Raw genomic sequence first — 57,671 nt, 5'->3', positions numbered from 1 at the left:
TATAAAACATAGAAATGACATTGCAGAAAAATTCTTTTTAGAGTGGAAAGGAATGACTGATATTTATACCGCAACAGACCGTAAAGATAAATACCTGTATGAAAAAGAAATGATAGCCGTTTGGCAATTTGGATTAGGGTTACAACTACGTTATTTTAAACTGGGTAATGATCAAATTAAAGAAAGTGCAGATGATCCAAATTCAGCCAGAGTACAAAACAATATTAATTCTAATGTGAATACATTAATAGAGAATTACTTATTTTATATAGATGAAATAAATAATGAAAAGGCTTTTTCAGATCAAGGGATTGCTAAATTAGTAGAAGGAATTGACACTTATTTTCCTGAATTAATTAATTTATACCCCGATGCAAATTTTTATCCTTTGAAAACAAAAGCTGAGTTAATGTTGAAAAAAAGTGAATCAGAAAATATTAAAAAATCATTAACAAATATAATAGCGCTTATTAATTCTAAAACAGAAAAAGTACAGTAGTACCTATTGTTTTAAACTTTTAAACTCTTTGCTCAATTAAAAAAATAAAAATAATGACATTTATAGATTATTATAAAACTCTGGGCATTTCAAAAACGGCAACCGAAAAGCAAATTAAAACTGCTTATAGAAAACTAGCTCGTAAGTACCACCCAGATTTAAACCAAAACAATACAGAAGCTGAATTAAAATTTAAAGAGATAAATGAAGCTAATGAAGTTTTAAGTAACCCAGAAAATCGTAAAAAATACGATAAATATGGTAAAGACTGGAAACACGCAGAAGAATTTGAAAAGGCAGAAAAACAGCAAAAACAATATTCTCAACAAAGAACTCATCAGCAAGGAAATAGTAGCGAAGACTATTCAGATTTTTTTGAATCTATGTTTGGTGGTGCGGGTAATGGTAAATCATCATTCAATAGATCTCGCCAACAACAATTTAAAGGACAGGATTACAATACAGAGCTGCGGTTAAATTTAAAAGATGTATACACTTCTCAAAAAAGAGTTTTAACTGTTAACGATAAAAAAATTAGGCTCACAATACCTGCCGGAGTAGAAAATGACCAAGTCATAAAAATTAAAGGGCAAGGAGGTCCTGGAAGTAATGGAGGCCCTAACGGAGACTTGTTTATTAAATTTATTATAGACAATGATACCCAATTTAAACGGGAAGGAAACAATCTATATTTAAATATTGAGCTAGATTTATACACCGCTATATTAGGTGGCGAAATTACAGTAGATACTTTTAATGGTAAAGTAAAACTACCTATTAAGCCCGAAACCCAAAATGATTCTAAAGTAAAATTGAAAGGAAAAGGATTTCCTATTTACAAAAAAGAAAATCAATTTGGAGACTTAATAATCACCTATAACTTAAAAACGCCTACAGATTTAAGTGAAAAAGAAATTGAGTTATTTAAAGAATTACAAAAAATTAAAGCAAAATGAGCGAGAAAACTTTAATACTAGTAGAAACTCTTTGTTCTCATTATAATATAGAAATTTCATTTATGGATGATCTAAGCAATATGGGACTCATAGATATAGAAATTATTGAACAAAACCAATTTATTCATCAAGACCAAATAAGGAATCTAGAAAAGATAATAAGGCTCTATAACGAGTTAAACGTTAATCTAGAAGGCATTGATGTTGTCTTTAATTTATTAGAGAAAGAAAGAGCGTTACAAGACAAAATAAACGCATTAAAAAATAGATTAAGACTGTATGAAAACAATTAAAATGTAAACTTATTTACATTAAATAGACAACTAAATCTAATGAAGAAAACCTATTCTAAAATAATAAAATACATAGCATATACTGCTTTAAGCCTAGTAGTATTAGCAGGTATAGTAATAGGTTTGTTTTTCTTTTCTATAAGTCAAAGGAATAAACGATTAAAAAAAGAAGCATCAGAAAAATCTAAGAGTTGTAATTCTATTCTTTACGTAACAGAACAGCCAGAAATTATGCTTTTTGAATTTAATGATGTAACCTCAGAAGATTTAGAGTTTAAAATAATACGTAATACTAAAGTTATAAAAGACACCATAATTTTAGACACAACAGCTACTAAAAATATAATAAATTACATAAATATTCCATTTGATAGCTTTCTAAAAACAGATAGTATTTTAGTAACCGTACATAAAGAGTTTCACTATTATATTTCAGATTTTAAACATGGTGTTGGCTTACATTACGGAATGTTTGGTCCTGTGGCAACGTCTGATTGTGAGTTGCTAGAGTCGTTTACAATTAATGGCGTTAAAAATATAAATAATTTAGTAAAGGCAAAAGGTATTTTAATTGACGAAAAAAGTAATCTTCAAAAAATAAAACAAAACTAATGTCAATGATCATTCCTGTACTACTTGTTTTCTTTTTTGTAATAATATACTTTACGGTTAAAGGGCTAAAAAAGAACAAAGAAAATGTATCCAATATTGAGGTTTTTATATTCGTGTTGTACATGCTTTCTTTTCTATTATTTGGCGTTGGCTTAATTACCCATGGCAACCAACATACAGATGCAATAGACCCTGTAGACTTAGAGTGTTACATTCCTTTTGGCGGCAAACATATTATAACACTTATTGTTTATTTTTTATTTTTTAATCTTTCGGCAGGGTTTATCTGGATTAAAGGTCATAAACTACCTCCTTTATCTCTTGTCTTTTTTTTAATTTTCTTGTTTATAGGTATTGTTGTAAATAGTACTATTCTTATCCAGGTTACGACACATAACACTGAAACTTTGGACGTTTATAAAGAAAACATAGGAACGTTCCTTCTTGTATTTACACCAGCATTAAGTTTAATTATTGCTATTGGTCTTCTTATAAAAATAATAAAGGAAGAAAAAACACAAGCTAAGAGCAAAACATACAAAAACAAGTTTCTTAACTATTGCAATAGTGTTTTAGCCAATAGGTTTAACGAATCCGTTTGGGCATTACTACTGTTTATTCCTGTTTTTATTGTAATTACTATAGTATTACTGTTATTTGGACAAGACGTTAACTCTATTACTAAGGTTTTTACAGAAACTACAACCTGGGCTTTTTCACAAAAAATGCACCCTCCTATTTTAGATCATAAAGGCCATTATTTATGTACTGTAGCCGCTAAAGGAGATCCTAAAATTGTAAAGCCCATTCGTTTAGGAAAAAGGCATAAAAATATTATTATTGTAAATAGACAGTTACAAATTGCCAATGCTTTTGAAGAAATGATTACAGATATATCTCCTAAACTTCATAGGTTTATTAGACGCAACTATGACAAGTACGGGTACAACCTTTCTTTAAAAATAAATTCTAAAATGGGATCAAATATCACCTATCTTTTAATGAAACCTTTAGAATGGATTTTCTTAATATCATTATACGTACTATGTGTTAATCCAGAAAAAAAGATTGATAATCAATATCAATTATAATTTATATGAAATTAAAATCTTATCTATTTTTTATTTTATTGATTAGTACTAAACTAACTTTTGCCCAAAAAGCAGATAAAATTTACAACTATCACGAACTAACGCCACAGATTGATAAAACTAAAATTTATCATCTAAAATTTAAAGGTTATCCTTTACAATTAAAGGAGTTACCTAAAGATTTAAGTGAATTTAAAAACTTAAAAAGCCTTTCTCTGTATAATCAAGAATTACTGACGGGTGTATCTTCTTTAAAAAGTTTAAAAAATTTAGAAAAATTAATTCTTTTTAATTGCAGTAATCTTAAGAATATAAACAGTGTTTATGAACTTAAAAATTTGACAGACTTAAACATATCTAGTTCTAAATCTTTACTCCTATCTAAAAAAATAAAAAATTTAGAACAATTAAGATACTTAGGTCTAGCTAAAATTGGCCTAAATGCAATTCCAAAAGAGATACTAAAATTACAAAACTTAAAAAAAATAGATATTTCATCTAATCCTATTACAGACTATACAAGCTTTAAGTATATCTCTATGGTAGATACTCTTATTTACCAACAATCATCACTAGATACTATACCAGAGCATATAGGCTATTTAAAAAATGTAACATATTTAGACTTAGCATATAGTAAAAAATTAGCAGGAATATCTAACTTAAAAAACATTAAACAAATAGAGTCTTTACAATTACAAGCATGTAATTTAAATCAACTTCCAATGGAGTTTAAATATTTAACTCAATTGAAGAGTTTTGATCTCTCTAATAATTATAAATTACATTATTATGATGCTATAACCCATATAAAAGGACTAATTAATTTAGAAAATTTAGATATAACGCGTTGCAATATTACCGCTATAGAAGATGAAATAGTAGCTTTAAAAAAATTAAAAACACTGAAAATAGGTGGTAGTCTTGACGATTTTAAAGGTTTAGAGCTATTAACAAATTTAACTCATTTATACGTACAAGAAAACAGTTATATTGGCCCCTATATTCCTAATGAAATTTTACAGTTAAAAAAATTAAAGTATATTAACTTTTCTTTTAATGAAAATTTACAAAATTTAAATGGAATTGAAAATTTACAAGATTTAGAAGAACTTGATCTATCCTTTTGCTCATTCAATACAGTCCCGAATTCTTTAAAAAAGAATAAAAAGCTCAAAAAATTAAACTTAAGTTTTAATCAAAATATTAAAAATGTTTCTACGTTAAAAAGTCTTGTTTCTTTAGAGGAATTGGATATAAGCGGTTGTGGTTTAAAAAAATTACCTCCAGAAGTATACGCTTTAATAAACGTAAAGAAAATTACTTTAGATTATTATTCTAATGCAATAAACATCAGTGCTTTTAGTAGGCTTAAAAATAGTACAGAAGTTCATTTAAATTACCTCGAGGATAAGGATCGCAATGAAATTGAAGTCCTTAAAAGAAAGTTCCCAAGCATTACATTTTACATAAACCGATAATTAAGTACAACGAACATATGAAAAATATAGCATTACTACTTTTTACCCTGCTCATAACAGTATGTACTAGCAAGGCGCAAACTATTGAAAAATTAGCAGAAAACAATATTGCCAAATCTTGTAAGTGTATAAAAAAAATAGATCGTGTAACTAGTAAATTAGACTTCGAGAACAAGATTTATTCTTGCTCTGTACTTCGTAAAAATGACTCTATCGCACTATTAAAAATCACCACTTTTAAGGAGTATGAAAAATTTCACTTATCTAAATTACCTGCAGATTGTGATGGCTTAGAAGCTAAATTAGAACAGTTAAGGCAAAGCTATATTACAACTAACACAAACTCGTTAGATGCTACTCAAACAAAATATGAAACAATAGAAAAAAGTATAATAGGAAGTTATGATTTATCATTTGGCAAAAAATCTCCAGAAGGTAGTTCAACATTAATCCTTTACAATCAAAATGAATATGTTATTGAATCTTTTGATGCATTACAAGTAGGCACTTGGCAGGTTGTACAAGGGAAATACTTACATCTATTTCCTAATAAAAGTAAATCTCCACTTACGATCTATGGTCGTCACAACCCCAATATAGGCGACTCTACATACACCTCTTTTTTAGGTGATAGATTTAGCTATAAAACACTTATTACGTATAAAGAACCAAGCAAAAGCCCTATAAGCCTAAGTCCAATTTTTAATAAAGATGCCAATTGTTTTAATTTTCCGTACATACACAAAACTAGCGGTAAACCAGATCAAATATCATTAGCTTATAATCAAAATTACGAGGAATCTGAAAATCAAGAAATAACATTATACACATTTAAAAATTCTAAGAATTTTAACGACTTCATTATTTTTGAACACACAAGAAATTTAGATGGGATGCCAGCTGACATTCTAATTGGTGACAACAAACTGATATTTGATGAAGACAGTATAGCCGTAAAATATTCTTCTCATGAAGAAAATACTGTGGATGCTACTAATTCTAGATTTATCTTTTACAATTCTGGTTATAAAATATTTAAAAGCGAACTTATAAACTCTAAGCAATACAACTATAACAAAAAAGATAACAACTATTTGTATGATAAAAGTTTAGAAACTACTTATGAGCCAGATATAAGCGATTACCATAATTACTATCAAGTAAATAAATACGAAAAATTACAAGATCTAACTAAGGAACAAAAACAGTTTACAATAGCTAAAAAATCTATTATTTACACCGTTTGTGACTAAGGTCACAATTTAAAAAAACATACCAATAACTCTATGAAAAACATAAAATCTTTAATTTTTCTCCTACTTACTACTATACTTACTGTTAATGCACAGAGTATTGAAAAAATTGTAAGCGATAAGGCGTCTTCTACTTGTGACTGTATAGAAAAAATAGAATACATAGACAGCAAAGCAGATTTTGAAGTTAAGGTAAAATCTTGTGCTGCACTTAGTGCAAAAGATTCGACTAAGGTCTTTAGACAAACTACGTTTCACGAGTATGATAAACTTCTTCAATCTAAATTATTTGAAGATTGTAATGCTATAGAAATTAAATTAGCCAAACTTAGAAAAAATTATTTAACTACTAATATGGACTCTTTATATAGCGCGGAAAAACAATATAAGGACATAGAAGAAAACTTAATTGGCGCATACAACTTATCTTTTGGAAGTAGATCTCCAGAGGGTAGCCCAACATTATTTCTTTACCATCAAAATAAATATGTAATTACATCTTTTGGCGAAATACAAATGGGCACTTGGCGTGTTGTAAAGGAGAAGTATTTACACTTAAACCCAAATAAAACTAAATATCCGTTTAATGTATACGGTCGTTACAATCCTAGTATTGGAGATACTACCAAAACCTCTTTTTTAGGTGATAGATTTAGTTATAGAACACTTATTACGTACAATGAAACAAGTAAAAACCCAATAAACCTAACTCCTATTTTTAATAAAGATGCCAATTGTTTTGATTTTCCTTATGTACATAAAACAACAAGTGTACCTAAGCAAATCTCTTTAGCATTAAATCAGTCTTATGAGGAATCTGCTGATCAAAAAATAACGCTCTACAATTTTAAAAATACTACTAATTTTAATGACTTTATTGTTTTTGAACATACAAGAGCAGAAAATAAAATGCCCATTAGAGTTTTAATAGATGGCAACAAATTAGTATTTAGAGAAAGCCAAGTAACAGAAAAATCTTCCTTGCCAAAAGTAGGTTCTGAGGATGATACCTTTTTAAAAGAAATGTCTACTATTAATAATACACCTGAAACTATTTATTACAATTTTGGATATAAACAGTTTAAAAGCGAGGAAATAAACTCTAAAAATTACAGCTACAATAAAAAGCTAAATAATTTTATTTACCGCGAAAAGGTGCCGCCTTCCTATGAAAAAAATGTTAGTGCCTATGATAACTTTTTACAAGTAAATAAATATATAATGTTACAAGATGTAACACAACAACAAAAGGAATTTAAAATAGATAAAAAGTCTATAATTTATACGGTTTGCGATTAAAAAATAGCACATCTAAAAAATGCCCAGTCTAATTTAGACCGGGCATTTTTTATATAATTAAATAAAATATTTATTTGGCAAGTGTATTCGCTATTGCCTCTTTTAATGTAACTGTTGGTCTACCTAACAATTCTGCTAACTCATTACCTGCATAATACAAATCTCCTTTAGATGTTGCCGTGTCTGCTCCTGCAATAATTTTTGCCAACCCTTCTGGTAAACCAGCTTTTTCTAATGCACTGGCATAATCTTCTTCTTGTAAATTTACATAAGAAATATCCTTTCCTGTTTGTCTCGCTATTTCTGCTGCATAGTCGTTCATAGTAAAAACTTCTTCTCCAGATAACTCATATGTTTTTCCTTCTTGTGCATCCAAACTTAAAACAATAGCTGCTGCTTCAGCTAAATCTGCTCTGGTTGCAGATGTAATTTTACCACTACCAGCACTACCATAAACAGCACCCAGCTCTAAAACGGTTGGTAGTGATGCTAGGTAATTTTCTGTATACCATCCATTGCGTAAAAACGTATAGGGAATACCCGATTTTTTAATCTCTTTTTCTGTTTCTACGTGCTCAGGAGCAAACCCAATAGAAGAGTCATCTAAATTTAATAGGCTAGTGTATGTAATAGCATTAACTTTTGCTTTTATTGCTGCGTTTACTACATTTTTATGTTGTTCTATACGCTTACCTATATCGTCCCCAGATATTAATAATAATTTATCTACACCTACTAAGGCCAACTCCATTTCTTCTGGCTTGTAATAATCAAAAGCTCTAACTTCAACTCCTAAATTTGCTGCTTTTTCTGGTGTACGTGCTAGAGCAATAATATTCTCTGCTCCTACTCTTTCTTTTAATTTATTTACAACTTGAGATCCTAAATTTCCTGTTGCTCCTGTAATTGCTATTTTCATTTTTATAATTTTTAAATTGCTGTATAATTTCTATACTGCAAAGGTGCAATTGCTTTATTGTACAAAAACTATCAAAAAATAAAATTATAGTGTAAAAACGGGAAAGTAGACTTTAATGAAAATAACTAAAAAACACTATTAACTCATACAAAACAATACTTAATACACATTAAACTAAATCATTAAATTGTAAAAAACTGAATAATTAAATTTTTGAAATCCTAAATTGCTCTGGAGTAAGTCCGGTATTCTTCTTAAAAAACTTATATAAATTAGTTGGTTCTTCAAAACCAGTTGTGTATGCTATTTCTTTAATTGTTACGTCTGTATTTATAAGCAACCTCTTAATTTGTTTGACTAAAATTTCGTCTATAAATTGTTTTGCTGACTTATGTACAATAGTATTGGTAATGTTATTTAATGTTTTAGTACTAATCATCATTTGCCCTGCATAATCTAAAACTTTCTTTGTTGTAAAACATTGGTTTTCTACCAAAGATTGAAAATTAACAAATTCAGGTAAATATTTTTTAGTCATTGTTATTGCATCACTTCCTGACTTTAATCTTAAAATTTTACGAAAAAGAATATGCAATAAACTACGCACAATACCCAATGAATGCTGATCATTAACTTGGAAATACTCGTTGTAAATTTCTGTAGCTAAAACATCTATTTCTGTAAACTGCTTACTATTAAGCTGTACTTTAGGTGAATTTAGAAGTTCATTAAAAAGTTGAAGCGTTTTTAAGACTTCAGACTCTTCAAAAAACTGCATTAAAAATTCATCTGTAAATAATAGCAAATAACCTTGGGCATCTGTTTGTCCAAACTTATGTATTTGGTCTTTTCGTATGCTTAAAATAGTTCCTTTATTTATCTCATAATCCGTAAAATCTATAGTATGTACACCTGTTCCACTAGTATAAAAAAGCATCATATAAAAATTTATCTGCTGAAAATCGTATAGTGTATGATCCTTAATATCTCTAGATAATAAATCATCTAACATTATAATATCAAACTGACTCTCTACGCGTTCATTCTCAAACTTTACTTGCTGTACATTACTTACTTTCATCAATTACATTTAGGACCTACTAAGTTAGTATAATTTAGATTCTTTTAGAAAAACTGATTCTTAAAAAAAACGTATTTAAAGTCATATAAATAATACAGTCAACTTATATTTGCCATCATAAATAAGTGCAAAATGGGATTGAGTATTACAAGCGGAATTTTAGTAGATTTTTTAGAGAACGAGCCAGAAGGTTATGAAGCCTACAAAGTTGAGTTTGAACAACTAAATAAATTATTAGAATTAAACGGCTACAAGCCACATATAGAGCCAAGTAAGCTAGATGTAGAATCCATACAGGTTGGTGGTTTCCCCTATTCTTTTCTTCATTATTTAAGACGTTTTTTTGCTTATTATATGAATGATGAAAATTGGGTTGCAAAACCTTTTAGCACAGATTTAGACCCTGCAAATGACCCTATCGTAGAAGAAGAATCTTCTATGTTTTACAGTCACCTTTTAGTACACTCAGACTGTGAAGGATACTATATTCCTATAGATTTTGAAGAGGTTATTTTTGATACTGAAGAAATAACAGTGCCTGGAGCTATGGTTGGTTCTTCTTTTGGATTGTTAACGGACCTAAAAAGCATTGCTAAAAAGTTAGGTATAGAATTAAATGAAAATTTAGAAGTACAAAACAAAGAAGGCCTTTACAATACTATAGACGATCAAGGTGATTTTTGGATAGAAAAAATGGTTTGGCTAACACTTTTTGAAGCGGCTAATTACAGTATAAAAAACAAAACGGCTATCGTTTTTAATTAGGGAATATTCAATGTAAAAAAGGAGCATTAATTTACTATAAATTGATGCTCCTTTTTTATTTCCTTAACTAGTATATGATATCTTAAATTACAAATTGCCACAGTATAAAACTGCTAGTCCCTTACATTAAATTTTCTTTTTCAACCATTAAAATTTCTGCTACTGTAAGGTGTTCTTTCAACGGAACAAAAGTTATGTGCTGTGCTTGCTTTTTATAAATATTCCAGTACACAACAACATAACCATTTATAGGTGACACATATACTCCTTTTTTTGCAGCTTCTATTTCCTTTTTTGTTCTTCTCTTTTCGCTGTATTGTACCCAAATAACCCTATTAAAGTCAGACTTATTTACAACTGTCCCAAAATAGTTACTTAATACTAATTTAGGTTGCGCTTCTTCTAAATACTTCTGTATTGTTGCTTTAACGTCTTTGTCAATCTCATTAAAACCAACTTCATTTTCATTTAATTTTATATCTTTTAAAACCCAAACACTATTCTCTTGTTCTACATAATGCATTAAACTTGTATCTGTATCATTTTTAAAAATTAGTTTTAGATTAAAGCAATGGTAATACCCAAATTTATCTGTGTCTTCTTTGCTAAATAAGTCTATAAAATACTGTTCTTTCTCTGCTATTTCTATTTCTGAATAATCCCTATCAAAAGTAAGTTCAACAAGGTCATAACTCCACTCTAAACAAACGCCAAGAGGCTTCATTTTATCAGAAATTAGGGCTTGTGCTGCTACAACCTCTTGTTTTTGCAAGTATAATTGGTGAAATGATAAACCATCTGGATACATGGATTTAACATCCTTTTGTTCTGCAATTTTATCAGCTTCAAAAGTTAAATACATTTCTACTTTAGGATTTTCTACCTCATAAATTACAGCTTTAAAACAATTGGGATTCATTGTTGCTGTATTAAAAAACCTGTATAAATCGTTATATTTTAAAGCTGTACCATAATTCGCTTTTAAAAAAGTTTCTAGGTTTTTAGCTGCTACTTTTTCGGGTAACATATATTTAGCCTTTACTGCATAATAAAGTAGTACAAGTAAAACTAAAATCCCTATCACTACTTCTTTAAATCCTATATCCATAAAGTCAAATGTACTATTTCATTTGCTGTTTATAACCCCAGTTTTCAGTGAGGATTTTAGCGCAATAATTTATTTAAAATCGATTTAAAACTAGCAGGACTAGTCTTTTCTACTTTTATCTTAACACAGTCATTAAACAACATAAATACTTTTAATTCTTGAGCTAAAGCCACAGCAAACTCTTCTACATTATTTAAACTAGGTTCTAAAAAAAGATGATGTATTAATAAAACACCAGAGCTTCTATCTGCTTTACAATCTACTCTAGCAACCAAATCTGTGTTCCATAAAATAGGCAGTACAAAATAGCCATATTTCCTTTTTTCTTTGGGTACATAACATTCTAACAAATAATTAAAGTTAAAAATATCTTGCATTCGCTTTCTCTGAATAACCAAGTTATCAAAAGGAGAAAGGATTTTTAAAATTCCTTTTTCTAAAGGATTATTTAGTATATCCAATGCAGAGGAAGTTGTGTAATAAATAGTATTATTAATTTTCACCTCTAAAACATCTCCCTTTAAAACCATTGCTTTTAAGGTTTCAATTATATGTTGCTTGGTGTTTTTAAGCAAGTATGCCATTTCTGCTGCTTGTCCTACTCCATTTGCTTGTAAATACTTGGCAATTAAAAATGTAAAATACTCTTCTTGTGTTGGTGTAGAAGTATCTATATCTTCCGGTAATACTAGATCTGTAATATTATATACTTTATGAAAATTAACTCTAGAGCTTATCATTAATTCACCCTCCATATATAAGTTTTCCAAGGCTTGCTTGGCTGGTTTAGTTGTCCAATCCCCTACTTTTTTGCCTTTTCCATCAAAATCCTTAGCCATTAAAGGACCTTCATTTCTAATTCGCTCTAAAACTGAGTTCATTAATTTAGCATCCTTTTTGTACCAGTGCTTTTGCTTTCCGCTTTTAATTGCCTCTTTACGTGGCAGCGTAAATCTATAATCTTTACTAGGCAAGTATGCTGCTGCATGAGACCAATACTCAAAAACATCTTTACGCTCCACTAAATCTGCTAGATGCTGTTTTGTATAGCTTTGATTTCTGTTCCAAATAGTATGGTGGTGTGCGCGTGCTATTGTAGAAATTGTATCTATCTGTATATATCCTAAATGCTCTATTGCAAAAAGTGTAGCGTCTATGTCTGTACCTATTTGTTTTGTTACCGGCAACTGCTGTGACTGTACTACTATTCTTCTGGCATCTTCTAAAGCTAAAGATTCTATTTTATGCGGCATACGATCCTACTTCTTCTTAATTATTATAGCTACTAAATATACTGTTATATAACTGCTAAGCAACTACGATTAAATAAAATTAAAATCCGTTGTTATCTCTCTAAAAAAGCAATGCTTATTTAATAATATTTATCTTTGCAACAGCTTAAATAAATAGATTTGGGAGTTTTAACCACAAAAAAAATTAGCAGTACAAAGCAGCATTTAATATGTGTGTTATTAATTATTTTTTTATCTGTAATATCATATTCTTTTAAAGATATTATTGGGTATCGTGTTGTTGCCTTAATATTACTGTTAGCGGTTTCTATTTCTGCTATTTTGTTTGATATTTTACCTGTTATTGTAACTGCATTACTAAGTGCTTTACTACTTAATTTCTTTTTTATACCGCCTACTTTAACCCTACACATAGATACTGCCGAAGATATTTTAATGTTTGCAATGTACTTTGTAATTGCTTTAATAAATGGTGTGTTAACCTATAAAATAAGACAGTTTGAAATTAAAAAGACAAACGAAATTGAAAACGAAAAAACCATAGCACTTTACAACACTATACTAAATTCTCTATCGCATGAATTACGCACTCCTATCTCTGCAATAATTGGTGCTATTGATACTATTACAGATAAAAATACCAAGTTATCATCAGAAAATAAAATAGAACTTTATAGTGAAATTGAACTGGCATCTAATCGCTTAAACAGACAAGTAGAAAACCTTTTGAGTATGAGTCGTCTAGAGGCAAAAACGATTAAACCTATTTATGATTGGTTTGATATTGATGAGCTTATTTTTAGTGTTTTAAAAGAAAATGAAAAAGACGCTACCAACCATATTATTACCTACATTCCCGAAGAAGACTTGCCTTTGGTTAAAATTGATGGTGGACTCCTAGAAACAATGTTACACAACCTAATACACAATGCATTACAACATACACCAAGCGGAACAACAATAGCTGTTACCGCGACTTGTAAAAACAATGTATTAACTATTGTAGTTGCAGATAATGGCATTGGTTTTCCTAAAAATACAAAACAACATGTATTTAATAAATTTTATAAATTAAATACCAAAAACACAGGTGGTACTGGTTTAGGCTTATCTATTGTTAAAGGATTTACAGAGGCATTAAATGGCACCATAGAATTAAAAAATGTAAAACCTAAAGGAGCTAAATTTACAGTAACTATTCCTGTAGAAATTTCTTCAATAAAAGTTTTAGAGAATGAATAAAGCACAAGTATTAATTATTGATGATGAGCCACAAATTAGAAAATTACTCCAGATAAATTTAGAGAGTAATGAGTATAAAGTGTTGCAGGCAGACACAGCTAAAGAAGGCATTACACTTGCTGCTAGTCACTTGCCAGATGCTATTCTGCTAGATATTGGTTTGCCAGATAAAAACGGACATATTGTACTTAAAGAGTTAAGAGAATGGTACAACAACCCCATAATTATTTTGTCTGTGCAAGACAGTGAAATAGATATTGTAAAAGCATTAGACAATGGTGCAAACGATTATTTAACAAAGCCTTTTAGAACAGGTGAATTACTTGCCAGGTTGCGTTCTGCAATTAGAAGTAATCAAAACATAGAAAACAACTCTAGCATTACCACAGGAGATTTAGATATAGATTTGGTTGCCCGCACAGTGAAAAAAAATAACGAAATAGTAAAATTAACTTCTACCGAATATAATCTGCTGGCCTTATTTGCCAAAAACGATGGCAAAGTATTAACGCACCAATATATACTTAAAGAGGTTTGGGGTAACGGTTATAGTACAGAAACACAATATTTAAGAGTGTTTGTAGGCAACCTCAGAAAAAAAATTGAAGACAACCCCAATAATCCACACTATATTATTACAGAAAGTGGTGTTGGCTATAGATTTGAGTAATCTTTATAAAATCTTTATATCTCATCTAAAAACTTGATTTTAAACATATAGTTTTTAGATGAACTTTGCAGTCTTAAATTTAAAACAAAACCTACTGCAAATTGAGCTTTTTTAATAACTACATTGACCATTTTAAACAGTTATACCGCATTACATTTATTTTTAGTGTACTTGGGTTACTCTTATTTGTAATAGATTTTGGTTACGATAAATCCTCGCAACTACAACACATTTTTAATGTCTACTATTTTGTTGTTATAACACTAGGAATTTTAGCAACTATATTACGGTATATTAAACGTCATAAAACCATAAAACGTAGTGTTCTAATTTTTGACAGTCTAACCATACTTATTACACTTACTATTTTATACGCCCATTTTTTAGGTGAAGAAGCACACAAACATATTTCTTTTCTATACAATGATACTTGGGTAAAATTTGCCATTATACTAACATTTATAAGAGAATTTTCTGAACAGAACGTAAATTATAAACGCACCGTATTTAACCCTGCTCAGCTCTTTATAATCAGTTTTTTAGGTATTATTTTTATTGGTACATTATTGTTGATGTTACCCAATGCAACCTACACTAGTATTTCTTTTTTAGATGCGCTTTTTACTGCTACCAGCTCTGTATGTGTTACAGGTTTAATTGTGGTGGATACAGGCAGTTACTTTACAACATTTGGACAATCTGTAATATTGTTTTTAATACAAGCTGGTGGTATTGGGATACTTACAGTGGCTAGTTATTTCAGTTATTTTTTTAAAGGTGGCGCTAGTTATGAAAATCAACTTTCTTTAAGTGATATAACAGGTTCATCTAAGCTTGGCGAAGTCTTTTCTACCTTAAAACGTATTTTAATAATTACATTTTCTATAGAAATATTAGCCACATTATTAATTTACACTAGTGTAGATAAATCTCTGTTTAGTTCTTTTTTTGAACGTTGCTTTTTCTCGCTATTTCATTCGGTTTCTGCATTTTGTAATGCTGGTTTTTCTACGCTACCAAATAGTCTTTATCAAACAGGATTTAAACACAACTATATGCTTCAAAGCATTCTAATGGGTTCATTTATTTTAGGTGGATTAGGGTTTCCTATAGTTGTAAATTTAATTAAGTATTTAAAGTACTTTTTTGTTAGAAAGTTGTTTTATTTATCAGGCAAACAAGAAACTCATAAACCTTGGGTTATAAACATAAACAGTCGTATTACATTGGTTACTACGACAGCCTTAACGGTTATTGGAACGATACTTTTTTATATAAACGAATACAATAATACACTAAAAGAACATAGTGGAATTGGAAAATTTGTGACAGCACTTTTTGGAGCTGCTACACCTAGAACCGCAGGTTTTAATACGGTAGATATGTCGGCCTTAAACTTTTCTACCATAATGCTTATCTTTCTACTAATGTGGGTTGGTGCCTCACCTGCTTCTACCGGTGGTGGTATAAAAACAAACACATTTGCCATTGCAACACTTAACTTTTTAAGCTTAGCAAAAGGAAAATCTAAAATAGAAGTATTTAGAAGAGAAATTGCAGATGTGTCTGTACGCAGAGCTTTTGCTGTTATATCTTTATCGCTTTTGGTTATAGGATCTGGAATTATTTTAGTTTCTATTTTTGATAGCGATAAAAAACTATTAGATATCGCTTTTGAGTGCTTTTCTGCATATAGTACAGTAGGCTTAAGTCTTGGTATTACAGCCAAGTTAAGTGCTGCAAGTAAACTTGTTATTATTGGTATTATGTTTATTGGTAGAGTAAGTATGCTTACATTACTTATTGCATTGGTTAAAAAAACCAAGCAAAGAAATTACAAATACCCAACTGAAGAATTGACTATAAATTAAAATAAGATGAAATATATAATTGTAGGCTTAGGGAGTTTTGGCTCGTCTTTAGCTATAAAATTAACAGAACAAGGTAACGAGGTTATTGGTATAGATACCAATATGGGTCGTGTAGATATGTACAAAGAACGTATCTCTCATTGCATTTGTATGGATGCTACAGATGAGCATACTGTATCTGGTTTACCACTAAAAGATACAGATTTGGTTGTTGTTGCTATTGGCGAAAATAAAGGTGCCAATATTATGGCCACAGCTTTATTTAAAAATTTACAAGTAAAACGATTAATTAGTAGAGCAATAGACGCTTTACACGAAAAAGTTCTACACGCTATTGGTATTGATGAGATTGTACATCCTGAAGAAGAATCGGCTGAGAGATGGGCAAAAAAACTATGTTTAAAAGGGGTTTTAAACTCTTTTGAACTTAATGAAGATTTTAGTATTGTAGAGGCAAAATTACCTGCGAGATATGATGGTAAAACAATTAGGGAAATTAATATGAGAGAAAAGTATAATTTAATTGTTTTAACTACAATTTCTAACAAAGAGGTAAAAAGTATTGTAGGTAAAACTAGAAATATTACAAAAGTAAAAGGTATTGCTAACCCAGATAGTATATTAGACAAAGACGATATACTAGTTATTTATGGAGGAAATAAAGACATTAAAAAATTCTTATCCTAACTACTTTTTTATGCGTATCCCCGTGCCAAAATAAATGGTATTTTTTTTATCTACGGTAGATACCTTATCGTTGCTTTTATTTCTTAGTTCTGCGGACTCCATTAATACTCCAGAAAAATTACAGAAAAACTCTAAGTGCTTTTTTATCTTATATTCGTAGCGTAAACCTCCTAGAATAAGTGAAACATTAATTTTCTTAGCTAAATCTTCTTCATTATTAACGGGTAAACCTTCTTGTATATTAGCTGTAAAACCATCTAATTCTGTTACCAATTTTAATCTAGATTTTGGAGAAATATGGTATTGTAAATTAGACTTTGGAACTCCTAAATTATAAGACCACTTTGGATGAAACTTACGGTAATAACTTATAAACGGAAGCGGAAAAGAAATACCCCTGTTTTGCGAATAAGAAACCCCTACTATTAAACGGTAGGGCTTATCTATAGTTGTATCGTCTCGTTTATCATTAATAAATACTACATCACCTGCAAAAACAGCATCTTCAAAAGTAATTTTACTTCCTAAATTAGAACTAAAACCTGGTGTAAAACGCACTCCCAAACGCCAATCGTTTTTTAGTTTTTTTATATATGCCAGATTAAACTCTAGCATTTGAAAATCCTGAATAATATTTGTATCAAATTTTACTATATCAGAATCAAAAGACATTTCTATATTGCTATAATCTAACCCTACTAGTAAGTAGTTGCTGTTTTTAAGTTCTATGGGGTAATTGGCAGCTACACGAATACGACTGTAACCAAAATTAGAGCTTCCTCTTGGTAATAATTTATATTCTACTCTGGCAAAATCAGAAATCTGTGCAGACACGGTTACAAAACCCAATAACATTACAAACAACAGACTTTTATTCCTCATTCAAATTAATTAAATTACTACTAAGACCTATAAAACCTTGCAAAGTTATCAATAATAAATGATTAAATATGTCAGTATTTACAACTCATTACCTATTACAAGCAACATTTTAACAAATTTTATAACAATAAGCGGACAACTTTATACAGAACATAAAAAAACGAATCTTACATAAAGTAATTACCAAACATCACATGACAAGCAATAAAACCTATAACGGCTAAAATAATACCAATTAAGAATACGTGAAAAGAAGCTCTAAGCAATTTAAATTTTCTATCAATAGTTTTTCCTAAGTGATAGGTGTCCTTAGCAATAGCCTTATAAAGATCATCTCCCTTGTACATTAAACTAGTGAGTTCCTCTGTATATTGTTCCTCTTCCATTGTATTAAAATTTCCGTAGAATAATAAATTATTGGTGTTCTTATTTCCGTGCGTTAGTTCTGGTCTTGTTGCAAATACAGCATACCCAATAGAAATTAAGTTGGTAAATAACATAATACTTGCCGGAAATATAAGATGAGGATCTTTATCTAATTGGTTAAGTACAGTACCTAAAGTTATAGAAAGAATAAGCGCGTTGATAGAAATAAGAATATTCGATTTTCTATCTATCATTGTATTTAAGGTATACTGATTTTTAGATACCAAACGAAACAAGGTTTCTGCACCACGTTCTGAGCGTGGCTCTACTTTTAGCAGCTTCTTTTTAAGCTCTTTGAGTTTCTCTTTATCAATACCCAATTCCTTTCTTAATTGCTTATCAATTTCCTTGGCTTCTTCTTTTTCGTTTATCATATTATCTTATAAAGCTATCAATTGGTTTTCACTGAAATTAGGTATCTTAATATTAAAATGCTCATAAACTGCTTTAGGAATTCCTAAATCTGCTACATACACTTCTAATGTACTTGGCAATTTTTCCAATATCATTATAGGTGCTGCCAAAGTCATTACCTGGTCAGCTTTGAATCCTAAAAGCGTTCCATCTTTAGAAATACCAACAGGAATATCTAACGAAATTTTAAATGCCAATGAAGCGTTGGCTAATGCAATACTTTTTACAAAAGCATCTGACAGCGGTAATCGTTGAGAGAAACCTAAATAGGCATCTACCCAAATATCCGTTGTTTCTGGAGCACCTTCCTTAGCTCCAAATAATAAAGCTCTTTCTAACTGTGCTTTTGGCAGGTCTTTGGTAATAGGAACTACCAAATCTAAATTCACATTAAATCCCCAAGCGGCGAGTCTACGAGCAGCTACTAGTCCGCCACCGCCATTGTTTCCATTGCCAACTCCGATAGTAATAACAGAGGTCTCAGTTGCTTTTTTAACAATTAATCTTGCTAGCTGAAGCCCAGCATTTTCCATCATCAATTGAATGGACAAGTTGTATTTTTCAACCGCCCAATAATCCATCTCTTTAAAGGCTTCTAACGAAAGACTGGTTACCTGCATAGTTACTTTTTATAGGTATTAATAGCTTCCGTAAAGAACTGTATTGCTTGCGCTTCTTTAATTTTTGTAGCTAGCATCAAACTTAACAATAACCAAGTCTAAACCATTAACTAAGGCGTGTTCTGGTTATTTATTTTCTAGGTTATTTACTTGGGCAATTGCGATTGGTTTTTTCATAGAATGGGTGGTTTAAGTAGTTGTTCTTATCTTGATTAAATTACAAAAAGAATATAATATTGGACGAATAAATGATATAAGCCTTTCAATACGTTAAAAAACAAGTCTTGTATAAACAGTAAAAGCATCACTTACGCAATGCTTTTAGTATGGGGTAACCATTAAAAAAAATCTTATTTAGCTCTTAAAATATACAACTTAACACAATTCTCTATCCTTTTCATATTCCTTTACAACGCTCGTGAAAAATTGTATTGCTTTGTCTTTTTTAGCTTTTTTTACGGGTAACACAGCTCCTTTAAAACCATTGTTTTTCCACTCACCCTCAGTAAGCATCTCTAAACTATTTGTTTCTATACTTTTGCCATCTTTATATCCGCTTATATAAAAATAATGTTCGTTAACCACTTCATCTGGTATAGCCATTCCTAACCCTAAATCTAACTCACTATTTAAACTAGCAAAAGCGCCAGTGTCAAAATGGTGTGGCCAAACCCGAACCTCCGACTTTAAATTTAACTCTCTCAGTGTCTCTAGTATCGTAGATTGTGCTACTGTTCTTAGAGAAGCTAATTCGCTTAATTCTGATATATTTAATTCGTATGTAAAAGAATCATCTATAACATTAGGCAAGGCATAATGAAATTGATATTTATATTCTTTACCTAAGAAAATCTTAGCGGAATTATGCAACCACTCTAATGCTTGTACATGTGTTTTATTTTCTAGAAAAAAAGAAGCGCTAAATTTTGAAGAACTCCAATCTAAAGAAAACGTATTATAATTTAAACAAAGTATGTCTCCGTTTATTGATAATGGGTGTGTTTCTAATTGTTGATTTCTTACTGAAAAACCAAGATTAGTATGGCTATCATCTGCCTTTTTCTCGATAAAACTTATTCCTGCAGCAGCTAAATATTGTGCTGCAAAATGCATTATTTCTGTCATTTTTTATAGTTTTAGGCATTAACAAGCAAAGAGATAAACGCTATTGCATTGCAGGTTTCAAAAAACCTATCGCTCTATAATTCAATAAATTATACTCTTTTAAAGATAGTCAATTTAATTTTCAACCTCAACTATACTCGTATTACATTTCTGCCAACACTATTTATTTAATAGTTCTTTTGCTACAATTGCTTTGGTATAATTAGCTTTTATAGTAGGGTGACTGTTAAAAAACTTTTTACTGTTTTTACGCTTTAAAGTGACTTCTACATTGCCATTTGAGTTTGTAGTAACAGCTGTAACTACAACGGTTAAATTTTTTAAACTTTTATAGTTTGCCAATCCTCCACTTTTTATAATAAAGTTTTTTCTTGGTAAGACTAAATGTTGATAGTTTGCTTCGGAAGCTGCTCCTATTTTAAGTTCTGTACCTACTTTAATTTCAGAATTTAAAGGTGCTGTATTTGCGTGCAAAACAACTGCCAAACACATACTCATTACTAGTGATATAATTTTTTTCATCTTTCTATAATTTAGCTTTCAAAATAATAAATTATACGCCAAAAGGCTACCATTTTATATTTACTTTAACATAAATAAAGCACCGAAATTCGGTGCTTTATTAAAGGTTTGGGGGAAACTATACGTATTTTTATTTCGCAACAATTATAAAGTCAGACCTTCTATTTAATAAATGTTCCTGTTCAGAACATTTAACACCGTTGCTACATTTGTTTTTAAGTTTTAATTCACCAAAACCGTTGGCGCTTTCTATACGATCTATATCAACGCCTTTAGAAATTAAATATCTTCTGGTAGATTTTGCCCTATCGTCAGACAATTCTAAATTATAAGCATCTTTACCTCTAGAATCTGTGTGCGATTCTATTTTTATTTTAGTATCAGGGAACTCTCTTAATACAAAAAGTACTTTTTCTAGTTCTATCTCTGCTCTTGGTGTAATGTTAGATTTATCGTAATCAAAATAAATAGGTTCTACATTTATCTTTTCTACATTATCTTCTTTAACTATTAAACTTTCAAAAGGAGTTAAATACACCTTATTATTAAATGATGGCTCCTCAGGATTTTCTTTAGTTGTGATAGCAACCGTTTTTTTAGAGTACTTGTCTTTTGCAAAAACTATTTTACTGGTCTGGTTACACGGTAAAATAAAGTTATAATAGCCATTTGCATCTGTCTTACTATTTTGTATTAGTGTATCATCTTCATCATAAATAGCAACAGTAACTCGCTCTAAAGGCTCATTGGTAAGTTTATTATATACATTACCAGAATACTCTAAACAATTAACAGGTTTAGCCCCTTCAAAATGATAAATATCATCATCTCCCATACCTCCGTAGCGGTTAGATGCTATGTAACCACTTGTAGATGCCATTTCTCTGATAAACGAAAAATCATCCATATTACTATTTAAAGGTTCCCCCATATTTAGCGGCAATGAGTATTCTCCTTTAGGTAAAATTTTAGAAGCAAAAATATCTAAACCACCTAAACCATAATGTCCATCTGATGAAAAGTAAAGTTCTTCTTTAGCTACAAAAGGAAACATTTCTCTACCTCTAGTATTTATTGTAGGCCCTAAATTCTCTGGCTTAGCAACCACATCTCCAGAAGCAGATAATTCTACTACATAAAGGTCACTATCTCCATAACCACCATCCATATTAGAGGTAAAGTATAAAGATTTACCATCTGCGCTTAATGCAGGGTGACCACAAGAATAATTTTTACTATTAAAGCTTAAAGACATTACATTTATAAGCTTATTATCTGCTATTGTCCCTTTTAATATTTGCATATTAGATAGGCCATCTGCATTGGCATTAAGTTTGTTTTTTTTGATAAAATTACGAGTAAAATATACTGTTCTTCCGTCATTAGAAATAGCAATTGTTGCATCATGAAAAGTAGATTCCATATTCTCTAAAAACTTTTCTGGAACAAAATCTTCTTGCTTAGGATTTGTAAAATACAAGTCTAAATACGGTTGCTTGTTCCAAGGATATAATTTGCTAGACTTAGCGGTATCTCTTGCTGATGCAAATACCAAACCTCTAGAATACATGGCAGGTGCAAAGTCTGACTTTTGACTATTAAAAGGCATATTTTTGATAGTGTATTTTGGTTTTGTCTTAGAAAGACTATCTAAATATGCCTTTTGCAACATAATCATTTTTAGCTTTGTTGGGTTGGTGTAGTATTCTTTTAAAAGCTCATCTGCTTTTTCTACTTGCATGCTAGCTTTTAAGCTTTGCACCAATTTTATTAGGTTACTCTCTCCTATTTGCTTTCCTTTTATCCCATACAACTTACTGTACCATTGTTCTGCATTTTGGTAATCGTTTATATTAAAATAACTATCTGCTAAATGCTGAATAACGTCTAACGATGGTTTCTTTTTTTCTGATGTTATACTTGTGTAAACCTTAATAGCTTCACTAAACTTAAAATCATCAAAGAAATCGTTTGCTCTCTCTTCTTTACTTTGTGCTACAGATAATGAAGCAAAAAGTATACTTAAAATGAATAAACTTTTTTTCATATCTATATTTTTAAAAGAATCTAGGTGATAGTGCTCTCTTCTTAGAGTTAAAAACACTGTATTTTAAAATAATCTCATGAGAACCGTTATTGTAGTCCCCTAAATCTGTTAAAGAATAATCGTAAGCATAGCCCAAAAACAACTCTTTGGTGATATGAAAACCCGCTAAAGCACTAACCGCATCATCATAACGATACGCTGCTCCTAAACTAAACTTTTCATTTATTAAAAAATTTCCAGAAACATCTACTGTTACAGGTGCACCAGATACGTGTTTAGTTAATATAGATGGTTTAAATTTTAAGTTTCTAGACAAATCAAAAACATAACCTGCCATAGCGTAATATTGACTTTTACGGTCTGTTACTATATCATCCTTATCATTATAGATTTCAGAATTAAAAAGGTTTTGTGTAGATAAACCTGCATACCATTTTGTACCATACATAAAAGCACCTATTCCTAAAACAGGACGTACGTCTTTATTATTCTGGTTAAAAATTGGATCTAAATTATTTGAATAACTACCTTTGGACCAATCTATATTTAAAATATCTAAACCGGCATTTAAACCTAAAGATAGTTTTGTTGTGTAACCTAAAGGAAGTTCGTAAGCAAAATTAGCATTAACTACTATGTTGTTAGACGCTCCTAGCTTATCATTAATTGCACTTAAGCCCACTCCTATTCTTTCTTTTAATTTTCCTTGTATAGAAAAAGACTGACTCGTTGGTGCGCCATCTAAACCAACCCATTGTGACCGGTGTAGTACTGTTGCTTCTAGATTGCCTCCTGTTCCTGTATACCCAGAGTTTAATGACATTGTGTTGTACATATATTGTGTATACTGTGGGGCTTGCTGTGCATTGGCAATACTTATACTACATAGTATAACTACTAGCACTAAATGCTTTATATTTTTGGTTAAGTTCATTTTGATATTAATTTGGGGTTGTCGTCTTGGTTAGGTTTATCTTGCTAATTGTATCCAGCCTTTTAAAGTTCGGTTTAGCTCTGGAATTGCAAGCGTATAATAATAGGTTCCTGAAGGTAAATGGCTTCCTTTGCTTAAAACACCATTTACATTTGCAACACCATTCCAATTGTTCTTATAATTAACAGTTTCAAAAACTCTGTTTCCGTTTCTGTTAAATATTTTTAATGTATTAGATGCGTAATCTTCAATACATTTAACTTCAAAAAAGTCGTTGTAACCATCATTATTTGGAGTAAACTCGTTGTAGACAAACAAACAAAATTCTTCACCTAAAACTTCTCCACAAGAAATTACGGCAACCTCTAATGTGTTTTCTGTAGATGTGCAACCAGCTACATTATCATAAGAAACAACAACCGAAGTATTTTGCAGATCGTCCCAAGTAACAGTAATAAAACTATCTGTACTTGTACCGCCTTCTGTAATTGTACCACCAGTAACTGTCCATACATAATTTTGTTTACCAGCTTCCGTTGTGTACATATAAGAATCTTCTAAACAAGCATCTTCAAAAATACCCGTGATAGTTGCTACTTCTTGCGCTTCTACCAAAACAGTAACGGCTAATCTTGTTGTACTCTCACAACCGTTTTCTGTATTAGCAACATAGTAAGTTGTACCATCTACTAAAGCTGTAGCAGGGTCTAACATAGTACCGTCTGCAGCACTATCGTAGAAAACAACACTAGATTCGTTTACTTGTATGTCTGCTACAACCGGGTTATTAGCGACACAGAAAATCTGCGTTTCATTTATTGTAGTTGGTGCTGGTGTATTTAAAATTGTAACGGTTATTGCTACACGTGGTAAAACCGATAAAGGAACATTTAATAGACCTACGTAATATGTACCTCCGTCTACTAAGGGAGCATTAACATCTAATTCTGCGCTTCCTAAAAGACTATCAAAAAACAATACATTGTTTCCGTTTACATCTAAATCTAGTAGTGTTATATCATCAGAAGAACAAAAAACCTGATTTAAATTATCTAATATAAAATCTGGAATTACAACCGTAATATCATCTGTACTCGTACAAAGTCCGCCTGAAATAAAAGCTTCTAAAATATTATCTATGTCCGATAAAAGGTTAACACCATCTACAGCTACGCTAAAATCTAAATTAGCATCTAGTATACCCGTATACGTTTCACCATTTATAGCCAATGTAATTTCATCCCCAACTGAAGCATCACCTGTTACGGAACCCGTTACATTTGTTGCAGGGTTTCCTTGAAAAATACTAATTAAGCTAGGCAAGTTAATAACAGAATCTAAAGTAACACTGACTGCATCTGTAGAGTCTACAATAGTTACAGGTACAGCTTTTACATCTCCAGCTCCGTTTGTACAACCAGCAGCAGTGTCTGTAGCACCTACATAAAATGTATAAGGACTATTAACCTCTGTTAAACCATTAACAGTTAGTACACCGTTAGCATCTATATTATATGTTGCTCCGTTTAAAACCATACCATCTGTAATAGGCATAGTTTCGCCAGCATCTAAAAACCAATTAAAAGTTAAGTTAGTAGCACTAGAAGGAACTAAAACAACATTATTTTGTGAACAAATAGGATTCTCGTTACCTACTATTGTTATATCTGTTGCTGTTGGTATTGCTGCAACTGTTACAGGAACTTCTACTCTAGGCGATTCTTCTGTACAACCAATATGTGCAGCTGCAACATAATAAGTTTGATCTGCATTTAAAATGGGTGTAGTATAAGGGTCTCCGGAATTTACTGTTGCTAATAAATTACCTCCTGTTTCAGCATCGTACCAACGAAGCTCTATTGCAGTACCATTAGACTCTGCAACCAAATCTACTGTAGAACCACTACATATATTTACATCTGTAGATGACGCAGCAAGCTCTGGCTGTTCTGGAGCTCTAAAAATATCATAAATACGTAATTGCTGACCAACTGCTACGTTTAATAACGATTCTAAATTTACAGTAACTCGGTCTACAGGACCTCCTGGATTAAAAGCGACAATTGCCTTATCTCCGTTTTCTAATAGACCTAATAAATCTACATTTAATAAACTAGATAAATCTCCAGAGAAAACATTTTCTACGCCATTTCTAGCGCTTACATCTACATTATTAAGTAAACCTACATTTATTAATGAAGGATCTGCTCCTAAAATAATGTAAACATTATCATTGGGATCTGAATCTGTATCGTAATATACTGTTTGTTGCATATTAGCAGCAACGCCAATAATACCTAATCCTAATTCGGAATATGTAGTTGGGTCACCATCTATTGCAAAGTGTGGATCTTTTACCCCTGCACCTCCTAGGTCTAATAAATCTAGAGAAACACCATTACCGCTAAAAGAAGTGTAACTTGGTAAGCCACAAGCACCAGGGCCTGTAGTATAATACGTTTCGTAAACACCTAGTTCTCTAGTGTTGCCTAAGCCTATTAAAGACCCCATTCTATTCTCTATTCGTATTCTATTGTATTCTTGTTCTGGGGTTACTGCTAAAAAATAATCGTTATTCTTATCTGTTACTACTCGTACATCATCTGCAGAGAAACCGTTTACAGCACTAGATTGTTTTTCTAAAACGGTAACAGCATCATTTTGTGCTAGTATAGAAAATTCTTGATTTCCCAGAAGTAGAATACCTGTAATATCCGATAACAAACCACCTAAACTACCACCTAATAAACTAGGTAATAGATCATCTTCTGTCTCAATTTTGGTAAAACTAGTGGTGTTCGCCGGTAAATTTGTTGGATATTCTAGTTCTAAGTGACCTGTGTAAGCTCCTATACCTGCAAGAACACCTGAACCGGCATTAATGTCTGCTTTGGTGAGCATATCAGCATCAACTGCATTAGTTGCGTTATCTACTCTACTCTGATTTGCTACTACGGTTGCATAGGTTTTTGTCTGAGCTTTTAAATTTGTGGCAAATGTGAGGACTATTGCTACAAAAATGACTTTAATTTTTTGGGGTAAAATTAGTTCCATTTAATAAGATTTTGGTTAAGTAATAATATTTGGTACCATTATAACGCAACCTTATCTATCTGTATTTTCCACTTATTGCATTTACTCGATGAAATACACCCCATTTCGACGAAATACACCTAATTTTAAGACTTTGCCGATAATTTAGCTATTTAAAACTTTTACTAATAATAACGCAATGAACTAAAAATTAATTATTTGTATATTTTTGTAACAAAAAAAGCACTTTTAAAACAATTACTATTGTCTTAAAAGTGCTCTAAAAAAGATAGATTTTAACCTAAAAATATCTTATTTAAAATATAACTGTGTAAAGTATAATTTACCGTTTTCGTCTGCTTTAATGTTTATAGCTGTATATGTAAAATCGCCTTCCATTACTTTTTTGTGAGTTGGACTATTTATCCAAGCCTTAACAACACCGTTTGCTGTTCTAAAATCTTTAGCTAAGTTTTCTGATACAAAATCTGCATTTGCCTCTACAGCTAAATTAGATGCACGTAAGTTAAAGTTATCGTGGCTAATTTTTCCTTCCTCAATCATATAATCATTATGCTCAGCTGCAAAGTTGTATGCTACTTTACCATATTCCAAAGTATTTAACCCTTGAGATGTTCTATACTCGTTTACCAACTCTATAACTTCTTTTTCTAAATCACTAGAAGTATTAACCTGTGCATATATTGCATCTTCTTGCTCAATACTCTCTGTAGTACAAGAAGTCATTGTAATAAATAAAGCTAACAATCCTAAGGTTAAAAAATTAAATTTTGACATCGTAAAAAACATTTGTGGGTTAAATCTGGGACAAAGTTACCACGGATAAAAAGCTAAATATTCAAGAATCAATTGAATGGATACTTTTGAACGGTGAACTGCAGAAAAGTGTCTTTAAAGCTTCTACGAAAAAAATGTTCAAAATTTTTCAACCTAAAAATGTGCCGATTAACTGGGGCTAACAGCACTTTTATCATTCTATAAAAATTAAAACACACTTAAATAACCATCTATCTTATAAAAAAGAAGAATACATTTTTATACTTTATAGTAATTCTATACTTTTAGATCTGAACTCAACTACAACTCAAAATGAAAAAAATAGCGTTCCTAAAAGTCGTTACCGTTTTAGCTATATTTAGTTTTACAACACAAATAAAATCTCAAGATTTAAAGATTGCAGTTGATACTACTGTAGTTACCAACCACGCTGCTACAATAAACAATACAAAACTTACCTATTCCGCCACTACTGGTACACAACCGGTATGGGATAAAGAAGATAATGTGGTTGCTACGTTGTTTTATACCTATTATAAAAGAACAAATGTTAGTAAAGGAGAAGAACGCCCTTTGGTAGTTTCTTTTAATGGTGGTCCTGGTTCTGCATCTGTTTGGATGCACATTGCATATACTGGACCTAAAATTTTAAATATTGATGACGAAGGTTATCCCGTACAACCTTATGGTATTAAAGACAATCCGTATTCTATTTTAGACGTAGCAGATATTGTTTACGTTAACCCGGTTAATACAGGTTACTCTAGAATGGTTACTCAAAAAGACGGAAAAATGCCAGACCGCAAACAGTTTTTTGGTATTAACGCAGATGTAAAATACTTAGCTGCTTGGGTAAATACATTTGTTACACGTAACAATAGGTGGCAATCTCCTAAATATATTATTGGTGAGAGTTATGGTGGTACTCGTGTATCTGGTTTAGCGCTAGAACTACAAGAGTCTCAATGGATGTATTTAAATGGTGTTATTATGGTATCACCAGCAGATTATAAGATATACAACGCAGACGGACCTTTATCTTCTGGTATAAACCTACCTTATTTTGCTGCTGCAGCTTGGCACCACAAAATGCTACCTGCCGCTTTACAACAAAAAGACTTACTAGAGGTATTACCAGAGGTAGAACAATATACCATAGACAAGCTTATGCCTGCCATAGCTAGAGGCGGATTTATAACTGATACAGAAAAACAAGAAGTTGCAGAAAAAATGGCGTACTACTCTGGTATGTCTAAAAAAGCGATTTTAGACCATAACTTAATGGTACCAACGTCTTTTTTCTGGAAAGATTTGCTACGTGATAAAAGCGGACATACTATTGGACGTTTAGACTCTAGGTATTTAGGGATAGATAAAATGGCTGCTGGCACAAAGCCCGACTATAATGCAGAAATTACCTCTTGGTTACACTCTTTTACCCCTGCAATTAACTTTTACCTTAGAGAACACTTAAACTTTAAAACAGACCTTAAATACAATATGTTTGGTAATGTACACCCTTGGGATAATAGTAATAATAATGTTAGAGAAGGTTTGCGCAAAGCAATGGCAGAAAACCCATACCTAAAAGTACTGTACCAAACTGGGTATTATGATGGTGCTACAACCTACTTTACTTCTAAATATAGTATGTGGCAAACAGACCCAAGCGGAAAACTAAAAGACCGGTTTACTTTTAAAGGCTACAGAAGCGGACATATGATGTACTTGCGTAAAGAAGATTTAAAATCTGCGAACCAAGACATAAGAGCTTTTATTAAAAACAGTGCTGCTAATGGTAAAGCTGCTAAGTATTAGAGATAGGTTTTATGTTTAATTTAAAAAATAAGTTAAAAAAAAGTGACAACTATCAATTAATTGATAGCTATTTATTTGTTTTTAAAAAGAATAATAAAGATGTTTCTATTTATAATTTTGAAGATATTTCTGAATATAAAGTGATAAAAGAAATTGAAAATGAGAAAATGATTAGCTTTAATGAGTGCTTTTTATCTGATAACTTAAAAGGTTTTACAAAAGAATCTTTTGAACCTATTTCATTTTCAAATCATCTAAATTATGTAATTCATAATGAAAAAGTAGTAATTACAAAAATAGTCAACTCTAATTTTCAAGTAACATATTATATCTCTCACTTACCTAAGTTTAATAATCAAAAAGAGATAGATTTAAAAGGGTATCCTATTCATTCCTATAAAGATTTTTTTATCCTTTATGAAAAAGAAATATGTTTATATAATTATATAGATGATAAAATTTTATGGTCTATAGATGTTACTAAGATTGGAGACTTAAATACCACTGTAATAAAAACTATTATTAAAGATCAACTTCTATTAATTTTAAAAGGCACATCTGTTATATGCTTAAATATTGAAACTGGTACAGTAGTTTGGTCTTTTAATAGTGAGATAGCAAAGCAAATGGGAGTTATTTCTGGCGAATATTTATACACAGCATCTAACACAAGTCTTACTAAAATAGCTATTGCATCTGGTGACGTTGAGTATGCCATAAGATTTCAAGAAGAATATCAGCTAGAAAAATTAATAACGCTTTATGGCATAGAAGAATTAACCTTATTTAAAAATGAGCTATGGGCTTATACTAAATTTGGAACTTTATCCCTAGTATGTATAGATAAAGAAACTGCTTATTTTAAAAAAGTTATTACTTTAGAAAGTTTAGGCATTAAAACTGGTCTATTTTCTTTTCAGTTTTATAAAGACAAGCTTTTTATTCACGATTATGATTATACGCTACACATTTTTGAAAAAGAAGAGACTGATTAATTTAGTTAGATGCGTTCAAAGGCACAAGCAAGATGCTAGCGCTAGCAGAAGAAACTAATTTACTATAATTAAATAAAAAAATAACTCTTAAAAATTATCAGTATCAGCGTACTAGCACCAAAAGCCCAACCATTGTTAATAAGTAGTGTCGGCTAGTAAAGCAAAAAAGGGATAATCGTTCTATTTTTGCGAACTATCTGTAAAAACACATATGCGATATTTAGAAATTGGCGATAAGCTTTTTAATGTAAAACGAGATGGTTTTAACGACTTTGCACGTTACTCTTTCTCCGAGGTTATTTCACTTACCAAAACCTTAGCTGTTTTAAAAAACGGTGTTAGATTGGTAAATCAGCCTCGTAAATCTTACATTATTAGTGATGTTGGTTATCCGGTTTCTAAAAACAAAGGAGCACATTGGCATATTGTAACTATAGAAGCCATTAGAGATGCACAGGTAGAGAATGCTAAAATTGAAGCCCACGATTGGTTCCAAGAAAAAGAATTCTCTTTAAAAGAAATTATTTTTATCCACAGAAAATTTAAAGAACTAGAAAAGCATTTAGAATAATCTAAATGCTTTTTTTATGTAAAAGAGTATGTAAGTGTTAAATATTACGGCTAATCATTGTGCTCAAAAACTATTGTTTAATTTTGATAGTACTATGATTCAGGAATTAAAAAACAGCTACGGAACTCTATTTGAAGAAGAATTGCTTCAAGAAATTATAGCGTCAGCAACTTATAAAGAAGTTCCAGAAGGGTTTCAACTTATAGAAATCGGAGATTACGTAAAATCTATGCCATTATTGGTTTCTGGTGCCATAAAAATTTTACGGGAAGATTCAGATGGCGATGAGCTCCTTCTCTACTATCTAGAAAAAGGAGAAACTTGTACTATGACAATGGCGTGTTGTATGGGACAAAAGAAAAGTGAAATTAGGGCCATAGCAGAGACAGATGCTAAGTTAATAATGATTCCTATAGAAAAAATGGAAATCTGGACCGCCAAATATAAATCTTGGAGAGATTTTGTTTTTGAAAGTTACCATAACCGCATTAACGAATTATTGCTAACTGTAGACAGTGTTGCTTTTCTAAATATGGATGAACGCTTACTTAATTACTTAAAAGAGAAAGTGCGAGTAACTAATACTTCTATATTAAAAAATACGCATCAAGAAATTGCCTATGACCTACATAGTTCTAGAGTGGTAATATCTAGACTATTAAAAAAATTAGAAAAGCTAGGAAGCATAGAATTACATAGAAATTATATTAAAATACTAGACTTAAACAAAGTGTAACCTAAGTTACTGTACATTACTATAGTGTAACTTAATTTTGTAGTAGTAATACTAAACTACAACGTTATGATTATAGAACAAATATATACAGGTTGCCTTGCACAAGGCGCATACTACATAGAAAGTAATGGCGAAGCTGCTATTATAGATCCTTTAAGAGAAACTTCACCTTATATTTCTAGAGCAAAAGAAAATAATGCGACTATAAAATATATTTTTGAAACTCATTTTCACGCAGATTTTGTTAGTGGTCACGTAACTTTGGCTAAACAGACCAATGCTCCTATTGTTTTTGGGCCAAATGCAAATCCTACTTTTAAAGCTATTATTGCTAAAGATAATCAGGAATTTAAATTAGGAAATATAACAATAATAGCACTACATACTCCAGGGCATACTATGGAAAGTACCACATATCTTTTAAGAGATAAGGATGGTAAAGATCACGCTATTTTTAGTGGTGATACACTATTTTTAGGAGATGTTGGCAGACCAGATTTAGCACAAAAGGCAGGAGAAATTACAGCGCAAGACTTAGCGGGTTATTTGTATAATAGCTTGCGTACTAAAATTATGCCTCTAGCAGATTCCGTTATGGTATATCCTGCACACGGAGCTGGTTCTGCTTGTGGTAAAAACCTAAGCAAAGAAACTGTAGATACACTTGGCAACCAAAAGAAAACAAACTACGCCCTACGTGCTAATATGACTAAGGAAGAGTTTATAAAAGAAGTTACCGATGGCTTATTACCACCACCACAATATTTTCCTTTAAATGTAAAAATGAACAGAGAAGGTTATGATGATATTGCTGATGTTTTAAAACGAGGAACAATAGCGTTAGATCCGGATACGATTGAAGGATTAGCAAATACAACTGGTGCCGTAATTTTAGATGTTAGGCATCAAGACGACTTTGCAAAAGGGCACATTCCTAGATCTATATTTATTGGTATAGATGGTAGTTTTGCTCCTTGGGTTGGTGCATTAATTGCAGATGTTAAACAACCAATTATACTTGTAACTCCAGAAGGTAGAGAAGAAGAAACAGTAACTAGATTATCTAGGGTTGGGTTTGATAATACTTTGGGTGTTTTAAAAGGTGGTTTTTCTGCTTGGAAAAAAGCAGCTAAGGATTATGATACCGTTAGTACCACAACAGTTAAAGATTTAAAGACTGCACTAGATAGTAATATAAAAGTTTTTGATGTTAGAAAAGAAAGCGAATACTTGTCTGAACATATGATAGGAGCTATTAATACTCCCCTAGATTATATTAACAACTACATAACCCAATATCCTACAAATAAAAACTTTTATGTGCATTGCGCTAGTGGCTATAGAAGTATGATTGCTGTATCTATTTTAAAAAGTCGAGGAATACATAATTTAATTAATATAAATGGTGGCTTTGTTGCCATAAAAGAAGGTGGTATACCCGTAAGCAATTATGTTTGTCCGTCTACATTGTAAAAATTAGTTTATAAAAAGGGGTGTTCCTAAAAAACACTCCTTTTTTTAAAGGATAAAACCATTAAACTTTTATCTAAAACGATACTGTTTCGGTATCTTTGTTAACCATCCTATTCTTAAATATTGTGCTATGGAAGATATGCTCTTTTATGACAGAATGCAGTTTGCATTTACAATTACATTTCATTATTTGTTTCCGCAATTAACAATGGGCTTGTCCTTATTAATTGTTTACTTTAAATGGAAATTTTTAAGAACTAAGGTAGATACTTACAATGATGCGGCTAAGTTCTGGATGAAAATCTTTGCTTTAAACTTTGCTATGGGTGTTGTTACTGGTATTCCTATGGAGTTTCAGTTTGGTACCAATTGGGCTAAATTTTCTGAGCTCACAGGAGGCATTATTGGTCAGACTTTAGCCATGGAAGGTATGTTCTCTTTCTTTTTGGAGTCGTCCTTTTTAGGCTTGTTTTTATTTGGAGAAAAACTACTTGGTCACAAACTCCATTTTTTAACTGGGTTCTTAGTCTTTTTGGGCTCTTGGGCAAGTGGTTATTTAATTATAGCCACACACTCTTGGATGCAACACCCAGTTGGTTATGAAATTCTAGAAAACGGAAAATTTGTTCTTACCAATTTTGGTGCACTTTTTAGCAACCCTTGGCTTCTACCCTCTTATTTTCACAATCAGGCTGCCTCTCTAGTTACGGCATCTTTTGTTGTTGCTGCCATTGGTGCATTTTACATCTTAAATAACAAACACAGTAATTTTGGAAAGTTATTTTTAAAAACTGGCGTTATTTTTGGCTTTTTTGCCAGTGTTATTGTTGCTGTTCCTACCGGAGATTTAGTTGCTAAAAACGTGGTTAAATACCAACCTGCCACTTTTGCTGCTATGGAAGGTATTTTTAAAACTGAAGATGGAGGATCAGAAATAGTACTTATTGGTCAGCCTAACATATTAGAACAAAAATTAGACAATAAAATTGCCGTTCCTAATATCCTTAGTTTTTTAACGTACCAAGATTGGAATGCAGAAATTAAAGGTCTTAACGAGTTTGATAAAAGTGTACACCCTACCAACATCCCTGGTTTATATTATGCGTACCATATTATGGTTGGTTTAGGAACAATTTTTATAGGGTTACTTCTTTTTGCTGTTGTTCAATTATTCAGAAAAAAACTATATACTACAAAATGGATTTTATGGTCGTTGCTCTTTATGCTTCCTTTTCCGTACATAGCAAACACTATGGGTTGGTATACTGCAGAATTAGGGAGACAACCTTGGTTAGTCTATAATTTACTGCGCACAGCAGAAGGTGCGTCACCAACAGTATCATCTGGCAATACTTTGTTTACATTACTAGGTTTTATAGGTCTGTATCTTTTATTAGGCTTGTTATTTTTAATGTTAGCAGGTAAAATAATTAACAAAGGACCAGAACTTAAAAATCACTAATTATGGAGCTTTTTTGGTATATCGTTTTAATGACAATGTTAACCATTTACGTTATCCTTGACGGATACGATTTTGGTGCAGGAATTATACATTTATTTTTCGCTAAAAAAGAGAAAGATAAAAAGGCAATTACAAATGCTATTGGCCCGTTTTGGGATGCAAACGAGGTATGGCTTATTGCAGTAGGTGGCGTATTATTTTTTGCTTTCCCTACACTCTATGCGTCATCATTTAGTGGCTTTTATTTGCCCTTAATTATTATTCTATGGTTGCTAATTTTTAGAGCTATTGGTTTAGAATTAAGAGGTCAAATAAACAATACACTATGGCATACCATTTGGGACAAAGCTTTTGGTGTTGCTAGTTTATTATTAGCGTTATTTTTTGGCGTAGCACTAGGTAATATTGTAAGAGGCGTTAATCTTGGTAATGTAGTAAATGGTGTATCTACACACGAAGGACACTATTTCTTTTTACCTTTATGGAACACTACATTTAGTCCACAGGCAGAAGAGCTAGGTATAATAGATTGGTTTACGCTGTTATTAGGTGTTATTGGTGTGGTATCTTTAGCTATACACGGCGCAAATTGGATTATATTTAAAACGAATTCTGATTTAAATACAAAACTAAAAAAGGTAATCTTTAATCTCAATTTTGTACTCTTAGCACTGGTTATTGTTTCTATTCTTGTATGGCACATTATAGAACCCAAGCCTTTTCATAATTTTATAGATAAGCCTTGGCTATTTATTTTTCCTATACTAACCTTTACGGGTCTTTTTGGGTTATTTAAAGTTAAATCGTTTAAAAAAGATGGTATCGGATTTGTCTTTTCATCGCTATTTCTTTTTGGCGGTATAACGACAACAGTGGCATCAATTTTCCCAAAAGTATTGCCATCAACAAATACAGTTAACCCATCTTTAACACTTTACAATACAGCGGCAGATAGCTATGGTTTGGGTGTTGGAGTATATTGGTTTGCCATAGCTGCTGTATTAGTAGCCATATATATGTTTATACAATACAAAGTGTTTAAAGGAAAAATGGATGATATTGGTTACGGAGACCATTAATTACCTTTAAGACGCTCCCATAATTCTGCCAACATTTTTTTAGCTTGTATCCTATTTTTTGGTTTTTCATAAAAGGCAATATCACCATTGCCATACGTTTTTATTTCATAGCTAAAAACAAAATCGTTGGCTTTGTTATCTAAACTTAATGTTCCAAAACGCAAATCGTTATAATAAATAGTACCGTTATAGCTATCTATAGTATACCAGCCCTTACTAATTGCAATCATCCGCTGCATTTTAGGATTATCTTTTAAATCATCAACTAAAATATGATTTTTATAGTATTTTGAAAATCGAATTGGTTGTGTATCAAAAAACGAATAATGTCCTATATAATAAGCATCATCAGTCTCTACATTAGCTGTCCATAATATAGTATTTAAAGGAGACGGTTTAGTTTCTATCTCTATGTATGCTATATTTTGTTCTTCTAATTGTTTTTTAAATTGATAAAAAGCTGCACCTTTTAAAACAAAGGTTAATAGTAAATAACTACTACTTATTATTAAACCAAGCCTATTGTATTTTTTACGTTTTAGACTTTCTTTTTTCTGAAACATTGTTAGAATTAAAAACACCAAAAAAGGAACTGTATACAATGGATCTATTACAAAAATGGTTTTAAATGCCAATCGGTTTTCTAATGGCCAAAACAGTTGGGTTCCCCAAGTTGTATGCGCATCTAAAATTGGATGCGTTACAAAAGCCAAAAAGAAGAGCCAACACCAACCTTTAAAATCTTTGTATTTTTCGTATCTAGTAACCAGCCAAGCAAAAATAGGAGCAAATAAAACAGAGAATAAAACAGAATGAGTAAAACCACGGTGCATTTCTAAACCGGTAACCGTATCTGTAAAAAAAGAAACAAAAGTATCTAAGTCCGGAATTGTACCAGCAATAGCACCATAAAGCATTGCCTTATTTCCTATTTTTCTTCCTAAAACAGCCTCGCCAACGGCGGCACCTAATACAATTTGAGTTAAAGAATCCATACTATAATTTAAAGAATCGTAAATCTAAACAATTAAACTCGTTTACATATAAAATATATAATCAACAGTCTTTAGTAACCTAGGTTACTTATAATACCGATTAAAAGAATTTACTTTGTCACTTAATAGAACTAAAATTAAAAAATGAACGCAATAATGCAACCTTGGCCATGGTATGTTTCTGGCCCGCTAATTTCCTTAGTCTTATTTTTATTGCTTTGGGTTGGTAAAAATTTTGGAATGTCTTCTAACCTTAGAACCTTATGTACCATTTGTGGTGCAGATAAAACATCTGACTTTTTTAAGTTTGATTGGAAAGCCCAACGATGGAATTTAGTTGTTGTTCTAGGTGCTATTATTGGTGGCTTTATAGCTTCAAATTTTTTATCAGATAGCGCTGTAGTGCATATAAACCCTGAAACTGTAAAAGACTTAAAAGAACTAGGTTTTTCTAGCGCAGGCAATGCGTATTTACCAACAGAACTATATAGCTTAGATGCATTAACAGATATTAAAAGTGTTCTAATTTTAGCTATTGGCGGACTCCTAGTTGGTTTTGGAACTAGATATGCTGGCGGTTGTACTTCTGGACACGCAATATCTGGACTAAGCAACTTGCAACTACCATCTTTAATAGCTGTAATTGGTTTTTTTATTGGCGGTTTAATTATGATTCACCTACTATTCCCTTTAATTTTTTAAGACTATGAGAACCCTATTATATTTACTTATCGGAATTTTCTTTGGCATTACAATGTTTAAGTCAGAAGCCGCATCGTGGTTTCGTATATACGAAATGTTTCAATTTCAGTCTTTTCATATGTACGGCATAATGGGCTCTGCTCTTGCAATAGGCATTGTTGTTGTACAATTAATTAAGCGTTATAAACTAAAATCTATTTACGGCGAAAGAATACAATTTATTCCTAAAAACAAAAGTGTAAGCAGGTACTTAATTGGTGGTATTATTTTTGGTTTAGGCTGGGCTCTTGCTGGTGCTTGTCCTGGTCCTATGTTTACCTTGGTAGGTGCTGGCTTTGCTCCTATTTTAATTGTAATTGTTTTTTCTGTATTAGGAACATTTTTATACGGTGTTTTAAAAGATAAATTACCCCATTAATTCTATAGTTTGATGTTTTACTAAAATCAACATCAATCTAAAAACATATAATTTTTAAACAAAAAAGGCTTCATTTTACAATGAAGCCTTTTTTAATATATGAGTTTGATAATTTTTATATCAAAATGCTACTTATTCTTTATCTAAAACTAAATGCGCTATAAAGAATTCCATCATTCTTCTAGTATCCAATGCTGTATGTCCTTTATCTGGACCTATTTGTACTTCAAAACTCTTACCTGCATCTTGTAATGCTTTTATAAATTGTAAAGAGTTTGCTGGGTGCACGTTATTATCACTAGTACCAAAGAAAATCATTAACTCACCTTCTAAGTCCTTAGCCATAGTAATTAAACTACTTGCTTCATATCCTTTTTTGTTTTCTTCTAACAAGCCCATATAACGCTCTGTATAAACGTTATCATAATTACGCCAATCTGTTACTGCAGAGTTTGCAACGGCAGCATGGAAAACCTCAGGATAACGTAATAATAAGGTTGCAGATGTAGTACCACCGTAAGATGTACCATAAACACCAACTTTATTTTTATTAAAATAAGGTCTGTTGTATAAAGATTTTATACCTGCCGCAAAATCATCCATTTCTGTAAAACCTAAGTTTTGGTATAAATTATCTAATAATCTCTTACCTCTACCTTTTACATTTCTACCATCTACTTCAGCTACTAAAAATCCAAACTCTGTTAATGCATTTGGTGGCGTAAAACGTTCTGTAAATTCATTAGTTGCAGGACCACCATAATTACTTAAAAGAAGCGGGTATTTTTTGCTGGGATCAAAATTAGAAGGGAAATGTAAAAATCCATGTAATTCTGTTTTACCATCTGCAGAAGTAAATGTAAATGCTTCAACAGTTTTTAAACCTAATTTTTTAAATTCTGATAAGTCTGATGTACCAACTTCAGCTATCTTTTTACCTTTTATTGTTCTTAAATTAGTAACAGGCGCAATATTGTGTGTTTCTGCAACATCTACAAAGTACTTGTTATTTGGTGCTAAAAATACCGAATGATGAAAAGCGGGGTCTGTTAATCTCTTATCTCCAGAACCATTTAATTTTACACTATGTAACTGTATTTTCATATGATTTTCTCCGCTACGTGCTGTGTAATACAACACCTTTTTAGCTTCGTCTACACTAACAATACCGTCTACTTCAAAAGTATGTTTTGTTAATTGTTTTATAAGTTTACCACTAAAATCGTATAAATAATAGTTGTTAAAACCAGAACGTTCTGAGGCCCAAATAAACTGCTTTCCATTTTTTAAAACGTGCATTTCTGGACTATTCTCTGTATAACTTGGCAACCACTCTTCTCTAATCACAGTCCTAGATACTCCAGTGTTTGGATTAGCAGCTCTAAGTTCCATAACGTTTTGCTTACGGTTGGTACTGTGGTATAGTAATTCCTTACCATCTGGCGTCCAACTAATATCGTAAATATAGGTACCTAAATCACCATCGTTATATGGTTTACCATCTCTTAAATCTAATGGCGTAATCTTCTTTGTTTCTAAATCGTACACCATTAAGTCTACAGGTAAATTTTTAGCTCCTACTTTAGGATAAGCTTCAATTTCTACCGAATCCTGAATTTGTGTTTGATCGTATAAAACATAGTATTTTTTAGACGCTTTTTCATCAAACTTATAAAAAGCAACTTTTTTACTATCTGGAGACCACCACATTGCTGTATTCTGACTTAATTCTTCGCCATAAACCCAAGTAGCAATACCAAATTTTAATTGATTTTCTTCATTACCCTCTGTTGTTATAGCCACAACATTGCTACCATCTGCAGTACTAAAAAACATATTTCTGTCTTTTGTAAAAGCATTGTATTTTCCGTCTGGTGACTTTACAGATGCATATTGTCTACCACGAGCTGGTCTGTTTGCCCAGTTTGCATATCTATCATCCGTAAGTTTAGTTGTAGCTGTTGCTTCTCCTTTGCCTATAGTAAACTCTTTAGTTTCACCGTCTTTTGTGTATTGAAAAGCAGTTCCTGCATTATTCCACTTTACATACGTTGCAGGTGTCTTAACAGAACTTCTAATCTGCGGAGCTACTTTTACATATTGCTCATAACCAGGCATTTTTTTTAGCTTATCTTGTGCAGATACAGCTGTAATTGTACCTAAAGATAGTGCTGCACAAAAAGCAGCTTTAAAAGTGTTCAATTTCATTCTTTTGAGTATTTAATTTGGTTGCTAAATTTACAATTATTAAACTAATTTGTAACTATTACTCAAATTAAGTTCACTTTAGAGCACTATTTCTATCATTTTTTTATTTCTAGCCTCATAAACTTTTAAACTCATAAACCATAGAACAAACATTATCCCTATTTTTGTTGAAAATTGATTTTTATGCTTAAAGTTGGAGTTTTAGGAGCAGGTCATTTGGGGAAAATCCATTTGCGTCTACTTAACGAATCAGAAAAATATTCTTTAGTAGGGTTTTACGACCCAGATGTTATAAACGGTAAAAAAGTAGAAGCCGAGTTTGGTTATACGTATTATGATAACATAAACAAACTAATGGATGCTGTAGATGTTTTAGACATTGTTACACCTACCCTTTCACATTTTGATTGTGCTAAAAAAGCTATTGAAAAAGGCAAGCACATTTTTATTGAAAAACCTATTACCAATACTTTAGCAGAAGCCGAAGAACTTATTGCATTAAAGAACAAATACAATGTAAAAGGCCAGGTAGGGCACGTAGAGCGTTTTAACCCTGCTTTTTCTTCTGTAAAAGATAGCATTGTAAACCCTATGTTTATAGAAGCGCATAGACTAGCAGAATTTAACCCACGTGGCACAGATGTTCCTGTAGTTTTAGATTTAATGATACACGATATAGATGCTATTTTAAGTGTTGTTAATTCTGAAGTTAAAAGCATTAACGCTAGTGGTGTATCTGTAATTAGTAAATCTCCAGATATTGCCAATGCACGAATAGAATTTAAAAATGGTTGTGTTGCGAACTTAACCGCTAGTAGAATTTCTTTGAAAAATATGCGTAAGTCAAGATTTTTTCAGCAAGATGCTTATATCTCTGTAGACTTTTTAGAGAAAAAGGTTGAAGTTGTAAAAATGAAAGATGCGCCAGAACAAGCTGGTGATTTTGATATGATTTTGCAAAATGCTGAAGGAGAGAAAAAACAAATCTATTTTGAAAATCCAGAAGTTGCTGGTAACAACGCAATTTTAGATGAACTAGAAACTTTTGCAGACGCAATTAACAATAACACTACTCCTATTGTAACCTTAGAACAAGGAACAAATGCATTACGAGTAGCTTTACAAATTATAGAATCTTTTTAATATAAAATACAGATGAAAAACATAGCAGTTATAGGTGCAGGTACAATGGGGAATGGTATTGCTCACGTTTTTGCACAAAACAATTACAAGGTTAACTTAATTGATATTGCACAGGCGTCTTTAGATAAAGGTTTAGCTACCATTACTAAGAATTTAGACAGAATGGTGGCTAAAGAAAAAATATCTGAAGCAGACAAAAACAATACGTTACAAAACATTACACTACACACGGTACTTGCAGATGGTGTAAAAGGTGTAGATTTAGTTGTAGAAGCTGCAACAGAAAATGTTGATTTAAAACTAAAGATTTTTAAAGATTTAGATGCAACTTGTGACGCTAAGACAATTTTAGCTACAAATACATCATCAATCTCTATTACTAAAATTGCTGCCGTTACAAACAGACCAGAGCAAGTGATTGGTATGCACTTTATGAACCCTGTACCTATTATGAAATTGGTAGAGATTATTAGAGGTTACAACACCTCTAACGAGGTTACAGCCGCAATAATGGACTTATCTACTAAACTAGGTAAAACACCTACAGAGGTTAATGATTATCCTGGTTTTGTTGCAAACAGAATTCTAATGCCTATGATTAATGAGGCTATAGAAACACTTTACAATGGCGTTGCTGGTGTAGAAGAAATTGACACCGTAATGAAGTTAGGTATGGCGCACCCAATGGGACCATTACAATTAGCAGATTTTATTGGTTTAGATGTTTGTTTAAGCATTTTAAATGTAATGTACGACGGCTTTAAAAACCCAAAGTATGCTCCTTGCCCATTATTGGTTAATATGGTTATGGCTAAAAAATTAGGTATAAAATCTGGCGAAGGTTTTTACGATTATTCAGGATCTAGAAAAGCAGAGAAAGTAGCTTCTCAGTTTGCTAAATAAAATATATTGGCTAATATAAAACCATTTAAAGCGGTACGCCCAACCAGAGATAAGGTTAGTTTAGTTGCTTCTCGTTCTTACCAAAGTTATACGCAAGCACAACGCGAGGCTCGGCTAGACCATAATCCGTATTCTTTTTTACATATTGTTAACCCAGGTTATAAGTATGATAAAGAAATATCTGGTGTAGCGCGTTACCAATTGGTAAAAAATAGGTATTCAGAATTTAAAGAAGACGGAGTGTTTACACAAGACTCTACTCCGTTTTTTTACATTTATAAAGTTGTAGACAGAGACCACCAAGTGTTTAATGGTATTGTTGCTGCCGCTAGTGTAGAAGATTATCAAAATAATGTTATAAAAAAACACGAAGATACTATAACTAGCAAAGAGACTATTTTTAAAGACTATCTAAAGACAGTGGGCTTTAATGCAGAGCCAGTACTTATTACCTATCCAGATAACAAAGAGGTTACTGCCATCATGAGTAACAAGCAAAAAGAACGTGCAGAATACGAGTTTACAACTACGTATAGAGACACACATTACCTTTGGCTTATTACAGAAAAAGAAGATATAGAGGCTATTGTAGAGGCATTTAAAAACATCCCAACACTTTATATTGCAGACGGTCACCACAGGTCTTCATCATCAGAATTACTTTGTATAGACTGTAAAGAGCAAAATAAAGAGCACAGTGGTACAGAAAACTATAACTTTTTTATGAGTTATTTTATTCCGGAATCCGAATTAAAAATACACGAATTTAACAGACTAGTTAAAGATCTTAATGGTTTAACCAAAGAAGAATTTTTAATTAAGTTAGATACAGTTTACCGTATAGAAAATCGTGGGGCAATACCATACAAGCCTAATAAAAAGCATCATTTTAGTATGTATTTAGATGGTGAGTTTTATTCGTTACACCTACGTAAATCTATTTATACATTTAAAAGTTCTTTAGATAAATTAGACGCACAACTACTATACAATACCATTTTAAAGCCTATTCTTGGCATTACAGATTTACGTAAAAACGATAGAATAGATTATTTAAGTGGCAAAAAAGAGATTGTAAGTTTAGTTAATAAAATAGATAGTGGTAAATTTAGGGTTGGTTTTGGTATGCTACCTGCCAATATTGAAGAATTAAAAAGCATCGCTGATGACGGTTTACAAATGCCTCCTAAGAGTACTTTTATAGAACCTAAATTAAGAAGTGGTGTTACTATTTATGAATTTTAGTTTTTAATTAAAATTATGTCCATTAAAGAATCCTTACTAGAAATAAAAAATAATTTACCTGATACAGTAACACTTGTAGCTGTGTCTAAAACAAAACCTGTTTCAGATTTAGAAGAAGCCTATGCTGCTGGTCAGCGTATTTTTGGCGAAAATAAAATTCAGGAAATGACCCAGAAATGGGAAGTTATGCCTAAAGATATCCAATGGCATATGATTGGCCACGTACAAACCAACAAGGTAAAGTATATGTCTGAATATGTGAGCTTGATACATGGCGTAGATAGTTTTAAACTATTAAAAGAAATAAACAAACAAGCCAAAAAGCACAACAGAATTATAGCGTGCTTATTACAAATGCACATTGCAGAAGAAAGTACCAAATTTGGTTTAAATGAGGATGAATTAAAAAACCTTATAGCATCAGACGATTTTAAAAACTTAAAGAATATAAAAGTGACTGGTTTAATGGGGATGGCGACATTTACTGAAGATATAGAACAAGTAAAAAAAGAGTTTGGTACATTAAATCATATCTACAACGCACTGCAAGACAAAAAATCCACTAACTTAGACGTAAAAGTACTATCTATGGGTATGAGTGGCGATTATAAGCTTGCCATAGAACAAGGAAGTACAATGGTCCGCATAGGAAGTAGTATCTTTGGTAGTAGAAATTATTTATAAAACAGGAGAAATTAATTAATGTACGTAATCTTAGATATTGAAACCACTGGTGGTAAATTTAATGAAGAGGGAATAACAGAGATTGCTATTCATAGATTCGATGGCCATAAGGTTGTAGATAAATTTATCAGTTTGGTAAACCCAGAAAAACCTATACAACCATTTGTTGTTAAGCTAACGGGTATAAATGATAAAATGCTACAAACAGCTCCTAAATTTTATGAGATTGCTAAACGTATTGTAGAAATTACTGAAGATGCTGTACTTGTAGCCCATAATGCTCAGTTTGATTATCGAATTTTAAGAACTGAATTTAGACGTTTAGGCTATAATTTTGAACGTCAAACGCTTTGTACCGTTAATTTATCTAAAGAATTAATTCCGGATAAAGAATCTTACAGCTTAGGAAAACTAGTACGTTCTTTAGGTATACCTGTGAGCGACAGGCATAGAGCCAATGGTGATGCTCTTGCTACATTACAATTATTTAAATTGTTGTTGGCAAAAGATTTAGATAAGACCATCATAAAAAGTGTTATTAAAGAAGGTTCTATGGGTGAACTTTCAGACAGACAAATAGATCTTGTAGAGCAACTACCTACAGAAACAGGAGTATATTATATGTATGATAAAGATGGAGATCTAATCTTTATTGGCAAATCGTCTAACATAAAGAAAAAAGTAAACAAGCATTTTACAGGAACTTCTAATGTTGCTAAAAAATTACAAAAACAGACACGTAAAATCACTTTTGAAAAAACAGGAAACGAGTTAATTGCTTCTTTAAAAGAAAATGAAGAATTGCGTAGAGTTAAACCTAAATACAACAGTAGCCTTAAAAAAAGTTTATTCTCTTATGGTATTTTTCAAAAAGAGAATGAAAACGGTTATATATCACTCTATATAGATAAAACAACTACAACAGACCATACAATTGGTACGTTTAGTAGCGTTATTGGCGCTAAGAATTTTTTAGCAAAAACGAGCAAAGAGTTTACCTTGTGTGACAAGATTAATCTAATCTCTAAAGCTAAAACAAATTGTGGTAATTACAACGATGGTAACTGTAATGGGGCTTGTATAAGTTTGGAAGATAAAACAGTGTACAATAACAGAGTAAAAGAAGCAATTACTAAATATAGCTTTACAGGCAAAAATTTATTAATAAAAGATAAAGGAAGAGAAATAGGCGAATATTCGGCTATTTTAATTCAGGATGGTGAGTTTAGAGGGTACGGATACTACAATTTAAATCATCAAATAAATAATATTCATATCTTAGAATCCATTATTACAAAAATGAAGAGTACTCCAAATACACTTCATATTATATTAGCATACATACGAAAAAGCAATAGATTACAACTAATAGAACTAGATTAACCATTGAAAAACGAGAAACCTCTTAAAGGCTGGAAAGCTAAAATACACGAAATAATTTACGGCACGCACACGCCTGCGGGTAAGTTGTTTGATATTTTATTGCTAGTACTTATTGTATATAGTGTTATTATTGTAATGCTAGAAAGTGTACCTCGTTTTGACACTAAGTATCACGAGTTTTTAAACATATCTGAATGGGTAGTTACCATTCTATTTTCTATAGAATATATATTACGCGTAGTTTGTATTAATAGACCTAAAAAATACATTTTTAGCTTTTTTGGTATCATAGATTTATTATCTACAATACCAAAGTACTTAGCATTCTTTTTTATGGGATCTCAATATTTTACTGCTTTTAGAGCATTAAGATTGTTACGTGTATTTAGAATATTAAAGCTAGTACGTTTTGTAGGTGAGTCTAACAAACTTATAAATGCATTAAAAGCCAGTAGAACCAAAATATCTGTTTTTGTGTTTTTTGTATTGATAGTCTCTGTACTTCTTGGTACGTTAATGTATTTAATTGAAGGACCACAACACGGGTTTAATAGCATACCACACAGTGTATACTGGACAATAGTTACATTAACTACTGTAGGCTATGGAGATATTTCGCCACAAACACCACTTGGACAATTTATAGCTACCTTAATTATGATTATTGGTTACGGTATTATAGCTGTACCCACAGGTATTGTATCTGCAGAATATGCGTCTAACTTTAATACCAATAAAACAATGGACGACGGGAGATCTTGTCCTAATTGTGGTTGTGAAATTGAAAGATCGGATGCTGTCTATTGTAGAAAATGCGGTTATAATTTAACCGGAAAAGATGATGAAACTGAAAAAGAAGCATAGTGAATACAAAAACTCTACTATCTGTTGTTGGCCCAACTGCCATTGGTAAAACAAAATTAGCAATTACATTAGCTCGGCATTTTAATACAGAAATAATCTCTGCAGATTCTCGTCAATTTTATAAAGAAATGGCTATTGGGACTGCTGTACCGGATGCAGATGAACTTGCCGCCGCACCCCATTATTTTATTCAACATAAAAGCATTTTAGAGTCGTATTCTGTTGGCGATTTTGAAAAAGATGCTCTTAAAGAACTAGAACAACTTTTTACAGAAAAAGATATTGTAGTTATGGTTGGCGGTAGTGGTTTATATGTAGATGCTGTTGTAAAAGGCTTAGACAGTTTTCCAAATATAGATGCCAGTGTTAGATTAGATTTAAACCTATTATTAGAAAAAGAAGGCGTTACTGCTTTACAACAGAAATTAGAAATCTTAGACCCTGAATACTATAACAAGGTAGACAAAGACAATCCACATAGGTTAATTAGAGCCTTAGAAGTTTGCATAGGTTCCGGAAAGCCCTACTCTACTTTTTTAAACCAAGATAAACCTAAGAGACCATTTTCTATTATTACTATTGGCATTATGGCAGATCGTGAAATTATTTACGACAGAATTAATGCAAGAGTAGATATCATGATACAAAACGGACTGTTAGAAGAAGCTAAAGCACTATTAGAACACAAAAACCTTAATGCCCTACAAACAGTTGGCTACAGAGAGTTATTTCAATTTTTTAATGGCAATTGGACACTAGAGTTTGCTCTATCAGAAATTAAAAAGAACACCAGAAGGTTTGCAAAAAGACAACTAACTTGGTTTAAAAGAAATAAAGAAACACTCTGGGTTAATTACAATGACAATACAAAAGAAATAATTGCAACAATTGAAAATAAATTAAAAGCATAAAAAAACCATCCTATACGGATGGTTTTTTATTTATTATTTGACTTATAAAGTTTAAGAATCCTCTTCAGTCTTAATTACCAAACGGAAACCTTCTCCGTGAATGTTCAAAATTTCAACATTCACATCTTTCTTTAAATATTTTCTAAGCTTAGCTATGTAAACATCCATACTTCTAGATGTAAAATAATTATCATCTCTCCATATCTTAGTTAATGCTAATTCTCTTGGCATTAAATCGTTTTCATGTAAAGCTAACAAACGTAAAAGATCGTTTTCTTTAGGAGATAATTTAACAGCTTCTTCTTCGTTAAATTTTAAAAATCTAAGTTTAGAATTTAATTTAAAATCACCAATATTAAATTCGAACTTTTTACTATCTGCCATTGTATTAGATGTCTTTCTCTGAAGTATCGCCTTTAACTTCATTAAAAGAACCTCAGAATCAAACGGTTTATTTAAATAATCGTCTGCTCCTGCTTTGTATCCCTTTAGGACATCTTCTTTCATTGTTTTAGCAGTAAGAAAAACTATTGGCACATTTTCATTCTTTTCTCTAATCTCTCTTGCCAACGTATAACCATCTTTGTAAGGCATCATTACATCCAAAATACAAACATCATAAATGTCCTTTTTGAACTTTTCAAAACCTTCCATTCCATTTTTAGCTAATACTACATCAAAATTATTCATTCCTAAATAATCTTTTAGAACAATTCCAAAATTTGGATCATCCTCTACCAAAAGTATTTTCTTATTTACTGTTTCCATATCTATTAAATTATAGGTAATTTTATGTAGAAAGTACTTCCTTTTCCTTTTTCACTTTCTGCATAAACTTCACCTTGGTGATCTTCTATTATTTTTTTTACGTAGGCCAATCCTAATCCGTGGCCCTTTACATTATGTATATTTCCTGTGTGCTCTCTATAAAACTTCTCAAAAACTTTTTTAAGAACAGCCTTACTCATTCCTGAGCCTTGATCTTTTATTTTTATAATAATACTATTCTTAGTACTCTCTGTGTAAATATCTACCTTAGGCGCTTCTGGAGAATACTTTATAGCATTATCCATAACATTTACCAAAACATTTGTAAAGTGCATCTCATTAGCTAATACATCTGTTCTTTTGGCATTTAAATGTGTATTTATATAACCGCCTCGATCACTAACAATTAATTCTACGTGTGTTACTGCATCCTCAATTATGTCGTGCACATCTACTCTTTCCTTACTTATATCTAGTTGATTTCTTTCTAACTTGGATATTCGCAGTACGTTTTCTACTTGAGCATGCATTCTTTTATTCTCATCCTTGATCATCTGTAAATAGCGACCTACTTTTTCTTTATCACTTATTATCGATGGGTTCTTTATTGCTTCTACTGCTAAATTTATTGTAGCAATAGGCGTTTTAAACTCATGCGTCATGTTGTTAATAAAGTCGGTCTTTATTTCAGAAATCTTCTTTTGTCTAATCAATTGATAAATAGCACCAACATAGGTAATAAGTATAATTGTTGTAAACAAAAAAGTAATTAATGCCATTCCTAAAATAGAACCAATTAAATACTCCTTCTTATCTGGAAAAGAAACCAATAATGAAAAATCTGTTTTTCCTTCACTATCTCTAAAAATTGCCGTTCTATTTACTGTCTCTGGGTCAAATTTAAATTTTCTTGATTTTACTGATGTAGGTAAACCTTTGCTGTAAATACCGTACTCAAAACCAATATCTATTTTTCTGTTTTTAAATTCTTGCTCTAAAAGAAGTTTAATTTCTTCTTTAGAAACCCTTTTATGCACTGGGTATTTATTGGCTACATCTCTAAAAAATTCCTCAAATTGTAATTTCTCAAACCTAGAAATATCTCCAAATTTTGTTATTTTTTTTATTGGTGTATAGCTATAACTTTTACCATCCATACCAAAATTTTCTTTTAAAACTGTTTCTACAGTTTTACTGGTATAACTAGTTATAGTTGTGGTACTATCACCTAAAAGATCATTGTCAAAGAACGAAGGCGGAATATTATAATTCTCTTTTAAGATACCGTGATTATATATAGTAACTTCTCTAGAATCTTCATCCACTTGTCTATAAAAAATATCTCGTATCTGGTATTCAGATGGCTTGCCAACACTATCTTTTAAGGCTACAAAACGTTCTCCATAATCACTAATCTCCCTAGTTTCTATTTTACTTGCTACATTATCTAAAACCTGAGATACTGTTTGGTAAAATTGTTCTTCCTTATCCTCTATAGATTTCTTTATCCAATATGCTTGAACAAATATTACCCCTAGCAAAGACAAGGTCATTAACACAATAAGTAGAATTAATAACTTCTTGTTCATTTGGGCAAAATTAAGATTTTAACATATAAAGTATGCGCTGTTTAACCTAACCTTAACACTAATCGTTAAACTTTAGTAATTAAACAGATTTAGACCTTAATATACGATGAATCTCTCTTGTTTTTAACCTTAAATTTACAATATCTTCATTTATTAACTTAAAATCAGACATTTTCTCTTTTTTATCATCGGTCCATTGGTTCCCAATTCTGGAAAGAATATTTTCTCTTGTAGTAGTATCTCTTTTTAAAATTCGCTCTATACGAACCTCAATTGGAGCTGTAACCAAAATTATGTAGTCATAAAAATCTTGATTATTATTTTCAAATATTATAGCGCTTTCCTGAATTACATAGTTACTTTTTTGCTTTTTAGCCCATTCTAAAAAATGCAACCTAACAGCTGGGTGTACAATTGCATTTAGCTCTTGCAACAAACTAGTACTTGCAAACACTTTTTTTGCAATATACCCCCTATTTAAAACACCTTCTTTATATGCATTTTCACCTAAAAGGCTTATTATTTCTTTTTGCACTCTAACCGAAGTATTCATTAGCTTTTTAGCCTCCAAATCCGAGTTATACACAGGCACACCCAGTTCTTCAAACATTTTAGCAGCTGTACTTTTACCACTACCAATACCTCCTGTTAAACCAACTATTATCATTGTCTATTTAAAATAAATTCTACAGTATCTTCTTTTAACTTAACACTATAAACACCTGCTGGTTTCTTTGCCAATTTTAATTTTAGAATTGGCGAATTCTGATCTACGTATTCATTAAAATCTGCTACAACACTAAAATCTGACGACTTTATCTCTCGCAACACATCTACCTTAGCTTTACATAAAATTGCTATCTTATTAGGAAAAGTTCTTATCTCTACGCCATCCGGAAGATGAACAACATCTACAGAGACCGTTAGTATTTTCTCTGAAAAACGATATACTTCACCAGACAACACAACTGTGTTAGCTGAAAATTTTGTATTACTTAATTCTTGCGGTAATTGCAATGCAACTTCAGCTTTAAAATTAGCTGCTATATTTTCAAAATCATAAGCTTCTGCTGCTATCTTGGTTATAGAGTCTATTTCTGCTCTTGGCCCTGATATTCTAATAGTATCTGGTGTAATTTTTAATCCGCCTTCTATAACATAATTCTGCTTTAATTCTACTTTACTATTAGCTACAACAGGTACCTTTTTAGTATGTAACTTATATAAGTCCAAAAACAATGTATCTAACACACCGACCTCTGTAAGCGATAAAGAGTTTGGCAACTGCCCTTCTATTTGTCTTCTAAATACAGATTGTCGCAAAAAATATTTTTCTTTTTTATTTTCAAGCTGAGAAAGATCTACTTGTATTTTTTTTCTAAAAACATTTAAACGCATTAATTGAAAACCTCCTGCGTTTAATTTTACCTGAACCTCTTCTTTGTAATTATCAGCAAAAAACAAACTATCTGGCACATTAACATACTCTAAATTAAAATAGGTATTAGCCGTGTAAGATTCCGATAAATTACTAATAAACCAAGCCGTTGTTGCGCACAGTAGAAATAGTGAAAATATTTTCACCTTTCTCTTATTTAATCCGCTTTTTATTTTTTTTAACACACTTATAATTTAAAAAATAATTTAGGGAATAGCTCTTGAGCTTTCTTTTTACTAGAACTCAAAACTAAAGTAGACTTTACAAAGCCATAACCATAACCCACAAATTGTATTACAACAGCCACTATAGATAAAAACGCTATAATTATACTTTTATTTTTAATAAGAGAATCTACAAAAAGTATTGTAAAATATAGATTATAACAGAATAAAAACCAAGGCAACCCAATAAAATAAGCCACTAAGGATACTAAAAATCCAAAACAAAATAATGCAGGAAACCAATAGGTAACTTTAGCTGTTTCTGGATGCCATTTATTTAATATAGGACGCACCATACCAAACTTATTCACTTGTATGTAAAATTTATTCCAGTCTATTCTGCGTTTATGATACACATAAGCTTCAGGTATTAATTTTGTTTTAAAACCATTATTCCATATTCTAATAGTTAAATCAGGATCTTCACCTGGGTGAATATTACCATAACCTCCTGTTTTTTCAAAAGCTACTTTAGAAATACCCATATTAAAACTACGGGGCTGAAACTTATCTACGGCTTTTTTACCTCCCCGTATTCCTCCGGTAGTCAAAAAAGACGTCATAGCATAATTAATAGCCTTTTGCACGGTAGAAAAAGATTCGTGCGCTGCATCTGGACCACCATAACAATCTACATACTCCGCTTGCAAAGATGCTTCTGCAGTTGCTAAATATTGTGGAGGCAAAATACAATCAGAATCCAAGACAATAAAATAATTGCCCTTTGCTTTGCGCATACCGTAGTTTCTAGAATCTCCTGGACCTGAGTTTTCTTTTTTATAGTATGATATTGGTAGCGTAGAAAAACGAGCAACTTCTTCTTCTGAGCTTATTGTAGAACCATCTTCTACAATAACAATCTCATAAGGTTTAGTATATGTCTGTTTTTCTAAACTCTCTAACAACTCTCCAATCTCGTTAGGCCTATTGTAAACTGGCACTATAAAAGAAAACAAAAAATCCATTTATTACTACTGTAAACATAAAAGCCACCCCTAAAAAGGATGGCTTTTACTAAATTATATAATTCTTATTCTTCTGTAAAACGCTCTATAACTTCTTGACTAACTCCTGTGTTAGAGAAACCACCATCATGAAATAAGTTTTGCATTGTTACTTTCTTTGTTAAGTCTGAAAACAATGAAACTGTGTAATCTGCACAATCTTGCGCAGTTGCATTCCCTAATGGAGACATTTTGTCTGCATAAGCAATAAAACCACCAAAACCTTTAACACCCTGACCAGCTGTTGTTGGCGTAGGAGACTGAGAAATAGTATTTACACGCACTTGCTTTTCTTTACCAAAGAAATAACCAAAACTACGAGCTACAGACTCTAAATACGCTTTATTGTCTGCCATATCGTTATAATCTGGGAACGTACGTTGTGCAGCCATATATGTTAAAGCTACAATACTTCCCCATTGGTTCATTGCATCTGCTTTGTATAAACTTTGCATTACTTTATGAAAAGACAATGCAGAAACATCCCAACCTTTTGCAGTAAAATCATACTTCTCATCTGTATAAGCACGACCTTTTCTTACGTTTACAGACATACCAATAGAGTGTAAAACAAAATCTAATTTACCTCCTAAAATCTCTGTAGCTTTTGCCACCAAGTTATTTAAATCTTCTTCGCTAGTTGCATCTGCAGGTATAATTTCTGATCCTGTTTTTTCTGCTAACTGATTTATTTGCCCCATACGCATTGCTATTGGTGCATTAGTTAACACAAAAGTACCACCTTCTGCGTGTACTCTTTCTGCAGTTTTCCAAGCTATAGAGTTCTCATCTAAAGCTCCAAATATAATACCTCTTTTTCCTTTTAATAAATTGTATGCCATTTGCTATTTATTTTGGTCATTTATGTGCGCGTAAAGATATTCAAAAAAAGTAGAATGCAATGCTTCTAATTTAATAACTGCCTTGCGTGTGCTATAGCCGAATCTGATAAATCTTTACCACCCAACATTTCTGCTAACTCCACTACTCTTTCTTCTGTAGTAAGTTGCTTCATTTGTGTGTGCGTTACGTTATTTTTATCTTCTTTATATACTTTGTAGTGATGATTCCCTTTAGAAGCCACTTGCGGTAAATGCGTAATAGAAAATATTTGCATACCGCCACTCATCTCTTGCATAATAGTTCCCATTCTGTTTGATATTTCCCCAGATACTCCTGTATCAATTTCATCAAACATTAAGGTTGGTAAATGTTCATATTTTGCTAAAACAGCTTTTATAGCTAACATAATACGAGATAACTCTCCACCAGAAGCTACTTTCTTTAACTCGCCAAAAGCAGAACCTTTGTTTGCCGAAAATTGAAAAATAAGCTCATCCTTACCATTATACACAAAAGTAGGAGTTGTATGTAACTCTATCTTAAACTCTGCACTAGGCATACCCAATGATGCCAATATAGATTCTAATTGTTTCTTTAATTCTGGTATTATAGATTTTCGTTGCTTAGAGATTTTAGTACAAACAGTGTTTAAAGCCTTCTCTTTTGCCTTAATTTCTGATTCCTTTGCCAATATTGTAGCATCTATATTTTCTGTAGCATCTACTTTTACAGCCAACTCTTCTTTAATTCTTAAGAGTTCTTCAATTTCTAAAACACCATGCTTCTTTTGCAAATCGTACAACAATTGCAATTTAGTATTTACCTCTTCTAAAACTTTAGGATTGGCTTCTGTATTATTTTGTAAAGATTCAAATTCTTCAAAAATATCATCAACCTCTATAAAAACAGATTGTACACGTTCATTTAATGTAGAAAACTGAGAACCATAACCTGCTAATTTAGAAGATGCTTGTTTTAATTCTGCTAACAAATTTAAAATACCTACTTGTTCATCAGCTATTAAATTATGACCTTTAGATAGCTGTTCCATAATGTTTTCTACATTATTCAACTGCTCATACTGCTCTTCTAACTCTTCAAGTATGCCTTCTTTTAAAGGAGCGCTTTCTAATTCACTTAATAAAAATGTATTATAGTCGTGCTCTTTTATACCGTCTTGCTTTGCAGCTAATAAGGCTTCTAAGGCCTTTGTTTCTTTTTTGTACAAACGTAAATCTTTAGCATAACTCACTAATAAATCTTTATTAGAAGCTAAACCATCTATTACCTTAAATTGGTAAGCATTATCTCCCAATTGCAATGTTTGGTTTTGCGAATGCACATCTATTAAACTGTCTCCTAAAGCTGCTAAAATTGAAAGCTTAACGGGTGAGTCATTAATAAAAGCTCTAGATTTACCACTGGGTAAAATTTCTCTTCTTATAATGGTGCGTTCCTCATAATCTACGTCGTTTTCATTAAAAAATGGCTGAAGGTTATATTTTCCAATAGAAAATTCTGCTTCAATAACACATTTTTTCTCTTCGTCTCGTAAGGACGACAGATCTGCACGCTTACCTAAGACCAATGCTAAACCACCTAACAAGATAGATTTACCAGCTCCGGTTTCCCCTGTTATAACAGTAAAACCGTTGGTAAAAGACACATTTAAATGGTCTATTAAAGCGTAATTTTTTATAGAAAGTGATACTAACAATTTGTGTAATTAAATATTACATCAAATATAATTATAATATAAAAAGGGAAGGTTAATATTTTATTTTATTCCACGTACTAGAATAAAAAGGTGCTGCAGTATTTAAAACTTCTTTTAACTTAACAACATCTGTTTTTGGTCCATCAGAAAAGATACTAACTATTTCCTCTGATTTTGCATCAAAAAAGGTCTGTAGTAAAAATGCATTTGTTCTACGTTTAGCTATAGTAGACAACAAACGCATAGTACCAGAAATCACCTGTTTACCCGTGCTATTATTATCTGCCAAAACATCCATACCTTTTCTGTGGTAATTGTACATAGCAACTCTATATTCTCTGTAAGCATTAGATAAGATATTATCTACCAACTCAAAACGAGTTCTTTTACCTGAAGACTGACTCCATCCTGCAGAATTATTTCCTTGTGCCTGTGTTACTATATTTTGTGCTTTTTTAAAATACTCAGTTCCTCCCTCTAGCGCAAAGCTATCTGCATCTAAACCTAGCATAATATAGGCGTAGTAAGACATTACACCCACCAAATTAGAATCGAAAGAATTTTGATTGTACACCAATGGCTGAAATTCTATATACGTAAAACTAAATTCGTTGTCTTTATAATTAAAAATAGGAGTTTCGTAAGAAGTATTAAAAACAGGTCTAGAAGATTGTATCTGTATATCTGCCTTAAATCTATTAGACTCATATTCAGATATTGTTATAAACATTCTAGAGTTTATACGCTCTTGATCTTTATAAATACGATTTGTCCACTTTGTTTTATTCATAAAATCATTAAGCGACCGCTCTAATGTTTTAAAAACTTGCTGATTTGTTTGTCCTACTTTCTCAGAGTTAATAGTTACCGTACAGTTAAGCTCCTGTGCAGTAGCAGTAGAAAAAATAGTAAAACAAAAAAAAGCAATTACAAGTTTATACATTCGTTTTTATAATAATTTCATTTACAATATCTAAGGCAACATCTGCCTTTGTCTTTAGTTTAAACGTTTTTATATTTAATTTGTTATCTATTATTGATATTTTATTGGTTGATTTTCCAAAACCCGCTCCTTTATCATTTAAAGAATTTAAAACTATTAAATCTAAATTCTTCTTTTTTAGCTTTTTGATAGCATTTTCAACTTCATTTTGCGTCTCCAAAGCGAAACCTACTATAAATTGATGCTTTTTTTGGTCTCCTAATGATAGTAATATATCTTTATTTTTTACCAGTGTTATTTGCAACTCAGCATCGCTCTTTTTTATCTTTTGATCTGCAATGGTTTTTGGCTTATAATCTGCAACTGCTGCTGCACATATAGCAATATCCGTAGTCGCATAATGCTTGTGCACCTCTACATACATTTGATCTGCAGATGTAATACGTACCACGGTAATATTATCATGTGTTATTGATAAATGAGAAGGACCAGAAACTAAAATTACTGAAGCTCCTTTACTTGCAGCTGCTAAAGCTAGTTCGTATCCCATTTTACCTGAAGAATGGTTCCCTATAAAACGTACAGGATCTATAGCCTCGTAAGTTGGACCTGCAGTAATAATCACTTTTTTACCACTTAATGGTAATCCTGCACTTAAATATTGTTGTAATTGCGTTACAATTTCTTCTGGTTCTGCCAGTCTGCCTTCACCATATAAGCCACTAGCCAACTCCCCTGCTCCTGCAGGAATCATAATATTACCAAAAGAGAGTAATTTATCAAAAGAAGCCAAAGTAGACGGATGCTTATACATATCCAAATCCATTGCCGGAGCAAAAAATACGGGACATTTAGCAGACAAATATGTTGCCAATAATAAATTATCGCAAACACCATTTGCCATTTTAGACAATGTATTAGCTGTTGCTGGGGCAATAACCATTAGATCTGCCCATAACCCCATTTCTACGTGATTGTTCCAAGATGTTCCTTCTTCTTTATCTTCACTTACAAAAGATGTTAACACAGGATTTTTAGATAGCGTAGCTAACGTAAGTGGAGAAACAAAAGAGCTGGCGCTATCCGTTAAAATAACTTTAACGTTAGCACCAGCTTTTATCAGTAAGCGAACAAGAAATGTTGTTTTGTATGCGGCAATACCTCCGGTTATTCCTAAAAGTATATTTTTACCACCTAACATATCTCTATAAATCTTTCGCTGTATTTCTATGGTATATTCTATCCTCTAACCACTCTGTTACTGCTAAAGCGTGTGGCTTAGGAAGTTTTTCGTAAAACTTAGAAACTTCGATCTGCTCTTTGTTTTCAAAAATTTCATCTAAACTATCGTTGTACGTAGCAAATTCTTCTAACTTTTCTAAAAGCTCTTTTTTAATATCAGAGTTAATTTGTATTGCTCTTTTAGAAACAATAGAAATTGCTTCATAAATATTTCCTGTAGCAGCATCAAACTCATTTTTATTAATGGTTGTTGTTGATACAGCTGCTTTTGAATTTTTCAAGTCGTTCATATTCATAGCCTAAATGTATTTATTTTGAATAATTTTGTAATTCTTTATCAATTTTTTCCGCCATATTGTTTGCCTTCTTAGCAAATTCTGTTTCCGGAAAAGTTTTTATAAACTTACTGTATGCCTCTTTTGCATTATTTAA

The 57,671-nt window shown here is 31.5% G+C and carries 55 protein-coding genes (2 of these 55 cut by a window edge); 29 read left to right on the top strand and 26 right to left on the bottom strand.

The features are described 5' to 3' along the window. The 8 genes in view from M4I21_RS10460 to M4I21_RS10425 are tightly spaced (at most 53 nt apart) and all read left to right on the top strand, a layout consistent with a single transcriptional unit that may run on beyond the window. Positions 1-499 carry the 3' portion of a hypothetical protein gene (locus M4I21_RS10460; RefSeq protein WP_249559097.1) on the top strand. The gene continues 257 nt to the left of window position 1, outside the view, so only the last 499 of its 756 coding nucleotides appear in the window; its start codon lies off the left edge, out of view; the stop codon is at positions 497-499. Positions 500-552: 53 nt separating this feature from the next. After that, on the top strand, positions 553-1,455 hold the full coding sequence (locus M4I21_RS10455; RefSeq protein ID WP_249559096.1) for a DnaJ C-terminal domain-containing protein: 903 nt from the start codon (positions 553-555) through the stop codon (positions 1,453-1,455). Continuing rightward, positions 1,452-1,748 (top strand): chaperone modulator CbpM, encoded by a 297-nt coding sequence (locus M4I21_RS10450; protein WP_249559095.1) that lies wholly within the window; start codon positions 1,452-1,454, stop codon positions 1,746-1,748. Before M4I21_RS10455 ends, M4I21_RS10450 begins: the two co-directional genes overlap by 4 nt. A gap of 39 nt (positions 1,749-1,787) precedes the next feature. Then, on the top strand, positions 1,788-2,360 hold the full coding sequence (locus M4I21_RS10445; RefSeq protein WP_249559094.1) for a hypothetical protein: 573 nt from the start codon (positions 1,788-1,790) through the stop codon (positions 2,358-2,360). Next, on the top strand, positions 2,360-3,451 hold the full coding sequence (locus M4I21_RS10440) for a DUF6688 domain-containing protein (protein ID WP_249559093.1): 1,092 nt from the start codon (positions 2,360-2,362) through the stop codon (positions 3,449-3,451). The genes M4I21_RS10445 and M4I21_RS10440 overlap by 1 nt, the downstream gene beginning before the upstream one ends. 5 nt (positions 3,452-3,456) lie before the next feature. Further along, on the top strand, positions 3,457-4,932 hold the full coding sequence (locus M4I21_RS10435; RefSeq protein WP_249559092.1) for a leucine-rich repeat domain-containing protein: 1,476 nt from the start codon (positions 3,457-3,459) through the stop codon (positions 4,930-4,932). Positions 4,933-4,949: 17 nt separating this feature from the next. Beyond that, a complete protein-coding gene (locus M4I21_RS10430) occupies positions 4,950-6,185 on the top strand; it encodes a hypothetical protein (RefSeq protein WP_249559091.1) in 1,236 nt (411 codons plus the stop codon). A 33-nt stretch (positions 6,186-6,218) separates the two neighbouring features. Continuing rightward, a complete protein-coding gene (locus M4I21_RS10425; RefSeq protein WP_249559090.1) occupies positions 6,219-7,484 on the top strand; it encodes a hypothetical protein in 1,266 nt (421 codons plus the stop codon). A 70-nt stretch (positions 7,485-7,554) separates the two neighbouring features. Here the strand turns inward: M4I21_RS10425 and M4I21_RS10420 are convergent, their stop codons facing one another. Next, positions 7,555-8,403 (bottom strand): SDR family oxidoreductase, encoded by an 849-nt coding sequence (locus M4I21_RS10420; RefSeq protein WP_249559089.1) that lies wholly within the window; start codon positions 8,401-8,403, stop codon positions 7,555-7,557. A gap of 205 nt (positions 8,404-8,608) precedes the next feature. Further along, on the bottom strand, positions 8,609-9,484 hold the full coding sequence (locus M4I21_RS10415) for an AraC family transcriptional regulator (protein ID WP_249559088.1): 876 nt from the start codon (positions 9,482-9,484) through the stop codon (positions 8,609-8,611). A 132-nt stretch (positions 9,485-9,616) separates the two neighbouring features. Here M4I21_RS10415 and M4I21_RS10410 point away from each other — a divergent pair, with 132 nt between their 5' ends. Beyond that, the gene (locus tag M4I21_RS10410; protein WP_249559087.1) at positions 9,617-10,249 is read left to right on the top strand and encodes a putative DNA-mimic protein; all 633 of its coding nucleotides are present in this window, start codon (positions 9,617-9,619) and stop codon (positions 10,247-10,249) included. Between the two features lie 121 nt (positions 10,250-10,370). Here the strand turns inward: M4I21_RS10410 and M4I21_RS10405 are convergent, their stop codons facing one another. Beyond that, positions 10,371-11,357, bottom strand: a complete 987-nt coding sequence (locus M4I21_RS10405) for a hypothetical protein (RefSeq protein ID WP_249559086.1) — start codon at positions 11,355-11,357, stop codon at positions 10,371-10,373. Between the two features lie 56 nt (positions 11,358-11,413). After that, positions 11,414-12,610: a winged helix-turn-helix domain-containing protein gene (locus tag M4I21_RS10400; RefSeq protein WP_249559085.1), complete on the bottom strand. Its 1,197-nt coding sequence runs from the start codon at positions 12,608-12,610 to the stop codon at positions 11,414-11,416. A gap of 159 nt (positions 12,611-12,769) precedes the next feature. Between M4I21_RS10400 and M4I21_RS10395 the strand changes: the two genes are divergently transcribed. The 4 genes from M4I21_RS10395 to M4I21_RS10380 all read left to right on the top strand — a co-directional run bounded on the left by M4I21_RS10395 (position 12,770) and on the right by M4I21_RS10380 (position 17,080). Further along, positions 12,770-13,852, top strand: coding sequence for a sensor histidine kinase (locus tag M4I21_RS10395; protein ID WP_249559084.1), 1,083 nt, complete (start codon positions 12,770-12,772; stop codon positions 13,850-13,852). Beyond that, on the top strand, positions 13,845-14,522 hold the full coding sequence (locus tag M4I21_RS10390; RefSeq protein ID WP_249559083.1) for a response regulator: 678 nt from the start codon (positions 13,845-13,847) through the stop codon (positions 14,520-14,522). The genes M4I21_RS10395 and M4I21_RS10390 overlap by 8 nt, the downstream gene beginning before the upstream one ends. Positions 14,523-14,623: 101 nt before the next feature. After that, positions 14,624-16,393 carry a TrkH family potassium uptake protein gene (locus tag M4I21_RS10385; RefSeq protein ID WP_249559082.1) on the top strand — a complete coding sequence of 590 codons (1,770 nt, stop codon included), beginning with the start codon at positions 14,624-14,626 and terminating at the stop codon, positions 16,391-16,393. A 6-nt stretch (positions 16,394-16,399) separates the two neighbouring features. After that, a complete protein-coding gene (locus M4I21_RS10380) occupies positions 16,400-17,080 on the top strand; it encodes a potassium channel family protein (protein ID WP_249559081.1) in 681 nt (226 codons plus the stop codon). Here the strand turns inward: M4I21_RS10380 and M4I21_RS10375 are convergent, their stop codons facing one another. From M4I21_RS10375 to M4I21_RS10335, 9 genes are all read right to left on the bottom strand, one after another. Next, complete coding sequence (locus M4I21_RS10375) at positions 17,081-17,962, bottom strand: DUF6268 family outer membrane beta-barrel protein (protein ID WP_249559080.1); 882 nt, start codon at positions 17,960-17,962, stop codon at positions 17,081-17,083. Between the two features lie 167 nt (positions 17,963-18,129). After that, the gene (locus tag M4I21_RS10370) at positions 18,130-18,762 is read right to left on the bottom strand and encodes a Pycsar system effector family protein (protein ID WP_249559079.1); all 633 of its coding nucleotides are present in this window, start codon (positions 18,760-18,762) and stop codon (positions 18,130-18,132) included. A 6-nt stretch (positions 18,763-18,768) separates the two neighbouring features. Beyond that, positions 18,769-19,422: an NAD(P)H-hydrate epimerase gene (locus M4I21_RS10365; RefSeq protein ID WP_249559077.1), complete on the bottom strand. Its 654-nt coding sequence runs from the start codon at positions 19,420-19,422 to the stop codon at positions 18,769-18,771. Positions 19,423-19,797: 375 nt separating this feature from the next. Next, on the bottom strand, positions 19,798-20,547 hold the full coding sequence (locus M4I21_RS10360) for a hypothetical protein (RefSeq protein ID WP_249559076.1): 750 nt from the start codon (positions 20,545-20,547) through the stop codon (positions 19,798-19,800). A 159-nt stretch (positions 20,548-20,706) separates the two neighbouring features. Continuing rightward, positions 20,707-21,069, bottom strand: coding sequence for a hypothetical protein (locus tag M4I21_RS10355; protein WP_249559074.1), 363 nt, complete (start codon positions 21,067-21,069; stop codon positions 20,707-20,709). 130 nt (positions 21,070-21,199) lie between these two features. After that, entirely contained in the window at positions 21,200-23,116 is a 1,917-nt protein-coding gene (locus M4I21_RS10350) for an OmpA family protein (RefSeq protein WP_249559073.1), read from the bottom strand. A 10-nt stretch (positions 23,117-23,126) separates the two neighbouring features. Further along, the gene (locus M4I21_RS10345; RefSeq protein WP_249559072.1) at positions 23,127-24,050 is read right to left on the bottom strand and encodes a PorP/SprF family type IX secretion system membrane protein; all 924 of its coding nucleotides are present in this window, start codon (positions 24,048-24,050) and stop codon (positions 23,127-23,129) included. Between the two features lie 36 nt (positions 24,051-24,086). Continuing rightward, positions 24,087-27,104, bottom strand: a complete 3,018-nt coding sequence (locus tag M4I21_RS10340; RefSeq protein ID WP_249559071.1) for an Ig-like domain-containing protein — start codon at positions 27,102-27,104, stop codon at positions 24,087-24,089. A 291-nt stretch (positions 27,105-27,395) separates the two neighbouring features. Then, a complete protein-coding gene (locus M4I21_RS10335) occupies positions 27,396-27,881 on the bottom strand; it encodes a CAP domain-containing protein (RefSeq protein ID WP_249559070.1) in 486 nt (161 codons plus the stop codon). Between the two features lie 312 nt (positions 27,882-28,193). Between M4I21_RS10335 and M4I21_RS10330 the strand changes: the two genes are divergently transcribed. From M4I21_RS10330 to cydB, 7 genes are all read left to right on the top strand, one after another. After that, positions 28,194-29,699, top strand: coding sequence for a S10 family peptidase (locus M4I21_RS10330; protein WP_249559069.1), 1,506 nt, complete (start codon positions 28,194-28,196; stop codon positions 29,697-29,699). Positions 29,700-29,710: 11 nt separating this feature from the next. After that, positions 29,711-30,694: a hypothetical protein gene (locus M4I21_RS10325; protein WP_249559068.1), complete on the top strand. Its 984-nt coding sequence runs from the start codon at positions 29,711-29,713 to the stop codon at positions 30,692-30,694. A 211-nt stretch (positions 30,695-30,905) separates the two neighbouring features. After that, positions 30,906-31,265, top strand: coding sequence for a pyruvate kinase (locus tag M4I21_RS10320; protein WP_249559067.1), 360 nt, complete (start codon positions 30,906-30,908; stop codon positions 31,263-31,265). A 94-nt stretch (positions 31,266-31,359) separates the two neighbouring features. After that, the gene (locus tag M4I21_RS10315; protein ID WP_249559162.1) at positions 31,360-32,001 is read left to right on the top strand and encodes a Crp/Fnr family transcriptional regulator; all 642 of its coding nucleotides are present in this window, start codon (positions 31,360-31,362) and stop codon (positions 31,999-32,001) included. Between the two features lie 66 nt (positions 32,002-32,067). Then, the gene (locus M4I21_RS10310; protein ID WP_249559066.1) at positions 32,068-33,474 is read left to right on the top strand and encodes an MBL fold metallo-hydrolase; all 1,407 of its coding nucleotides are present in this window, start codon (positions 32,068-32,070) and stop codon (positions 33,472-33,474) included. Between the two features lie 130 nt (positions 33,475-33,604). Continuing rightward, positions 33,605-34,936 carry a cytochrome ubiquinol oxidase subunit I gene (locus M4I21_RS10305; protein ID WP_249559065.1) on the top strand — a complete coding sequence of 444 codons (1,332 nt, stop codon included), beginning with the start codon at positions 33,605-33,607 and terminating at the stop codon, positions 34,934-34,936. 2 nt (positions 34,937-34,938) lie between these two features. Continuing rightward, on the top strand, positions 34,939-36,015 hold the full coding sequence (gene cydB / locus M4I21_RS10300; RefSeq protein WP_249559064.1) for a cytochrome d ubiquinol oxidase subunit II: 1,077 nt from the start codon (positions 34,939-34,941) through the stop codon (positions 36,013-36,015). Here the strand turns inward: cydB and M4I21_RS10295 are convergent. Continuing rightward, a complete protein-coding gene (locus M4I21_RS10295) occupies positions 36,012-37,010 on the bottom strand; it encodes a metal-dependent hydrolase (RefSeq protein ID WP_249559062.1) in 999 nt (332 codons plus the stop codon). The two genes, cydB and M4I21_RS10295, sit on opposite strands and share 4 nt — an antisense overlap. 144 nt (positions 37,011-37,154) lie before the next feature. Between M4I21_RS10295 and M4I21_RS10290 the strand changes: the two genes are divergently transcribed. Both M4I21_RS10290 and M4I21_RS10285 read left to right on the top strand, forming a co-directional pair. Beyond that, positions 37,155-37,712: a YeeE/YedE family protein gene (locus tag M4I21_RS10290; protein WP_249559061.1), complete on the top strand. Its 558-nt coding sequence runs from the start codon at positions 37,155-37,157 to the stop codon at positions 37,710-37,712. A 4-nt stretch (positions 37,713-37,716) separates the two neighbouring features. Then, positions 37,717-38,130 carry a YeeE/YedE family protein gene (locus M4I21_RS10285; RefSeq protein ID WP_249559060.1) on the top strand — a complete coding sequence of 138 codons (414 nt, stop codon included), beginning with the start codon at positions 37,717-37,719 and terminating at the stop codon, positions 38,128-38,130. Positions 38,131-38,262: 132 nt separating this feature from the next. Here the strand turns inward: M4I21_RS10285 and M4I21_RS10280 are convergent, their stop codons facing one another. After that, positions 38,263-40,338, bottom strand: coding sequence for a S9 family peptidase (locus M4I21_RS10280; RefSeq protein WP_249559059.1), 2,076 nt, complete (start codon positions 40,336-40,338; stop codon positions 38,263-38,265). 183 nt (positions 40,339-40,521) lie between these two features. Between M4I21_RS10280 and M4I21_RS10275 the strand changes: the two genes are divergently transcribed. The 7 genes from M4I21_RS10275 to miaA are packed head-to-tail and all read left to right on the top strand — an operon-like array spanning position 40,522 to position 47,471. Then, positions 40,522-41,481, top strand: a complete 960-nt coding sequence (locus M4I21_RS10275; RefSeq protein WP_249559058.1) for a Gfo/Idh/MocA family protein — start codon at positions 40,522-40,524, stop codon at positions 41,479-41,481. Between the two features lie 12 nt (positions 41,482-41,493). Beyond that, positions 41,494-42,384: a 3-hydroxybutyryl-CoA dehydrogenase gene (locus tag M4I21_RS10270; RefSeq protein WP_249559057.1), complete on the top strand. Its 891-nt coding sequence runs from the start codon at positions 41,494-41,496 to the stop codon at positions 42,382-42,384. Between the two features lie 6 nt (positions 42,385-42,390). Further along, positions 42,391-43,629, top strand: a complete 1,239-nt coding sequence (locus tag M4I21_RS10265; protein WP_249559056.1) for a DUF1015 domain-containing protein — start codon at positions 42,391-42,393, stop codon at positions 43,627-43,629. Between the two features lie 15 nt (positions 43,630-43,644). Then, positions 43,645-44,313, top strand: a complete 669-nt coding sequence (locus M4I21_RS10260) for a YggS family pyridoxal phosphate-dependent enzyme (protein WP_249559055.1) — start codon at positions 43,645-43,647, stop codon at positions 44,311-44,313. Positions 44,314-44,331: 18 nt separating this feature from the next. Next, a complete protein-coding gene (locus tag M4I21_RS10255; RefSeq protein WP_249559054.1) occupies positions 44,332-45,696 on the top strand; it encodes an exonuclease domain-containing protein in 1,365 nt (454 codons plus the stop codon). Between the two features lie 3 nt (positions 45,697-45,699). Beyond that, on the top strand, positions 45,700-46,560 hold the full coding sequence (locus M4I21_RS10250) for an ion transporter (RefSeq protein ID WP_249559053.1): 861 nt from the start codon (positions 45,700-45,702) through the stop codon (positions 46,558-46,560). Beyond that, complete coding sequence (miaA, locus tag M4I21_RS10245) at positions 46,560-47,471, top strand: tRNA (adenosine(37)-N6)-dimethylallyltransferase MiaA (RefSeq protein WP_249559051.1); 912 nt, start codon at positions 46,560-46,562, stop codon at positions 47,469-47,471. Before M4I21_RS10250 ends, miaA begins: the two co-directional genes overlap by 1 nt. A 51-nt stretch (positions 47,472-47,522) precedes the next feature. Here miaA and M4I21_RS10240 read toward each other — a convergent pair whose 3' ends face one another. The 11 genes from M4I21_RS10240 to M4I21_RS10190 all read right to left on the bottom strand — a co-directional run. Beyond that, positions 47,523-48,239 carry a response regulator transcription factor gene (locus M4I21_RS10240; protein WP_249559050.1) on the bottom strand — a complete coding sequence of 239 codons (717 nt, stop codon included), beginning with the start codon at positions 48,237-48,239 and terminating at the stop codon, positions 47,523-47,525. A 5-nt stretch (positions 48,240-48,244) separates the two neighbouring features. Next, entirely contained in the window at positions 48,245-49,828 is a 1,584-nt protein-coding gene (locus tag M4I21_RS10235; protein WP_249559049.1) for a sensor histidine kinase, read from the bottom strand. 79 nt (positions 49,829-49,907) lie between these two features. After that, positions 49,908-50,495, bottom strand: a complete 588-nt coding sequence (gene coaE / locus M4I21_RS10230) for a dephospho-CoA kinase (protein ID WP_249559048.1) — start codon at positions 50,493-50,495, stop codon at positions 49,908-49,910. Next, positions 50,492-51,412, bottom strand: a complete 921-nt coding sequence (locus tag M4I21_RS10225) for a CdaR family protein (RefSeq protein ID WP_249559047.1) — start codon at positions 51,410-51,412, stop codon at positions 50,492-50,494. Before M4I21_RS10225 ends, coaE begins: the two co-directional genes overlap by 4 nt. A gap of 41 nt (positions 51,413-51,453) precedes the next feature. Then, the gene (locus M4I21_RS10220) at positions 51,454-52,455 is read right to left on the bottom strand and encodes a glycosyltransferase family 2 protein (protein ID WP_249559046.1); all 1,002 of its coding nucleotides are present in this window, start codon (positions 52,453-52,455) and stop codon (positions 51,454-51,456) included. Between the two features lie 65 nt (positions 52,456-52,520). Then, entirely contained in the window at positions 52,521-53,336 is an 816-nt protein-coding gene (locus tag M4I21_RS10215; RefSeq protein ID WP_072302590.1) for an enoyl-ACP reductase FabI, read from the bottom strand. A gap of 65 nt (positions 53,337-53,401) precedes the next feature. Continuing rightward, entirely contained in the window at positions 53,402-55,054 is a 1,653-nt protein-coding gene (recN, locus tag M4I21_RS10210) for a DNA repair protein RecN (protein WP_249559044.1), read from the bottom strand. 52 nt (positions 55,055-55,106) lie between these two features. Continuing rightward, on the bottom strand, positions 55,107-55,997 hold the full coding sequence (porD, locus tag M4I21_RS10205) for a type IX secretion system protein PorD (RefSeq protein ID WP_249559043.1): 891 nt from the start codon (positions 55,995-55,997) through the stop codon (positions 55,107-55,109). Next, on the bottom strand, positions 55,990-57,198 hold the full coding sequence (gene coaBC, locus M4I21_RS10200; protein WP_249559042.1) for a bifunctional phosphopantothenoylcysteine decarboxylase/phosphopantothenate--cysteine ligase CoaBC: 1,209 nt from the start codon (positions 57,196-57,198) through the stop codon (positions 55,990-55,992). Before coaBC ends, porD begins: the two co-directional genes overlap by 8 nt. 4 nt (positions 57,199-57,202) lie before the next feature. After that, on the bottom strand, positions 57,203-57,535 hold the full coding sequence (locus M4I21_RS10195) for a DNA-directed RNA polymerase subunit omega (RefSeq protein WP_072302594.1): 333 nt from the start codon (positions 57,533-57,535) through the stop codon (positions 57,203-57,205). A 13-nt stretch (positions 57,536-57,548) separates the two neighbouring features. Beyond that, positions 57,549-57,671, bottom strand: the end of a protein-coding gene (locus M4I21_RS10190; RefSeq protein WP_249559041.1) for an outer membrane protein assembly factor BamD. The gene runs 690 nt beyond the window's last position; 123 of the gene's 813 nt are visible here — the last part of the coding sequence; its start codon lies off the right edge, out of view; its stop codon occupies positions 57,549-57,551.

The organism is Cellulophaga sp. 20_2_10 (assembly GCF_023476645.1).
Classification (GTDB): Bacteria; Bacteroidota; Bacteroidia; order Flavobacteriales; family Flavobacteriaceae; genus Cellulophaga.
This window is presented reverse-complemented; position numbering and strand designations above follow the sequence as displayed.

Excerpts from the sequence above, each read along its gene's own strand:
- M4I21_RS10455 (WP_249559096.1), top strand. The coding sequence starts at position 553 with ATGACATTTATAGATTATTATAAAACTCTGGGCATTTCAAAAACGGCA.
- M4I21_RS10450 (WP_249559095.1), top strand. The coding sequence starts at position 1,452 with ATGAGCGAGAAAACTTTAATACTAGTAGAAACTCTTTGTTCTCATTAT.
- M4I21_RS10445 (WP_249559094.1), top strand. The coding sequence starts at position 1,788 with ATGAAGAAAACCTATTCTAAAATAATAAAATACATAGCATATACTGCT.
- M4I21_RS10440 (WP_249559093.1), top strand. The coding sequence starts at position 2,360 with ATGTCAATGATCATTCCTGTACTACTTGTTTTCTTTTTTGTAATAATA.
- M4I21_RS10435 (WP_249559092.1), top strand. The coding sequence starts at position 3,457 with ATGAAATTAAAATCTTATCTATTTTTTATTTTATTGATTAGTACTAAA.
- M4I21_RS10430 (WP_249559091.1), top strand. The coding sequence starts at position 4,950 with ATGAAAAATATAGCATTACTACTTTTTACCCTGCTCATAACAGTATGT.
- M4I21_RS10425 (WP_249559090.1), top strand. The coding sequence starts at position 6,219 with ATGAAAAACATAAAATCTTTAATTTTTCTCCTACTTACTACTATACTT.
- M4I21_RS10420 (WP_249559089.1), bottom strand. The coding sequence starts at position 8,403 with ATGAAAATAGCAATTACAGGAGCAACAGGAAATTTAGGATCTCAAGTT.
- M4I21_RS10415 (WP_249559088.1), bottom strand. The coding sequence starts at position 9,484 with ATGAAAGTAAGTAATGTACAGCAAGTAAAGTTTGAGAATGAACGCGTA.
- M4I21_RS10410 (WP_249559087.1), top strand. The coding sequence starts at position 9,617 with ATGGGATTGAGTATTACAAGCGGAATTTTAGTAGATTTTTTAGAGAAC.
- M4I21_RS10405 (WP_249559086.1), bottom strand. The coding sequence starts at position 11,357 with ATGGATATAGGATTTAAAGAAGTAGTGATAGGGATTTTAGTTTTACTT.
- M4I21_RS10400 (WP_249559085.1), bottom strand. The coding sequence starts at position 12,610 with ATGCCGCATAAAATAGAATCTTTAGCTTTAGAAGATGCCAGAAGAATA.
- M4I21_RS10390 (WP_249559083.1), top strand. The coding sequence starts at position 13,845 with ATGAATAAAGCACAAGTATTAATTATTGATGATGAGCCACAAATTAGA.
- M4I21_RS10380 (WP_249559081.1), top strand. The coding sequence starts at position 16,400 with ATGAAATATATAATTGTAGGCTTAGGGAGTTTTGGCTCGTCTTTAGCT.
- M4I21_RS10375 (WP_249559080.1), bottom strand. The coding sequence starts at position 17,962 with ATGAGGAATAAAAGTCTGTTGTTTGTAATGTTATTGGGTTTTGTAACC.
- M4I21_RS10370 (WP_249559079.1), bottom strand. The coding sequence starts at position 18,762 with ATGATAAACGAAAAAGAAGAAGCCAAGGAAATTGATAAGCAATTAAGA.
- M4I21_RS10365 (WP_249559077.1), bottom strand. The coding sequence starts at position 19,422 with ATGCAGGTAACCAGTCTTTCGTTAGAAGCCTTTAAAGAGATGGATTAT.
- M4I21_RS10360 (WP_249559076.1), bottom strand. The coding sequence starts at position 20,547 with ATGACAGAAATAATGCATTTTGCAGCACAATATTTAGCTGCTGCAGGA.
- M4I21_RS10355 (WP_249559074.1), bottom strand. The coding sequence starts at position 21,069 with ATGAAAAAAATTATATCACTAGTAATGAGTATGTGTTTGGCAGTTGTT.
- M4I21_RS10350 (WP_249559073.1), bottom strand. The coding sequence starts at position 23,116 with ATGAAAAAAAGTTTATTCATTTTAAGTATACTTTTTGCTTCATTATCT.
- M4I21_RS10345 (WP_249559072.1), bottom strand. The coding sequence starts at position 24,050 with ATGAACTTAACCAAAAATATAAAGCATTTAGTGCTAGTAGTTATACTA.
- M4I21_RS10340 (WP_249559071.1), bottom strand. The coding sequence starts at position 27,104 with ATGGAACTAATTTTACCCCAAAAAATTAAAGTCATTTTTGTAGCAATA.
- M4I21_RS10335 (WP_249559070.1), bottom strand. The coding sequence starts at position 27,881 with ATGTCAAAATTTAATTTTTTAACCTTAGGATTGTTAGCTTTATTTATT.
- M4I21_RS10330 (WP_249559069.1), top strand. The coding sequence starts at position 28,194 with ATGAAAAAAATAGCGTTCCTAAAAGTCGTTACCGTTTTAGCTATATTT.
- M4I21_RS10325 (WP_249559068.1), top strand. The coding sequence starts at position 29,711 with ATGTTTAATTTAAAAAATAAGTTAAAAAAAAGTGACAACTATCAATTA.
- M4I21_RS10320 (WP_249559067.1), top strand. The coding sequence starts at position 30,906 with ATGCGATATTTAGAAATTGGCGATAAGCTTTTTAATGTAAAACGAGAT.
- M4I21_RS10315 (WP_249559162.1), top strand. The coding sequence starts at position 31,360 with ATGATTCAGGAATTAAAAAACAGCTACGGAACTCTATTTGAAGAAGAA.
- M4I21_RS10310 (WP_249559066.1), top strand. The coding sequence starts at position 32,068 with ATGATTATAGAACAAATATATACAGGTTGCCTTGCACAAGGCGCATAC.
- M4I21_RS10305 (WP_249559065.1), top strand. The coding sequence starts at position 33,605 with ATGGAAGATATGCTCTTTTATGACAGAATGCAGTTTGCATTTACAATT.
- cydB (WP_249559064.1), top strand. The coding sequence starts at position 34,939 with ATGGAGCTTTTTTGGTATATCGTTTTAATGACAATGTTAACCATTTAC.
- M4I21_RS10295 (WP_249559062.1), bottom strand. The coding sequence starts at position 37,010 with ATGGATTCTTTAACTCAAATTGTATTAGGTGCCGCCGTTGGCGAGGCT.
- M4I21_RS10290 (WP_249559061.1), top strand. The coding sequence starts at position 37,155 with ATGAACGCAATAATGCAACCTTGGCCATGGTATGTTTCTGGCCCGCTA.
- M4I21_RS10285 (WP_249559060.1), top strand. The coding sequence starts at position 37,717 with ATGAGAACCCTATTATATTTACTTATCGGAATTTTCTTTGGCATTACA.
- M4I21_RS10280 (WP_249559059.1), bottom strand. The coding sequence starts at position 40,338 with ATGAAATTGAACACTTTTAAAGCTGCTTTTTGTGCAGCACTATCTTTA.
- M4I21_RS10275 (WP_249559058.1), top strand. The coding sequence starts at position 40,522 with ATGCTTAAAGTTGGAGTTTTAGGAGCAGGTCATTTGGGGAAAATCCAT.
- M4I21_RS10270 (WP_249559057.1), top strand. The coding sequence starts at position 41,494 with ATGAAAAACATAGCAGTTATAGGTGCAGGTACAATGGGGAATGGTATT.
- M4I21_RS10260 (WP_249559055.1), top strand. The coding sequence starts at position 43,645 with ATGTCCATTAAAGAATCCTTACTAGAAATAAAAAATAATTTACCTGAT.
- M4I21_RS10255 (WP_249559054.1), top strand. The coding sequence starts at position 44,332 with ATGTACGTAATCTTAGATATTGAAACCACTGGTGGTAAATTTAATGAA.
- M4I21_RS10240 (WP_249559050.1), bottom strand. The coding sequence starts at position 48,239 with ATGGAAACAGTAAATAAGAAAATACTTTTGGTAGAGGATGATCCAAAT.
- M4I21_RS10235 (WP_249559049.1), bottom strand. The coding sequence starts at position 49,828 with ATGAACAAGAAGTTATTAATTCTACTTATTGTGTTAATGACCTTGTCT.
- coaE (WP_249559048.1), bottom strand. The coding sequence starts at position 50,495 with ATGATAATAGTTGGTTTAACAGGAGGTATTGGTAGTGGTAAAAGTACA.
- M4I21_RS10220 (WP_249559046.1), bottom strand. The coding sequence starts at position 52,455 with ATGGATTTTTTGTTTTCTTTTATAGTGCCAGTTTACAATAGGCCTAAC.
- M4I21_RS10215 (WP_072302590.1), bottom strand. The coding sequence starts at position 53,336 with ATGGCATACAATTTATTAAAAGGAAAAAGAGGTATTATATTTGGAGCT.
- porD (WP_249559043.1), bottom strand. The coding sequence starts at position 55,997 with ATGTATAAACTTGTAATTGCTTTTTTTTGTTTTACTATTTTTTCTACT.
- coaBC (WP_249559042.1), bottom strand. The coding sequence starts at position 57,198 with ATGTTAGGTGGTAAAAATATACTTTTAGGAATAACCGGAGGTATTGCC.
- M4I21_RS10195 (WP_072302594.1), bottom strand. The coding sequence starts at position 57,535 with ATGAATATGAACGACTTGAAAAATTCAAAAGCAGCTGTATCAACAACA.